This window comes from Streptomyces sp. NBRC 110028, assembly GCF_001417735.1.
In the GTDB taxonomy this organism is placed as follows: domain Bacteria; phylum Actinomycetota; class Actinomycetes; order Streptomycetales; family Streptomycetaceae; genus Streptomyces.
The window spans coordinates 1-57671 of sequence record NZ_BBUZ01000023.1; the positions used below are offsets into that span (position 1 = coordinate 1).

Genomic DNA, 57671 nt, shown 5'->3' on the forward strand with positions numbered 1-57671 from the left:
ACCCGCTCACTGATCAGGAACGGTTAGCCCATCTCCTCCAACGCCTTGCCCTTGGTCTCCGGCACCCACTTGAGGATGAACGGGATCGAGAGCGCGGCGAAGGCCGTGTATATGACGTAGGTGCCCGACAGGTTCCAGTCCGACAGGCTCGGGAAGCTGGCGGTGATGGCCCAGTTGGCGATCCACTGGGCGGAGGCGGCGACGCCGAGGGCGGCGGCGCGGAGCCTGTTGGGGAACATCTCGCCGAGCAGGACCCAGACGACCACACCCCAGGAGAGCGCGAAGAAGAGCACGAAGGCGTGGGCCGCGATCAGCGCCACGACGCCCTGGCCGTGCGGAAGCTTGCCGTCCACCAGATTCGCGGAGAACGCCCAGGCCACCAGCGCGAGCGAGATCGCCATACCGGCCGAGCCGATGAGGGCGAGCGGCTTACGGCCGATCCTGTCGACGAAGATCATCGCGATCACGGTGCCGAGGATGTTGATGATCGACGTGGTGAAGGAGTAGAAGAACGAGCCGCTCGGGTCGACGCCGACGGACTGCCACAGCGTCGAGGAGTAGTAGAAGGCCACGTTGATGCCGACGAGCTGCTGGAAGACCGAAAGACCGACGCCGATCCAGACCACCGGCAGCAGCCCGAACCGGCCGCCCATCAGGTCCTTGAAGGTCGACTTGTGCTCGCTGCGCATCGCCTGCTCGATCTCGCCGACCCGGACGTTCAGGTCGACGGCCTCGCCCTCGACCTCGGCCAGGACCTCCTTGGCCCGGTCGATCCGGCCGACCGAGATCAGGAAGCGGGGGGACTCGGGGATGGCGAAGGACAGCAGCCCGTACAGGACGGCCGGGATGACCATCACCCCGAGCATCCACTGCCAGGCCTCGATACCGCCGATCGTGCCGCGCTGGTCACCGTCGGCGGCGTTGAGGATGCCCCAGTTGACGAGCTGGGAGACGGCGATGCCGATGACGATCGCGGCCTGCTGGAAGGAGGCGAGCCGGCCACGGTACGCGGGCGGGGCGACCTCGGCGATGTAGGCCGGGCCGATCACCGACGCCATGCCGATGCCGATGCCGCCGAGCACCCGCCACACGGCCAGGTCCCACAGGGCGAAGGGCAGGGCCGAGCCGACCGCGCTGACGGTGAACAGCAGGGCGGCGATCTGCATGACGCGGATCCGGCCGATCCGGTCGGCTATCCGGCCGGCGGTGGCCGCGCCGATCGCCGAGCCGATCAGCGCGATGGCGACGACCTGGGCGAGGGCCGCGGACCCGATGTCGTACCGGTCGCGGATGGCTTCGACCGCTCCGTTGATCACCGAGCTGTCGTAGCCGAAGAGAAAGCCGCCCATCGCGGCGGCCGCGGTGATGAAGATGACATGGCCGAGATGGTCCGGCCGGGCCTTACGGCCTTCGGACCCCTGTGCCTGCGCGGTGGTGGTCAACGTGAACTCCTGTGGCCCGTCCGGCAACGCTGCCGGACGTGGGGGGCAGACCCTTGACGGTGGAGGCGGAGCCGTGGGAGGTTCGGCCACCACTTAAAGGTAAAAGCGACGTTGCAGAGACTATTCCTTCAAGTTTCGAAGTCAATAGGTGGTGACCAAGAAGTTACGCTGCACCCTTTGCGCCATTGACTTCAAGTATTGAAGCGGTCACCGCAGGCGCTGACTGATGACCTTTGACACTCCGTCGCCCTGCATCGAGACGCCGTACAGCGCGTCCGCGACCTCCATCGTCCGCTTCTGGTGAGTGATCACGATCAGCTGGGACGACTCCTGCAGCTCCTCCATGATCCGGATCAGCCGCTGCAGATTGGTGTCGTCCAGCGCCGCCTCGACCTCGTCCATCACATAGAACGGGCTCGGCCGCGCCTTGAAGATCGACACCAGCAGCGCCACGGCCGTCAGTGAGCGCTCCCCACCGGACAGCAGGGACAGCCGCTTGACCTTCTTGCCCGGCGGCCGCGCCTCCACGTCCACGCCCGTGGTCAGCATGTTGTCCGGGTCGGTGAGCACCAAGCGCCCCTCACCGCCCGGGAAGAGCCGCGAGAAGACGCCCTCGAACTCGCGCGCGGTGTCCCGGTACGCCTCCGTGAACACCTGCTCGACCCGCTCGTCGACCTCCTTGACCACCTGGAGGAGATCCGCCCGCGTCTTCTTCAGGTCCTCCAGCTGCTCGCTCAGGAACTGATGCCGCTCCTCCAGCGCCGCGAACTCCTCCAGCGCCAGCGGATTGACCTTGCCCAGCTGCTGGTACGCCCGCTCGGCGGCCTTCAGCCGCTTCTCCTGCTGCGCCCGGACGTAAGCCACCGGCCGGTTGCGCGGGTGCTCAGGATCCTCCGGAAGCTCCTCGCCCTCGGCGGGCGGGGACGGCGGTACGAGCTGGTCGGGGCCGTACTCGGCGATCAGCCCGGCGGGCTCCACGCCCAGCTCCTCCAGCGCCTTCGACTCCAGCTGCTCGATCCGCATCCGCTTCTCGGCACCCAGAACCTCGCCCCGGTGCACCGAGTCCGTCAGCTTGTCCAGCTCGCCCTTGAGGTCACGGCCCCGGCCACGGGCGGTCTCCAGCTCGCGTTCGCGCGTCGCCTTGGCGCGCTCGGCCACGTCCCGCTCCTCGGCGGCGCGTACGAGCGACACCTCCACATGCGCCAGCAACTGCCGGGTTCCGGCCGCCACCGCCGACGCCACCCGCGCCTCGTGGCGCAACCGGGCGCGCCGCTGTTCGGCGCGCGCCCGCGCTTCGCGCTCGGCGCGCGCGCCCCGGTCGAGCGCGTCGGCCCGCCCCGCGAGCCCCTTCACCCGCTCCTCATGCGTACGGGCCTGGAGCCGCGCCTCCATCTCGGTCTGCCGGGCGTTGGCGCCGTCCGCGGCGAGCCGGTCCCGTACGGAGGTGTCCGGCTCCTCCTCCCCCGGCTGCTCCTCGGCCACCGCCAGCCGCTCGGCCAGTTCCTCGGCCTCCTCGGTCGCCTTCTCCAGCGCCTCCTCGGCCCGAGCGGCGGCCGCGGCCGACCGCTCCGCCTCCCCCGCCGCGCCCCGCGCCTGCCCGGACAACCGGCCGAGGGACTGCGCGACCTGCGACTTCTCCCGGTCCGCCGCGCTGCGCCGGGCCGCCAGCTCTTCCACCAGCGCGGCGCACTCGGCACGCCGCTCCTTCGCCGCGCGCTGCGCCCCGGCCAGCTCCTCGCACCGTACGGCCAGCTCCTCCAGCTCCGTCGCCGCCTCGTCGACCGACGCCTGCACCTCCAGCAGACTGGGCGCCCCGGCGGACCCGCCCTGCGCGAAGTGCGCCCCGAGCAGATCGCCGTCGGCGGTCACCGCGGTCAACTCGGGGTGCGCCCGGACGACTTCCTCGGCCTCCTCCAGCGTGCCGACGGCGACGATCCCGTCCAGCAGCCGCCGCACGGCCCCCACCAGCCCGGCGGGCCCGTCCACCAGCCCCGCCACCCGCGGCGGCCCCCCGGTGGGCCGCGGTGCCCGCACGGACGCCTCCCCCGGACGCGCTCCCTCGGCGGCGACCACAACGGCGTGAGCGGGCTGCGCGCCTGCCGCGTCGGCGGCGGGCGCCCGCGTGGCCGGGACCACGGCCGCGCCGTCCCCCGTGGCCTGCTCGTCCCCGACGCCCGGCTCGTCCGGTGTGGCGGTGTCCGGGGTCCGCGAGCCGGGCACGGCGGCGTTCCCCGCGCGCTCACCGGAATCGGCGGGTGCCGGGCCGCCGAGGGTGCGGGTCGGGAGGAGGGTGGCGCGGCCCGCGTCTTCGGTGCGCAGGAGGCGGATCGCCTCGGCGGCGGCCGCGGGGTCGGTGACGGCGAGGGCGTCGGCGGCGGCGCCCAGGGCCGCGGCGACCGGGACCTCGAAGCCGGGGGTGACGGTGAGCAGTTCGGCGGCCGGGCCGAGGAGGCCGGTGAGGCGGTCGGCCGCGGCCATCAGGGCGCCGGTGCCGTCCTTGCGGCGCAGGCCGAGCGCCAGGGCGTCGTGGCGGGCGGCGGTCGCGGCGCGGTCGCGTTCGGCGGCGGTGGCGGCCTCGCGGGCCGCGCTCAGCGCCGTCTCCGCCTCGGCCAGCTCCCGCTTGGCGGCCTCGTGGCGTTCGGCCAATTCCGCGTCGTCCGCGTCGAGCCCGTCGACCTCGGCCTTGAGCTGTTCGTACTCCTCCTGCGCGGCGGTGGCCCGGGCCTGGGCCTCGTCGCGGGCGGCGGCCAGCCGTTCGATCTCGGCGCGGGCCGAAGCGGCCCGGCCGCGGGCGGCGTTGACCTGGCCCTGCAGCCGGGCGAGCCCTTCGCGGCGGTCGGCGATGGCGCGGGCCACGTCCTTCAGCCGGCGCTCCTCCTGCGCCAGGCTCCGTTCGAGTTCCGCGCGGTGCGCGACGGTGTCGTCCAGGGCGCGGCCGGCCGCCTCCAGGGCGGCTTCCAGCTCGGCCTCCTGCTCCCGGATACGGGCCGCCTCGCGCTCCATGTCCTCCGGGTCGCGGCCGCGCCGCTCCTCGGCTGGGGCGGTGGTCGCGCTCTTGACCCGGGCGTCGGCCAGACTGATCGTGCCGCGCACCCGCTCGGCGAGCTGGGACAGCTCGTACCAGGTCTGCTGGGCGTCGCGCAGCCGTGGTGCGAGCTGCCGCACCTGTTCCTCCAGGACGGCCTCGCGCTGCTGGGCGGTGCGCAGCTCGGCCTCCGTGGCCTCCTTGCGCTTCTTCAGCTCGGCCTCGTCGGCGACCTCGGTGCGCAGCGCCTCGCGCAGGGTGACCAGGTCGTCGGCGAGCAGCCGCAGCCGGGCGTCGCGCAGGTCGGCCTGGATGACGGCGGCGCGGCGGGCGACGGCGGCCTGGCGGCCGAGGGGCTTGAGCTGGCGCCGCAGCTCGTCGGTGAGGTCCTGGACGCGGGCGAGGTTGGCCTGCATCGCGTCCAGCTTCCGCAGTGCCTTCTCCTTGCGCCTGCGGTGCTTGAGGACGCCCGCGGCCTCCTCGATGAACGCGCGGCGGCCGGTCGGGTCGGCGTGCAGGACGCCGTCGAGCTGGCCCTGGCCGACGATGACGTGCATCTCGCGGCCGATGCCGGAGTCGGACAGCAGTTCCTGGATGTCCAGCAGCCGGCAGGTGTCGCCGTTGAGCTGGTACTCGCTGCCGCCGTTGCGGAACATGATCCGCGTGATGGTGACTTCGGCGTAGTCGATGGGCAGCGCGCCATCGGCGTTGTCGATGGTGAGGGAGACCTCGGCGCGGCCGAGCGGGGGGCGGCCGGTGGTCCCGGCGAAGATGACGTCCTCCATCTTGCCGCCGCGCAGCGACTTGGCGCCCTGTTCTCCCATGACCCAGGAGAGTGCGTCCACGACGTTGGACTTGCCCGACCCGTTGGGGCCGACGACGCAGGTGATACCCGGCTCGAAGCGGAGCGTCGTGGCGGAGGCGAAGGACTTGAAGCCTCGTAGGGTCAGGCTCTTCAGGTGCACGCCGTTGGACTCTACCGTCCGGGCCCTGTCCGGCCTCGTCCCGCGCGCGGGGCGCCGCGGGCCCGCCCCGGCTTTTTCCCGCTTTCCTCAAAGATCGGTTTCACCGGTGAGGGGGAGGGGCACATCAGTCGGTAAGGGAAAGCCGGACGAACGCGGGGGAACGACGAAGGGACGCCGAGGCGTCCCTTGAAGATTCTCAAGCGGCTGACGGTTCAGCCCGACCGGCCCGAGGGCTGGGGTCAGGCGAGCGCAGGCTCCGCCTGGGATACGTCGATGCTTTCGAGCAGCGAGTCGCCGTGACGAGCGGCGGCGGACAGCGCGTCGTTTTCGGCCTGGATCCGAACCAGCTCGGATTCAAGATCCTGAACGCGCTGCTGAAGCCGTCGCATCTCGGCGAGGACTCGGGGGTCGGAACCGCCGACGTAACCGAGAAGCGCCTTTGCCATGATGGATGGTCCTCCACACTGAGTGACCGACCGAAGCGGTGGTGGGTCGTGAGGTATTTCGCACCCGCGATGTCCGCCGATATTGCCATGCTGAGGTGGCGGACAAGTTAAGGTGCGCGGGGACTTCCAGAGTCTCACCAATTGGTTTGAGGGTCAACACGATCACATGCCGCCGGGCACCGCGAGGGCCGAGAGCACACGGGGCGGCAGCTGCGCCGCCCGCTCTCCAGAGGGCCCGTAGCGGTTGGGGATCTTCCTACGCTCCGCAGCCTTCCACGGAGCGGCGACATTCGCAACCATCAGCCGGTTTCTGCTCACGGCGCGCACGGAAGGCGTGGTCGGCGGGGCGCCGGAAGAGGGCGGAACGGGGCCCCGAGGGGGCTCGCTCAGCGGATCTCGAAGCTGTCGTAGCCGCCGCGCGGTGTGTCCCAGATCTCGGTGACACCGTCGACACGCCCGGGCGTGTCGCCCTCCCGCAACCAGTCGAGCAGCTGTTCGCACCCCGCGCGCGGACCCTCCGCGACGACCTGGACGCGGCCGTCGGAGAGGTTGGAGGCGAATCCGGCGAGGCCTCCGATGCGCAGCGCGTTGGCCCGGGTGAACCACCGGAAGCCGACGCCCTGGACACGGCCGCGGACCCACGCGGTGAGGCGCACGTTGTCGTTCATGTCTGCACGCTAACCGGCTAATTGGCGCCTCGGCACCTCCACCTCCTGCCGCATGGCGTACAGTCCCGGCTCAGCGAGACTCACTCACACGAGTGACACATGAGTTGACCACACGAGCCACACATTTGACGCTCTCGTGCACAAGGAAGGCAGGAGATGGGCCGCCATCGACGATCTGCCCCCGGAACCGCGACGCCGCCCGTGGTGGGCGCCGGCCGCCACCGGGGACCGCGCCGTAGCCCTCTCGCACCGGTGAGGACCGGGCTGTTGAGTGTGTCCGCCGCGGTCGCGGTGAGCGCCGTGGCCATGGCCTCCGGGTTGGTCCCGGGCCCCGCGGGTCTCGGCGGCAGTGAGCCCGCCGGGCAGCAGGTGCAGGCCGGCGGGTCGCCCGGCACCGGCCCGGACACCCAGGACCCGGGGACCGGCTTCCCGGCGGGCGGCGCGGGGACGTCGACGGGCCCCGGCGACGACACCCCGCAGGCGCCGTCCACGACCCCCTCCGCGACCCCCTCGAAGCCCGCCGGAACGCCGTCCACGACACCGTCGGACGAGCACCCGAGCTCCCCGTCCGGCAGCAAACCCGGCGGCTCCCCGGACGGCGGCGGCTCGGGCGGCGGGGGCTCGGACTCGACCCCTCCGCCCCGGACGCCCACGACGGATCCGGTGCCCAGCCTGCCGCCGGAGAAGCCCGACCGGGCGGCGGCGGCCGAGAAGGCGGTCATCGCCCTGGTGAACCAGGAGCGGGCCACGGCCGGCTGCCAGCCGGTGACCGAGGACCCGAAACTCGCCCAGCTGGCGCAGGACTTCGCCGACGACATGGCGATACGCGACTTCTTCGACCACCTCGACCCGGACGGCCAGGACCCCTGGGAGCGCGCCAAGCTCGCGGGCATCCTGGACCTGGGCGGGGAGAACATCGGCCGCGGCCAGACCACCGCGCAGGCCGTGATGGACTCGTGGATGGACAGCCCCGACCACCGGGCGAACATCCTCAACTGCCAGTACAAGACACTCGGCGTCGGCGCGCACTTCGGCGACGACGGCCCCTGGTGGACCCAGGACTTCGGCTACTAGAGCGACAAACGGGCGGTCCGGGTGTCACGTGTACGCACACCGGGCCGTCCCGGCATGCCCGCTTACCGGATGACAGCGCGACCCATCGGAGAGCGCTGCGCGTATGGTAGGTGCATGGAATGTGAACGCACCGCCGGGAGCCGTCCGCGGGCGGACGCCGCCGGGGACGCGGCCTTCGACGTGTTCGCGCGCGCCTGTCCGTCCCGCGCCACGCTGGAGCATGTCACCGGCAAGTGGGGCAGCCTCACCCTGACCGCGCTGCACGAGAGCGGCTGCCGCTTCAACGAGCTGCGGCGCCGGGTCGACGGCGTCAGCGAGAAGATGCTGTCCCAGACGCTGCACGCGCTGGAGCGGGACGGTCTGGTGCACCGCGAGGCCCAGCTGGTCAATCCGCCGCGCGTGGACTACCGGCTCACCCCGCTGGGGCACGCGGTCGCCGAGCGACTGCTGTCGCTGATCGGCCTGGTCGAGGAGCGGATGCCGGAGGTGCTGAGCGCCCGGGAGGCCTACGACGGGCGGCGCGCCTAGGGGGTGTCTGGTCGGGAGCCCGGCCTGATCGGCAAGACACCCCTTTGGAGGGCCGAGGCCCCGGCCGAGCGCGGCGGGCGCTGACAGCGCGGGCAGAAGTAGCTGGAGCGGTTCATCCAGGGGCGGCGGCGCATGGCGGTGCCGCAGCGGCGGCACGGCTCGTCCTCCCGGCCGTACGCGTCGAGGGAGCGCTCGAAGTACCCCGACTCGCCGTTCACATTGACGTAGAGGCTGTCGAAGCTGGTGCCGCCCACGGCCAGCGCCGCGCTCATGACATCCCGCACATGGCCGAGGAGTTCGGTGGAGCGCGGCCGGGTGAGGGTGGCGGTCGGCCGGTCGTAGTGCAGCCGGGCGCGCCACAGCGCCTCGTCGGCGTAGATGTTGCCGACGCCGCTGATCAGCGACTGGTCGAGCAGGGCGCGCTTGACGGTCGTACGGCGGCGGCGCAGCGCGAGGTGGAAGGCCGCCTCGTCGAAGGCGGGGTCCAGCGGGTCGCGGGCGATGTGGGCGATGGCGTCCGGCAGCCCCTCCAGGTCGCCGGGCACGGAGCCGTGCAGCGAGAGCCCACCGAAGGTGCGCTGGTCGACGAAGCGCAGCTCGGTGCCCAGGTCGTCGGCGAACCGGACCCGGATGCGCAGGTGCTTCTCGTCCGGGGCGTCGCCGGGCTGGACCAGCAGCTGGCCGCTCATGCCGAGGTGGGCGAGCACCGCTTCGGCGGTGTCCTCCAACGGCAGCCACAGATACTTGCCGCGGCGGCGGACCGCCCCGGTGCGGCGGCCCTTGAGGCGGGCCGCGAAGTCCTCCGCGCCGCCGAGGTGGCGGCGCACCGCGCGGGGGTGCAGCACCTGGACCTCGGCGACCGTGCGGTCGCTGATCCAGCGCTCCAGACCGCGTCGGACCACCTCGACCTCGGGCAGCTCGGGCAACGTGTCTCCTGAAGGAGGGATCACCGGCACTCCGGCCCCGGTCGGTGACCGGGGCCGGGACGGTGCCTATCGGGTGGTGGTCGCCGAGTCCGCGGCCGGGGCGCTCGTGGCCTCGGCGCCTTCGGCGACCGCCTCGGCCTCGGCCGCCGCCTCCGCCTCGACCGCTGCCTCCGCCTTGGCCTCGGCTTCCGCCGCGGCCTTCGCTTCGGACTCGGCTCTCGCTTCGGTCTCGGCCTTCGTCTGCGCCTCGTCGGCGGCCGCGCGGATCGCGCGCCAGGCGGCCTCGGCCGCCTGCTGCTCGGCTTCCTTCTTGCTGCGGCCGGTGCCGGTGCCGTACGCGACACCACCGACGCGGGCGGCAGCCGTGAAGGTCTTCTCGTGGTCGGGCCCGGTCTCGGAGACCAGGTACTCCGGAACCCCAAGACCCTCGGTGGCGGTCAGCTCCTGGAGGCTGGTCTTCCAGTCCAGGCCGGCGCCGAGGTTCGAGGACTTCTCGATCAGTGGGTCGAAGAGCCGGTGCACCAGTTCGGCGGCGGCGTCGAGTCCCCGGTCGAGATAGACCGCGCCGATCACCGCTTCCAGGGTGTCGGCGAGAATGGATGCCTTGTCCCTGCCCCCGGTGCCCTCTTCGCCCCGGCCGAGCCGGATGAAGGCGCCGAGGTCCAGCCCCCGGCCCACCTCGGCGAGCGCGCGCGAGTTCACCACCGCGGCCCGCAGCTTGGCCAGCTGGCCCTCGGGCAGGTCCGGGTGGATGCGGTACAGCGTGTCTGTGACCACCAGGCCGAGCACGGAATCCCCGAGGAATTCCAGCCGCTCGTTGGTGGGCAGCCCGCCGTTCTCGTACGCGAAGGAGCGATGGGTCAGCGCACGCACCAGAAGGGCGGACTCGAGTTGATACCCGAGCCGCCCTTCCAGGATCGTGTGGGACGAGGCCTTGTCCGCCTGGACCGTATCGCCGCCGCGCTGATGACCTCCGCGAGGTTCACCCGCGCGCTTGCGGGACGGCGTGCTGGCGTCCGACATAGAGCCTGTCACCCGCCGATCAGACCTCGAGGACCTGGCGGCGGTTGTAGGTGCCGCAGCTCGGGCACGCGATGTGCTGCTGCTTCGGCTCGTGGCAGCGCTCGCACGCCACCAGGGTGGGGACCGCAGCCTTCCACTGCGACCGGCGGTGGCGCGTGTTGCTGCGCGACATCTTCCGCTTCGGAACAGCCACGGCTACTTCTCCTGTGGGTCATCCCCGCGCTGGCGGGGGGCGTTGTCCTTCTCGCCGTCCTGAATGGACTCGGCGAGTCCCTGCAATGCCGCCCAACGGATGTCGACGGCTTCGTGGTGGTGGTCCGGGTCGTCCGCGAGCCGCGCACCGCAATCGGCACACAGCCCGGGGCAGTCCTCCCGGCACACCGGCTGCAGCGGCAGTGACAGCACCACCGCGTCGCGCAGCACGGGCTCGAGGTCGAACAGGTCGGCCTCGAGGAAGAGCGTGTCCTCCTCCTCGGCGTCGTCACCGGTGTCCGCGTCGCGGCTCCGGTCGTCGGCGTCGGGGTAGGAGTACATCTCCTGGAAGTCCGCTTCGAGCTCTCGCTCCAGCGGCTCCAGACACCTTACGCACTCCCCCGTGAGCGGTGCACGGGCGGTGCCTGTGACAAGCACCCCTTCCATGACCGACTCCAGGCGGAGATCAAGCTCCACGGTCACACCCTCCCGCACCCCGATGACCTCGATGCCGAGGTCCTTGGGGGCCGCCACGGAGCGGGAGACCCGCTTCAGCGCACCAGGACGCCGCCCCAGCTCGCGTGTGTCGAACACGAGGGGGGCACGGTGGTCGAGGCGGGCGTTCAGGGCTTCCTGCTTTCTACGCTGCGGCGGGCCGCCCGGCACGGACTTGAAGCGGGCAGCCGAGATCGCGGACGTACGCGCGACCGAAGAGCCAGGATACTGGACGGGCCGCCCCAGGCCCAATCGGGTTCCCTAGTGCCCCTGCTCGTACTGGCGCAACTGATCGAGGTCGATCATGCTCGTGTCGAACAGGCTGGTCTCGTCGAGCGCGGCGCCCGGCTGCTGCGGGGAGTACGGGGGCTGCTGCGGCTGCTGCTGGGCGTAGCCGTTCGGGTCGTAGCCCTGGGGCTGCTGCCATCCGTAGGTGTCCTGCTGCTGGTAGCCGTTCTGCTGCGGATATCCGGCCTGCTGCCCGTAGGGGTCGGGCTGTTGTCCGTAGCCCTGCTGCTGATAGCCGTACGCGTCCTGCTGCTGATAGCCCGCGGCGGCGTAGTAACCGGCGTCGGCCGCCGCCGGTTCCATCGCGGCGGGGTCCATCGCCGCCGGATCCATCGCCGCGGGCTGTACGGCGGTGGGCTGGACGACGGGCGGCTGCGCGGCGGCGGGCCGCACGAGCGCGTCCTGGGACTGGGCCAGCTCCGCGTAGTAGTCGTCGTCGCTGGTCCGCAGGGCCTGGGCGGTCGCGTCCTGGGCGGCCATGTGGGCGCCCAGCTCATCGGCCGGGCGGGAGCCGAGCAGCTTCTGCCGGCCCCGGCCGACCGCCTCCAGGGTCTTGCCGAGAACCGCGGAGACGGCCCCCAGCTTGGTGTCCACGTACTCGTCGGCGCGCTGCCGCAGCGTCTGCGGATCGGCGCTGCGCTCCGGCTCGTCGTCCATGCCGTCGCCGCCGGACGTGCGGCCGAGCAGCTTGTCGCGGCCGCGGTCGACCGAACCGATGGTCTTGGTCAGCACGACCTCGAAGTTGGCGAGCTTGCTGTCGACGTAGTCGTCGGCCTCGGCGCGGATCTCCTCGGCCTCCCGGCGGGCCTCCCCGAGGATCCGGTCGGCCTCCTCCTGGGACGTGCGGGCCACCTCGGTCTCCGAGATCAGCCGGGCGCGCTCGGCGTGCGCGGCCTCGACGATCCGCGTCGCCTCCTGGCGGGCGTCGTCCACCATCCGGTCCCGCCCGCCGATCAGCTCCTCGGCATGGGCGAGGGAGTCGGGGAGCGCGGCGCGCACCTCTTCGAGCATGGCGAGCAGCTCGGCGCGGTTGACCACGCACGAGGCCGACATGGGCATTCCCCGGGCGCTGCCGACGGCGCTCACGATCTCGTCGAGCTTCTTCTGCACGTCCACCTTGGGTGCTCGCAGTCTGAGTCGGAAGGGATGAGACGGGACCGACTGTACGGCCAGCGGGCGCCTGCCCGACACCCGCTGACGCACCGTCAGTCGTAGGGGGTGTCCTGCCGGTCATGCCGGGCTCCCGACGCCCGGCACAGCACCTCGCGGCTCGCGGTCACTTCCGCCGGAGCCGGTCGGCCAGGGCCTCCAGGACGAGCGGCGGCACCAGGTGGGAGATGTCGCCGCCCCAGGCCGCGACCTCCTTGACCAGGCTGGAGGAGAGGAAGCTGTAGGTGGGGTTGGTGGGCACGAAGAGGGTCTCCACGCCCGACAGGCCGTTGTTCATCTGGGCCATCTGCAGCTCGTAGTCGAAGTCGCTGACGGCCCGCAGCCCCTTGACGATGGCGGGGATGTCACGCTGCTTGCAGAAGTCCACGAGCAGCCCGTGGAAGGACTCCACCTCGACATTGCCGTACTCGGCGGTGGTCTGGCGGAGCAGATCCATCCGCTCCTCCACCGTGAACAGCCCCTGCTTGGACTTGTTGATCATCACGGCGACGTGGACGACGTCGTACAGCTTGGACGCTCGGGCGATGATGTCCAGGTGCCCATTGGTGACGGGGTCGAAGGACCCCGGACAGACTGCGCGGCGCAACGGAAGTTCCTCGCTCTCGGGTCCGGTCATGACGCGTTGTCGCACGTCGAGGCGGCGCGACCGTACCAAAGCGTGCCCTCGCCGTAGCGACGGGACCGCAGTCCCTCGAAACCGGCCGGCCACCCGAACTCCCCGCCTCTGGTGCTGCGCTCCACGGTGACCAGCGCGTCGGGTGCGAGCCAGCCTTTGCCACGGAGTGTGAGCAGGATCTCGCGGAGATCGTCATCGGTGACGGCGTAGGGCGGGTCCAGGAAGACGACGTCGTACGGCCCGGCGGCCGGGGGCGGGCCACCGACGGTCACCGCGGCCTTCGCGGTCCGCAGCTCCGCGCCGGGCAGCCCCAGCGCCCGGATGTTCTCCCGGATGGTGCGGGCGGCGCGCGCGTCCGACTCGACCAGCAGCACATGGGCCGCGCCCCGGGACAGCGCCTCCAGGCCGACCGCGCCGGAGCCGCCGTACAGATCGAGGACCCGGGCCCCGCTCAGCGAGCCGAGCAGCGACTCCCAGGTGGAGAACAGGCCCTCGCGTGCCCGGTCCGAGGTGGGTCGGGTGCCGTTTCCCGGCGGCACGGCCAGGCGGCGTCCGCCGGCCGCTCCGGCGATCACGCGGGTCATGGGTGTTGGCAGTCCTTCGCGGTGGTCGTCACGGTGGTGGTCGCGGTGGTCGGGGCAGCGGCCGGCGGTTACGTCGGGCCGCCGCCCCTCCACGATATGGCGTCCGGCGCCGCTCGGGACCCCCGCGTGGCGGTGCCGGCTCATCCCTTGTCGAGGAATTCCTCCCGCTCCTTGTCCAGCAGGGCGTCCAGCGCGGTGCGCAGCTCCGGGTAGCCGGCCAGCTCGGGATCGGCCGTGACGATCGCGGTGGCCTCCTCCCGGGCGGCGGCGATGACCTCCTCGTCGTCGATGACGGCGAGCACCCGCAGCGAGGAGCGGACGCCGGACTGGGCCTGGCCGAGCACATCGCCCTCGCGGCGCTGCTCCAGGTCGATCCGGGACAGCTCGAAGCCGTCGAGCGTGGCGGCGACCGCGCCGAGCCGCACCCGGGCGGGGCTCGCCTCGGGCATCTCGGTCACCAGCAGGCACAGCCCCGGGGCCGAGCCCCGCCCGACCCGGCCGCGCAACTGGTGCAGCTGGGAGACGCCGAACCGGTCGGCGTCCATGATCACCATGGCGGTGGCGTTGGGCACGTTGACGCCCACCTCGATGACGGTCGTGGCGACCAGCACGTCCACCCCGCCCGCGGCGAAGCGGCGCATCACCTCGTCCTTGGCCTCCGGCGCCATCCGGCCGTGCAGCACCTCCACCCGCAGATCGCTCAGCGGGCCCGCGGCGAGCTTGTCGGCGACGTCGAGGACGGCGAGCGGCGGGCGCTTCTCCGCTTCGTCCCCGGCGCTCTTCTCCTTGTCCTCGGACGTCTTCTGCTTCGCGGCCTTGGCCGCCTTCGCCGCGTTCGCCGCCTTCTCGTCGTCTTCCTCGTCTCCGATGCGCGGGCACACCACATACGCCTGGTGTCCGCCCGCCACCTCCTCCCGCACCCGCTCCCAGGTCCGGGCCAGGAAGTGCGGCTTGTCCTTGGCGGGCACCACATGGGAGGCGATCGGGGAACGGCCGGACGGCAGCTGGTCCAGGACGGAGGTCTCCAGGTCGCCGAAGACGGTCATGGCGACGGTCCGCGGAATGGGGGTGGCCGTCATCACCAGCAGGTGCGGGGGCTGCTTGCCCTTGGAGCGCAGGGCGTCGCGCTGCTCGACCCCGAAGCGGTGCTGCTCGTCGACCACGACCAGGCCCAGGTCGTGGAACTGGACCTTGTCCTCGATCAGGGCGTGGGTGCCGATCACGATCCCGGCCTCGCCGGTGACCAGGTCCAGCAGCGCCTGGCGGCGGGCGGCGGCCCCCATGGAGCCGGTGAGCAGCACGACCTTGGTGCCCTGCTCGGCGCCGCCGAGCATGCCCCCTTCGGCCAGCTCGCCCATCATCTCGGTGATCGACCGGTGGTGCTGCTGGGCCAGGACCTCCGTCGGCGCGAGCATCGCCGCCTGTCCCCCGGCGTCGACGACGCCGAGCATCGCGCGCAGCGCGACCATGGTGTTGTGGGTCACCGTGAAGTGGTCCGTGACGTAGGCATGGCTCGGGTGAGCGACGCTGATGCACTGGACCGGTTTGCGGCCGACGTACTCCACAGCCCTGATTCCGCGCCGGAAGGTGTTGCACTTCGGCCGCCTCCGGAGGCGTGCCGCCTTTCTGGTCAGCCTGAAGGGCACGTACGCGTCGGGCAATGCGACGGAGACGACGAAGGCCGCACTCTTTGGCAGGACCCTGGCGCGGCCGCCGAGGGAGCGCACCAGCCACGCCACATCATCGGCCAGTTGACGCGACGCGGAGCAGTACGAGACGTCCAGGCCGTCCGACTGCACGGTGCCGTCCGTGTCCATCAGACCTTGGAGCAGCGCGAGTCGATCCTTGATCGTTGCGTTCTTGTAGGCGGCCGGAACGAATTTCTCGTGCGACGTGGCACCCCAGAGCCCGAAGCCCCGCAGCGCTTGAATCACCGGGTTTCTCCGAGTGTCCCCCTTGGGCACGGACATCTGGATCGTGTAGTCGCAGCGTGAACCGGGCACCGGAACGAGCCGACAATCCGGAGCCATGGCCTCCGTTGCCGCTTGGACGATTTCGGCATCAGCGCTGGAAAGTCGCAGATTGTGACGGAACGAGCCATCCCCGAGGAGGAGGCCGAAAAAATAGGGTTCGAGCGAAAGATCCGTACTGTCCTCAAGGTCGGTCGGCTGCGCGACGGGGAGGTACCACTTGGACGACCCATTGGCCTTGAACAGGTCGCCCCTGATGTCACGGGTCGACATCACTTTGGGCTCCTGCCCACGAGCCCAAGCACAGCTCGTCCCCACGATCCACAGGTGCTCGTCGTCGCATTCGACACTGGTCCCGTCCGACAGGACCAAGCGCCATACGTCGCGCTCACCCTGGGGAAAGACCCCGTCGATGATCGCACGCTCCCCGGAGGGCACCACCACCTCGTCACCCGGGGACATGTCTCCCATCGGCCGGTAGCCCCGCGGCGTCAGCACCAGGGAGTCGAGCGGCTGCGCCTTGCCGGATCCGACCTCGCCCTGGAGCAGCCGGTGCATGGGGTGGTCGGTGGCCAGGTCGGCGAAGATCTCGGCGCTGACCTTCCGCTGGCCCTCGGTGAGGGTGAACGGCAGCCGGGCGTCGAAGGCGTCCAGCAGGCCGCCTTCCACCGGCCTGCGGGGCGCGGCGGGCGCCGTCGCGTCGGCCTGGCGGCGGCGGGCGAGGGCGACCTGCAGGACGAACGCCTCGTCCCACTTGAGCCGGTCGCGCGCCGCGGCGATGTCGGCCTTGGTGCGCGGCCGGTGGATGCTCCGCAGCGCCTCGGGCAGCGTGGCCAGCCCGCGGCCCTCGCGCAGGCTTTCGGGCAGCGGATCGACCAGCCCGTCCAGCGCGGCGTCCTCCCGGCCCGCCGGGCCCAGCACGGTGTCGACGGCCTGCTGGATCTGCCAGGACTCCATCTGCTTGCAGGCCGGATACAGCGGCAGCAGCTGGTTGGCGAACGCCTCCACGGCCTCCGAGCCGCTGTCCGGGCGCAGCAGCTTGTACTCGGGGTGCGCCAGCTGCCGCTTGTGGTTGAAGACCGAGACCTTCCCCGCGAACATGGCGCGGCTGCCGGGCAGCAGCTCCGCGCGCGGCTTGTGGACGCCCTTGCCGAAGAAGACGAGCTGGAGGCGGCCGCCGCCATCGGTGATGGTGACCTCCAGCCGCTGTCCCCGGCCGCTGTTGAACTTGTGCACGCGGGCGTCCGCGACCTGCGCGACGACGGTCACATGCTCGTCCAGGGGCAGGTCGGACAGGCGCGTCAGCTCGCCGCGCTCCGCGTACCGCCGCGGGTAGTGGTGCAGCAGGTCGCCGACCGTGTGCAGGCCGAGGTGCTCGGCCATCACCTTCGCGGTGTTGCCGCCGAGGACTTTCTTCAGGGGTTCATCCAGCACGGGCACGCAGTCCATTGCACACCACGCCACCGACAAGCGGGGGCATTCACCGGGTCATGCCCGGGATCATTCGACGCCTATGATCAGCGGCGCGGAGGGCTGGCCGCCCCGGTAGACGACGGTGTCGACGGCGAAGTGGCCCTCCCGTACGTGCCGCTCCAGCCGCTCGGCGATCTCGTCCGGGAGGTCCGCGCCGAGCACCAGCGTGACCATCTCCCCGCCCGCGGCCAGCATCCGGTCCAGGACCGTCTCGGCGGTCGGGGCCAGCTCGGCGCCGATCACCGCCACATCGCCGTCGATCAGGCCCAGGACGTCCCCGGCCTGGCAGACCCCGGCCATGGTCCAGGACCGGTGCTCGGCGACGGCCAGTTCGGCGCAGCGGGTGGCGCCCGCGGCGGAGGTCATCGCGACGACGTCCTCGTCGAAGCTGCGGGCGGGCTCGTGCACGGCGAGCGCGGCGATGCCCTGGACCGGGGAGCGGGTGGGGATGACGGCGACCCGCACGCCCTCGGCGCGGGCCTGCGCTGCGGCGGCCGCGGCCGGGTGGCGCAGCCCGGCGTCGTTGGGCAGCAGCACCACCTCGCGGGCGTGGGCCCGCCGGATCGCCTCGGCCAGTTCGCTGCCGCCGGGCGGCTTCCCGGGGTCGGTGGCGACCACGGTGGCCCCGGCCTCGGCGCACAGCGCGGCGAGGCCGTCGCCGGGGACGACGGCGACGACGGCGCGGCTCACGCGCTCGCCGGGCGGCCCGTCCGGCCGCCGCTCGGGGAGGTCCGGCTCCGGGGCGGCGGGGCGGCGCTCGGCGGGGGCGCCGAAGTGGGTGATGCGGATGCGGTACGGGCGTCCGGCCTGGATGCCCGCCTCCACCGCGGCGCCCGCGTCGTCCACATGGACGTGGACGTTCCACAGTCCGTCGCCGCCGACGATCACGAGCGAGTCACCGAGTGCGTCCAACCGCTCGCGCAGGGCCGCGACGGCGCCGTCACCGGCTTCCAGGAGGTAGATCACCTCGAACGCGGGCCCGTCGGCGGAACAGTCCACCGGCCCGGCCCCGGCGATCTCCCCGGCGGGCGCGGGGATGGCGGGAGCCGCGGGCGGCGCCGCCGGGGGCTCGCCGGACAGCGCCTCGGTGAGCCCGCCCAACACCGTGACCAGGCCGTAGCCGCCCGCGTCGACGACGCCCGCGCGGGCCAGGACGTCGAGCTGCCCCGGGGTCGCCTGGAGCGCGGCGCGCGCCTCTTCGTACGCCGCGCGCGCCACCGCGCCGACGTCCCCGGTGGCCCGCTCCGCGCCCTCCGCCGCGGCCACGGCCACGGTCAGCACGGTCCCCTCGACGGGGTGCGCGACGGCGAGGTACGCCAGGTCGACGGCGCGCCGCAGCGCCCGCCGCAGTCCGTCCGCCTCGTCGCCGCTGTCCGTACGGTCGCCCTCGGCCAGCACGTCCGCCATGCCGCGCAGCAGCTGGGCCAGGATGGTGCCGGAGTTGCCGCGCGCGCCTATCAGGGCGCCGTGGGCCATGGCGCGCACCACGTCGGCGAGGCTGGGGCGGGCGGCACCGGCCGAGGCGGGGTGGCGCTCGAAGGCGGCGTCGACGGCCTGGGCGGCGGACTCGACGGTCAGATACAGATTGGTGCCGGTGTCGCCGTCCGCGACCGGATAGACGTTGATCGCGTCGATGTCCTCGCGGGCCCGGCCCAGCGCGTCCAGCGCGAGCCCGCACCAGATCCGTACCGCATCGGCGTCGAGCGTGTGCGGCACGTACGTACTCCTCGGGACGGTGAGGGATGTCTCAGGGGACGGGGACGGGGACGGGTCGGGCATCGCGTCATCGCAGGCTAGTCGGCGCCCACCGCGGGTGCTGGGGCAGCCATGATAGTTTCGTTGTACGGGAGTGGCCGTTGTATGCTGCTCCGGTTGCCCGATGAGAGTCGGGCTATTCCCCCTGGCGCCGCCGGTCTTCCACGATCTTGGTTACGCCGGGGTTCCCGATAAGTTTCTGTCTCCTCGCGGGAAGCGAGGCTGACCCGTCTTTGGAGTAACCCGTGGCTGCCAACTGCGACGTCTGCGGCAAGGGGCCGGGCTTCGGCAACAACATCTCGCACTCGCACCGCCGCACCCGCCGTCGTTGGAACCCCAACATCCAGACGGTGCGCGCTGTGGTCGGTCGGACCCCGAAGCGGCTCAATGTCTGCACCTCGTGCATCAAGGCCGGCAAGGTCTCGCGCTAGGCGCACGCCTTCCCCCGCGCGAGCGGGATTCCGGTTGCCGAGGCCGGTCCACCATGACGTGGACCGGCCTTTACGCATGCTCCGCTACGGACCGGGCGGGGCGGTCAGCCAGCCGTGGTCGACCGGGCCGATGCCCGCGCCCAGGGGGAAGCCCGCGGCGATCGCGCCCGTGACGTACTCCTTGGCCGCCGTGACGGCCTCCGGGACCGCCATGCCGCCCGCGAGGTAGGTGGCGATCGCCGAGGCGAGGGTGCAGCCGGTGCCATGGGTGTGGCGGTTGTCATGGCGGGGCGCCCGCAGCCAGTGCTCCTCGGTGCCGTCGGTGAGCAGGTCCACCGCGTCACCCCGCAGATGGCCGCCCTTGATCAGCGCCCAGCGCGGGCCGAAGTCCAGCACCGCGCGTGCCGCCCGCCGCAGATCGCCCTCCGAACCGACCCGGATGCCGGTCAACTGGGCCACCTCGTCCAGGTTGGGGGTGGCGACGGTGGCGGTGGGCAGCAGCTTGGTGCGGACCGCGTCCAGCGCCTCGGCGACCAGCAGCGGGTCGCCGTGCTTGGAGACCCCGACCGGGTCGACGACCACGGGGGCGGGCAGCCCCGCCAGCAGCCCGGCGACGGTCTCGACCAGCTCGGTGGTGGCCAGCATGCCCGTCTTGACCGCCTGGACGCCGATGTCGTCCACGACGCTGCGGAACTGGGCGCGGACCGCCTCGGCGGGCAGTTCCCAGGCGCCCTGGACGCCCTGGGAGTTCTGTGCCGTCACCGCGGTGAGCACGCTCATCCCGTGCGCGCCCAGGGCCAGCATCGTCTTCAGGTCGGCCTGGATGCCCGCACCGCCGCCGGAATCCGACCCGGCGACGGTGAGGACGCGGACGGGCACCCGGTGGTCGCGGGGGACGCGGGGTGCGCCGGGCGCGCGGGGGTCATCGGTAGACATGGCCATATGGCCGAATCTACTCGGCGCCCTGGTCATCCCCGAAATGGTCCCAGCCCGCGTGCACCCAGGGCGCTCCGTCGACCGTCACCTGCGGCAGCGCCGACGGGTTGAGCACCTCGCCGATCACCTTCCAGCGGGCGGGCAGCTTCACGTCCGAAGGGAAGGTGGCCACGATCGCGTGGTCCTCTCCCCCGCTGAGCACCCACAGGATCGGGTCGACGCCCACCGCCTGCCCGATGTCCGACATCTGCGAGGGGATGTCGATGTCCCCCGAGCGCAGATCGATACGGACCTGGCTGGCCTCGGCGATGTGCCCGAGGTCGGCCACCAGTCCGTCGCTGACGTCGGTCATCGCGGTCGCGCCCAGTCCGGCGGCGGCCGGTCCCGCGTGGTACGGCGGCTCCGGGCGCCGGTGCGCCTCGACGAAGGCGCGCGGCGAGCGGAAGCCGCGCGAGAGCACCGCGTGCCCGGCGGCCGACCAGCCCAGCCAGCCGGTGACGGCGACAACGTCGCCCGGCCGGGCACCGGATCGGGTGACCGGCTCGTGGTTGCGCAGATCGCCCAGGGCGGTGATGGCGATGGTGATGGCGTCCCCGCGCACCACGTCGCCGCCGACCACGGCGGCGCCCGCCACCTGGCATTCGTCGCGGATCCCGTCCATCATCTCGGCCGGCCAGGTCACCGGCAGATCCGCGGGCACCACCAGGCCCAGCAGCAGCGCGGTCGGCACCGCGCCCATGGCCGCGATGTCCGCGAGGTTCTGGGCGGCGGCCTTGCGGCCGACGTCATAGGCGGTGGACCAGTCCCGGCGGAAGTGCCTGCCCTCCAGCAGGACGTCCGTACTGGCCACCACCCTGCGGTCCGGTGCGGCCACGACCGCGGCGTCGTCACCGGGCCCCAGCTTCACCGCCGAGGTGGTGGTGAGCCGGGAAGTGAGCTCTCTGATGAGCCCGAACTCCCCCAACTCGCCCACGGTGCCCTTCATCGCATTGCCCCTTCGTGCTCGTGGCCCTGTGCCCGCCGCGCCGCGCACCCCGCGCGGGTCTCCCCTCGCCGCGTGGCGACGCGGTACCGTGGCGTCCCTTCTCCCCACATGATCCTCGTAGCCGCCCTGGAGGTTCCGTGGTACAGGCGTACATCCTGATCCAGACCGAGGTCGGCAAGGCGTCGGCCGTCGCCGACGTCATCGCCAAGTTCCCGGGAGTGATACAGGCCGAGGACGTCACGGGTCCGTACGACGTGATCGTGCGCGCCCAGGCCGAGACGGTTGACGAACTCGGCCGCATGGTGGTCGCGAAAGTCCAGCAAGTGGAAGGGATCACGCGCACGCTCACCTGTCCGGTGGTGCATATCTGAATCCCGCTCCCCGCGTGCTCGGCCGGTGGGTTCCGCACACCGGCGCCGGGGACGTACGCCCGCGAGGCCGATGCTCTGATCGGCCTCGCGGGCCCCGCCGAGAAGACCGCTCCGGTGAGTGTGGTGTGACGGACGCGGGCCTGCCGGGCAGGCCTAGCGCAGCCCCGTGGAGCGGCGCAGCGCGGCCTGGATGAGCCGGTCCACCAGCTCCGGGTAGCTCACGCCGCTCTCCTGCCACATGCGCGGGTACATGGAGATCGGGGTGAAGCCGGGCATCGTGTTGATCTCGTTGATCACGAACTCGCCGCTGTCCAGCAGGAAGAAGTCCGCGCGCACCAGGCCCTCGCAGGACACCGCGTCGAACGCGCGCACCGCCAGCTCCCGGACCCGCTCGGTCTGCTCGGCGGTGAGCGGCGCGGGCACGACACCGGGGGCCGCGTCGATGTACTTGGCCTCGAAGTCGTAGAAGTCGTGGGTGGAGACCGGGGGGATCTCGGCGGGCACACTGGCCCGGGGCCCGTCCTCGAACTCCAGCACCCCGCACTCGATCTCGCGGCCGCGCAGCAGCGCCTCCACGATGACCTTCGGGTCGTGGTGCCGGGCGGTCTCGATGGCCTCGTCCAGCTGCTCGGGGCCGTCGACCTTGGTGATGCCGATGGAGGAGCCGGCCCGCGAGGGCTTCACGAAGACCGGCCAGCCGTGCTCACCGGCGAACTCGGTGATCCTGGCGCGGGCGGCGGCGGGGTCCCGCTCCCAGTCGCGGGGACGGATCACCTCGTACGGGCCGACGGGCAGCCCGAACGAGACGAATACCCGCTTCATGTACTCCTTGTCCATGCCGACGGCGGAGGCCAGCACCCCGGCGCCCACATAGGGCACGCCGGACAGCTCCAGCAGCCCCTGGAGGGTGCCGTCCTCGCCGTACGGGCCGTGGAGCATGGGGAAGACGACGTCGACGTCGCCGAGCGCCTTCGGCACCGCGCCCGGCTCGCTGTAGACGACCTCGCGGCTGCCCGGGTCGACCGGCAGCACGACCGACCCCTCCGCGGACTCGGCGAGCCGTTCGACGCTCGGGAGCTGCCGGTCCGCGATGGCCATCCGCTCAGGCGCGTCGGCGGTCAGCGCCCAACGGCCGTCCGCCGTGATGCCGATCGGCAGCACGTCGTACTTCTCGCGGTCGATGGCGCGCAGCACGGCCCCCGCGGTGACCACGGAAATGGCGTGCTCGGAGCTGCGGCCACCGAAGACGACGGCGACGCGCGGCTTCCGCGGCTCACCGGCGGAGGAAACCGGGGCAGGGGTTGAGGAAGGAGTCTGGCTGCTCATATCGCGTTGAGGTTACCTTGCGGTTCGGACGACGTCAGTGCCGCTCGGCCTTCGCGCTGCGCGACATCAGCTCTTTGAGCGCGACGAGCGGCTGTTTGCCGTCGTGGACGATGCCCACCACCGTCTCCGTGATCGGCATGTCGACGTCGTGGCGCCGGGCGAGAGCCAGTACGGACTCGCACGATTTGACGCCCTCAGCCGTCTGCCGGGTGACCGCGATGGTCTCCTCCAGGGTCATGCCGCGGCCCAGGTTGGTGCCGAAGGTGTGGTTGCGGGACAGCGGCGAGGAGCAGGTGGCGACCAGGTCGCCCATGCCCGCCAGGCCCGCGAAGGTGTGCGCGTCGGCGCCCATCGCCAGGCCCAGCCGGGTCGTTTCGGCGAGCCCGCGGGTGATGAGGGACGCCTTGGCGTTGTCGCCGAGGCCCATGCCGTCCGCGATGCCGACGGCCAGCGCGATGACGTTCTTCACCGCGCCGCCGAGTTCGCAGCCCACCACGTCGGTGTTGGTGTACGGGCGGAAGTAGGGGGTGTGGCAGGCGGTCTGGAGGCGGCGTGCCACGTCCTCGTCCCGGCAGGCCACCACGGATGCCGCGGGCTGCCGGGCGGCGATCTCCTTGGCGAGATTGGGGCCGGTGAGCACCGCGACGCGCTCCGCGGGCGCGTCGGCGACCTCCGCGATGACCTCGCTCATGCGCTTGGCGGTGCCGAGCTCGACGCCCTTCATCAGGGAGACCAGCACGGTGTCGGCGGGCAGCAGCGGGGCCCATGCGGCGAGGTTGCCGCGCAGCGTCTGGGAGGGCACGGAGAAGACGGTGAACTCCGCGTCGCGCGCGGCCTCGGCCGGGTCGGTGGTGGCCCGGACCCCGTCGGGGAGGCGGATGCCGGGGAAGTAGTCGGGATTGGTGCGGCCGGTGTTGATGGCCTCGACGACATCGGGCCGGCGGCCCCACAGCGTCACCTCGCAGCCGGCGTCGGCGAGCACCATCGCGAAGGCGGTGCCCCAGGAGCCGGTGCCGTAGACGGCGCAGCGCGTCACTTGCTCTCCTCTTCGGCCGCGGGGCTCTCGGCCACCGGGTGCGGGTGGTCGGCGATGTACGGCCGGTCGGCGGAGACCTCACGTACCCGGGCGGGCACCGGCTCGCCGCGGACCTCGGCGAGGAGTTCGGTGACCGCGGTCATGATGGTGTCGGTGGCCGCCCGCAGTACGTCGGCGGTGGGCTCCTGGCCGTAGTACTCGGACAGGTCCACCGGTGGGCCCGCGTGCACCTTGAGGGTCTTGCGCGGGAAGAGCCGGACCTTCTTCTCCCTGGCGTACGGCGGTACGGCCTCGTTGGCGCCCCACTGGGCGACCGGGATGACCGGCGCCTTGGTCAGCAGGGCGACCCGGGCGGCGCCGGTCTTGCCGCGCATCGGCCACATGTCGGGGTCGCGGGTCAGGGTGCCCTCGGGGTAGAAGGCCACGCACTCGCCCTTGTTGATGGCGTCGACGGCGGCCCGGAAGGCGTTGGCCGCGTCGGTCGACTCGCGGTAGACGGGGATCTGGCCGGTGCCGCGCAGCATGGTGCCCACGAAGCCGCCCTTGAAGAGGGCGGCCTTGGCGAGGAAGCGGGGCACGCGTCCGCTGTTGTACTGGAAGTGGGCGTAGGAGAGCGGGTCGAGATACGAGTTGTGATTGATCGCGGTGATAAAACCACCGTCGGCGGGAATGTGCTCCATTCCGTGCCAGTCCCGCTTGAACAGAACCACCAGTGGCGGTTTCACCATGACCGCCGCCATGCGGTACCAGAAGCCGATTCTGCGGCCGGACACTCGGAACATCCTCCTCTTGGACCCTGCTGACCTGCTGGCTTGCTGCCGTCCGGGCAGCCGCACAAGTGTCGCTCCAGGTACTCGGTCTGTCGAGGACACCGTAACCCCGCGACGTCCGGTGCGAGCCGGGCAGCAGGCGAGAATGGAGTCCGTGGGAAGAAACGCAAGCCCTGTGTTGTGGACGCTGGTGGTGCCGCTCAAACCCCTGTCACGGGCGAAGAGCAGGCTCTCCGACGCCGCCGGAGACACCCTCCGGCCGGGTCTCGCGCTGGCGTTCGCCAAGGACACGGTGGGCGCCGCGCTGGCCGGCCGGAGCGTCGGCGGGGTGACCGTGGTCACCGACGATCCGCTCGCCGGGCGCGAGCTGGCGGCCCTCGGCGCCCGGATCCTGCCCGATACGCCGGGGCGCGGGCTGAACGCGGCGCTCGCGCACGGCGCCCGGGCGGTCCGGGAGGACCGCCCCGGGGCCTTTGTGGCGGCGCTGAACGCCGATCTCCCGGCGCTGCGGACAGCCGACCTCGACCAGGTGCTCGAAGCCGCCGCGGGCTTCCCACGCGCCTTTCTGGCGGACGCGGCGGGCGTCGGCACGACCCTCCTCGGGGCGGCACCGGGCACCGACCTCGCCCCCGCCTTCGGGGGCGCCTCCCGGGCCCGGCACCGGGCGTCCGGGGCGTACGAGATCGAGCTGCCCGGGGTCGATTCGGTGCGCCGCGACGTGGACACCGGCGAGGATCTGCGGGCAGCGCTGGCGCTGGGCGTGGGCACCCACACGGCCCGGCTGTGCGGCGCCCCGCGGGCCGCGCCCCTGCCCGGCACGTAGGGGGTGTCTTGCGGATCAGGCCGGATCAGCGAGCGGCGTCTGGGGCAGGGGGCACCTCCCAGCGGTAGCCGGGGGAAGCGCGCAACCCGCCTGAGGAGAGCGCGGCGGCGCTGCGTGCGACGAGCGCGGGGCCGCGAGGTGCCACCCGCCGCGCGGCAGCGGCTGATGTCACAGCGGCGCCGGGAGCCCGGCATGATCCACAAGGCACCCCCAGGGGTGCCCCGGAGGGAGGCGGCGGGCGGTGCGGACTAGGCTGGCGGGTATGCAGGGAACGGCCTACACCTACGACCCCGACGCCCGCACGGGCAGTGTGCTGCTCGACGACGGCACTCCTCTGCCCTTCGACGCGGCGGCGTTCGACGCCGGGGGGCTGCGGATGCTGCGGCCCGGGCAGCGGGTGCGGATCGAGGTGGCGGGCGAGGGCGCCGAGCGGCGCGTCGTCTTCGTCACCCTGCAGACGTTCTGACCTCCCCGGCGGCGGTGCCGGGCCCGTGACGCACCGCGGGCCGGGCTCCCTCTTCGGAGCCCGGCCCGGCGCGTGAACGGTGCCGCTGCGCGGCGACGACTAGCGCTTCCTGGCGGTGGTGGACTTCTTGGCCGGGGCCTTGCGCGCGGTCGTCTTGCGCGCCGGGGCCTTCTTCGCGGTGGCCTTCTTGGCGGTGGCCTTCTTCGCCGGAGCCGCCTTCTTGGCAGTGGCCTTCGCCGCCGGGGCCTTCTTCGCGGGCGCCTTCTTGGCGGTGGCCTTCTTGGCGGTGGCCTTCTTCGCCGGAGCCGCCTTCTTGGCGGTGGCCTTCTTGGCCGCGGCCTTCTTCGCGGCGGCCTGGAGGCTGCCCTTGGGGGCCTTTTTCACGGCCACCTCGCCGCCTCGAGGCAGCTTCTTCGATCCGCTCACCAGGTCCTTGAAACCCTGGCCCGCGCGGAAACGGGGCACCGAGGTCTTCTTGACCCGCACACGCTCCCCGGTCTGCGGGTTACGGGCGTACCGGGCGGGCCGTTCCACCTTCTCGAACGAACCGAAACCGGTGACTGAAACTCGATCCCCGCCGACCACCGCGCGGACGATGGCGTCCAGTACCGCGTCGACCGCGTCGGCGGCCTGCTGTCGTCCGCCGACCTTGTCTGCAATCGCTTCTACGAGCTGCGCCTTGTTCACGTCTTCCCCTTCGGAGACATTGCCGGAACGAATGTGTTCAAGCTTTTTCGCACGTTAGGCAGATATATACCGCAAATCAAACACGAAACGGGCTAATCACCCTTGTGCCGCAACGCACTCGGTCGTCATGGACTTCGGTCGGAGTCGGGATCTTCGGGGAAACGGCCCTCGTCGAGGTCGTTCATCAACCGCTCCAGACGCCTTGCCGCGTCTGCGAGATCGTGTTTCGCCGCTGCCGTGATCACCAGCAGCTTCCGGGACAGCGCCATCCGTACGCCCTCCGGGACTTGCAGTGTGCGCACCCTTGTGTGCGCTTCCTTGAGCCGGTCGGCGACAAGACCGTAGAGCTCGAGTTGGCCGTCGCGTTCCATGCACTGATTGTGCCATCTGAGGCGAGTTGTCGCTTCACGGGGCCTCAACATGACGATGCGCCGCCAGTCCGAGGACTGGCGGCGCATCATGCCAAACCCGCTCTGTGCAGGGGAAACCGGGGGTCAGAGCACCGTCGTGCTGGGCTTGAAGGAGGGACGGCGAGCCTCGTACGCGACGATGTCGGCCTCCTCCCTGAGGGTGAGGCTGATGTCATCCAGCCCCTCCAGGAGTCGCCACCGGGCGTTCTCGTCAAGCTCAAAATCAGCCGTGATTCCCTCGGCCCGAACCTGACGGTCGACGAGGTCCACGGTGACCTCCGCGGTGGGGTCCGCCTCGACCAGCTCCCACAGCCGGTCCACGGTCTCCTGCGGCAGGAGGACGGTCAGCAGCCCGTTCTTGAGGGAGTTGCCCCGGAAGATGTCGGCGAAGCGCGAGGAGATCACGGCTTTGAAGCCGTAGTTCTGCAGCGCCCACACCGCGTGCTCGCGCGAGGAGCCGGTGCCGAAGTCGGGACCGGCCACCAGAACCGTCCCACCCTTGTGCTCGGGCCGGTTGAGGACGAACTCCGGGTCCTTGCGCCAGGCCTCGAACAGCCCGTCCTCGAAACCGTCGCGGGTGACCTTCTTGAGCCAGTGCGCGGGGATGATCTGGTCCGTGTCGACGTTGCTGCGGCGCAGCGGAACGGCCCGGCCGGTGTGCGTGGTGAATGCTTCCATGGCTGCTCAGACCCCCACGGGAACGGTGACGTCGGCGTCGGACAGGTCGGCGGGCGAGGCCAGATGGCCGAGCACCGCGGTGGCGGCGGCGACCTGCGGCGAGACCAGGTGGGTACGGCCGCCCTTGCCCTGCCTGCCCTCGAAGTTGCGGTTGGAGGTGGACGCCGAGCGCTCACCGGGGGCGAGCTGGTCGGGGTTCATGCCCAGACACATCGAGCAGCCCGCGTGCCGCCACTCGGCGCCGGCCTGGGTGAACACCTTGTCCAGCCCCTCCTCCACGGCCTGCAGCGCCACCCGCACCGAGCCCGGGACCACCAGCATCCGGACCCCGTCGGCCACCGAACGGCCCTGCAGGATCGAGGCCGCCGAGCGCAGGTCCTCGATGCGGCCGTTGGTGCAGGAGCCGACGAAGACGGTGTCCACCTTGATGTCGCGCAGCGGCTGACCCGCCGTCAGACCCATGTACTCCAGGGCCTTCTCGGCGGCGAACCGCTCGCTGGCGTCCTCGAAGCCTGCCGGGTCCGGTACCGACTCCGACAGCGGCGCGCCCTGGCCGGGGTTGGTGCCCCAGGTGACGAACGGGGCCAGCTCGGAGGCGTCGATGACCACCTCGCGGTCGAACACCGCGTCGTCGTCGGTGCGCAGCGTGCGCCAGTACGCGACGGCCGCGTCCCACTCCTCGCCCTGCGGGGCGTGCGGGCGGCCCTCCAGATAGGCGAAGGTGGTCTCGTCGGGGGCGATCATGCCCGCCCGGGCGCCCGCCTCGATGGACATGTTGCACACGGTCATCCGGGACTCCATCGAGAGCTTCTCGATGGCCGGGCCGCGGTACTCGATGACGAAGCCCTGGCCGCCGCCGGTGCCGATGCGGGCGATGATCGCCAGGATCAGGTCCTTGGCGGTGACGCTCTCGGGCAGCTCGCCCTCGACCGTTACGGCCATGGTCTTGAACGGCGCGAGCGGCAGCGTCTGGGTGGCCAGCACGTGCTCGACCTGGCTGGTGCCGATGCCGAACGCGAGCGCGCCGAAAGCGCCGTGGGTGGAGGTGTGGCTGTCACCGCAGACCACGGTGGTGCCGGGCTGGGTCAGCCCCAGCTGCGGTCCCACGACGTGGACGACGCCCTGCTCGACGTCGCCGAGCGGGTGCAGACGCACCCCGAACTCCGCGCAGTTCTTGCGCAGCGTCTCCAACTGGGTGCGGGAAACAGGGTCCGCGATCGGCTTGTCGATGTCGAGGGTCGGGGTGTTGTGATCCTCGGTCGCGAGGGTGAGATCGGTACGGCGCACCTGGCGTCCGGCCTTGCGGAGGCCGTCGAACGCCTGCGGGCTGGTCACCTCGTGCAGCAGGTGCAGATCGATGAAGAGGAGGTCCGGCTCGCCATCGGCGTGCCGGACGACGTGGTCGTCCCAGACCTTCTCCGCGAGTGTCCGTCCCATCGCTTTCCCTCCGGCCGGCCTCATCGCCGGCCCAACTCGTGTCGAGTGCGTGCCCTGGCCTGCGGGCCCGCCAGTTCCAGAGTGGCGGGTATCCCGGAAAATTGAACTTGCGTTTCACACTGTGAGACGCGAGTATCGTTTCATGGACAACTCTAGCGGCGTCGGCGTTCTCGACAAGGCGGCTCTGGTACTGAGCGCTCTGGAGTCCGGTCCGGCCACCCTCGCGGGGCTGGTCGGGGCCACCGGTCTCGCGCGCCCCACGGCGCACCGACTCGCGGTCGCACTCGAGCACCACCGGATGGTGGCGCGTGACATGCAAGGCCGCTTCATTCTGGGCCCGCGCCTGGCCGAGCTGGCCGCGGCGGCGGGCGAGGACCGGCTGCTCGCCACGGCCGGGCCGGTCCTCACCCACCTCAGGGACGTGACCGGGGAGAGCGCGCAGCTCTACCGGCGCCAGGGCGACATGCGCATCTGCGTCGCGGCGGCCGAGCGGCTGTCCGGACTGCGGGACACCGTGCCGGTCGGCTCCACCCTCCCCATGAAGGCGGGCTCGGCGGCCCAGATCCTCATGGCCTGGGAGGAGCCGGAGCGGCTGCACCGGGGCCTGCAGGGCGCCCGCTTCACCGCGACGGCGCTGTCCGGCGTACGGCGGCGGGGCTGGGCCCAGTCGATCGGCGAGCGGGAGCCGGGCGTCGCGTCCGTGTCCGCGCCGGTGCGCGGCCCGTCCAACCGCGTGGTCGCCGCCGTCTCGGTCTCCGGACCGATCGAGCGGCTGACCCGCCACCCGGGCCGCATGCACGCCCAAGCCGTCATCGACGCGGCCGCCCGCCTCTCCGACGCGCTCCGCAGGGGCAACTGATCACGGCGTCACGACGCCCACCGCACCCTCACACGTCCTACAGCGACAGCCGGTCGGCCGCGCGCTCGCCGCGGCGGCCGACCGGGACGACTCCGGTGGCCTTGGCCAGCCCGAACGCCGGCATGTCCCAGTAGATCGCCTCATGCGCACCGGCCGGCACGGCGTACGTCTCGTGCCAGATGCCAACCCTCCCCCGCCCCTCCCGCACCCGCCGGTTGAACGCGGCCCAGGCCGGGCGGTGCCCCTTGTCCTGCGCGGAGGCGTAGGCCAGCAGCTTCTCGTGCGAGTCCCAGTACTGGACGACGCACAGCACCCGGGGCGGGCCGGCCAGCAGCTGGTAGCCCAGCAACCCGCTCTCCTCGTCCCGGGACAGCTCGCGCAGCATCTTCGGCATGGCCGTGAACACCGGCCACCAGTCGCGCAGCGCGCGGAAGCGGTTGACGCGCATCCCGATGAGGAAGACGGTCACCTCCCCCTCGGCCTCGGCGGTCATACGGCCTTCGATCACATCGGCACCCATGGTGATCCCCTCGTTCCGGCGCCACGGTAGTCTTGGATAGTGAAGCTATCCAAGACTTGGATAGTGCCACTCTCCAAGAACGGGCGCAAGGGAAGGCTGTATACGGCATGCGACTGGCGGAGCTGAGCGAACGCAGCGGGGTGTCCACCGCGACGATCAAGTACTACCTGCGCGAAGGTCTGCTGCCGCCCGGCGAACGCCTCACCGCCACGAAAGCGGAGTACGGGGAGGAACATCTGCGCAGGCTGCGGCTGATCCGGGCGCTGATCCAGGTCGGCCGGATGCCGGTGGCCACCGCGCGCGAGGTACTGAAGGCCGCCGAGGACGAGTCGCTGAGCCAGCACCTGCGACTGGGGGCCGCGATCTGGGCGCTGCCGCACAGCCCGAGTCCCGAGCAGGGCGCCCCGGAGACGGCCCGCGCCCGGGAGCAGGCGGACGCACTGCTGGAGCGGCTGGGCTGGGCGGCCCACGACCGGAAGACCGAGACCCCCTCCCCCGCCTACGGGATGCTGGTGGAGGCCATCGCCTCGCTGGCCCGCCTCGGATACCCGCATGACACCGAGCACTTGCTGCCGTACGCCCGGCTGGTGTCCGAACTGGCCGTCCACGAACTGGATGTGGTGGAGACGCACGACACGCCCGGCGAGCAGATCGAAGCGTCCGTCGCCCTGACGGTGCTGTACGAACCGGTACTGCTGAGCCTGCGGCGGCTCGCCCACGCCGAGGAGTCCGGCCGCCGCTTCGACGAGGCATAAGGACCGGGGCACGACGAAAAGGCCCTCCGTGTCACCACGGAGGGCCTTCCCTATAGGTACCCCCGACCGGATTCGAACCGGCGCTACCGCCTTGAGAGGGCGGCGTGCTAGGCCGCTACACAACGGGGGCCTGAATCAGCACATCCTGCACTGCGCTGGGCTACCAGGACTCGAACCTAGACTAAATGAACCAGAATCACTCGTGCTGCCAATTACACCATAGCCCATGGTATAGACCAGTACCCCCGACCGGATTCGAACCGGCGCTACCGCCTTGAGAGGGCGGCGTGCTAGGCCGCTACACAACGGGGGCCCTAGCGATCTCCATAACCTCTGGAGATCCGTACCCCCGACCGGATTCGAACCGGCGCTACTGCCTTGAGAGGGCAGCGTGCTAGGCCGCTACACAACGGGGGCTTGATCCTGCTTGATCAAGAGATTCACGAAGAAATCGAGAAGATCTCTTGCTGGGGTACCAGGACTCGAACCTAGACTAAGTGAACCAGAATCACTCGTGCTGCCAATTACACCATACCCCACCAAAACTCCACCTCTGTCGAGGTGTTGTCCGGCTTGCGTCCCGATCCGGCCTTTCGGCCCGCCCGGGCGGCGCAGGAAGAACATTACCCGATGGTGGACGGGCCACCAAAACGGATTGCCCGGGCGGTGGCGCCGCGTGCCGGGCACGCGGCGCCCCCTGGCGGCGTCAGACCGACAGCTTGGCCAGCGCCGCGTCGATGCGGGCCAGGGTGCGCTCGCGCCCCAGCACCTCCAGGGACTCGAACAGCGGCAGACCGACCGTGCGGCCGGTGACGGCGACACGGACCGGGGCCTGCGCCTTGCCCAGCTTCAGGCCGTGCTCCTCACCGGCGGCGAGGACGGCCTCCTTGAGGGGTTCGGCCTTCCAGTCCGCCTCGGCGAGTTCGGCGATCTTCGTACGGGCGGTGGAGAGCAGGGCGTCCGCGCCGGGCTTCATGGCCTTCGTCCACGACGCCTCGTCCTCCACCGGCTCCGCCAGGAAGAGGAAGTCGACGTTGGCGGTGATGTCGGACAGCACCGTCAACCGGGTCTGGGCCAGCGGGGCCAGCGCCTCGAAGGCGGCCGCGTCGAAGCGGTCCGGGGACCAGGGCGCGTGCGGGGCCCGCAGCCAGGGGCCGCACGCCTCGATGAAGGTCTTGACGTCCAGCTGCCGGATGTGGTCCGCGTTGATCGCCTCGGCCTTCTTGAGATCGAAGCGCGCCGGGTTGGCGTTGACACCGGAGATGTCGAACGCGGCGACCATCTCCTCCAGGGAGAAGACGTCCCGGTCGGCCGAGAGCGACCAGCCCAGCAGGGACAGGTAGTTGAGCAGCCCCTCGGGGAGGAAGCCGCGCTCCCGGTAGAGGTTGAGCGACGACTGGGGGTCGCGCTTGGACAGCTTCTTGTTGCCCTCGCCCATGACGTACGGCAGATGCCCGAAGGCGGGCACCTGGCCACCCCCCACGCCGATCTCGGCGAGCGCCCGGTAGAGCGCGATCTGGCGCGGGGTGGAGGACAGCAGGTCCTCGCCGCGCAGCACATGGGTGATCTCCATCAGCGCGTCGTCGACGGGGTTGACGAGCGTGTAGAGGGGGGCCCCGTTGGCGCGCACGATGCCGTAGTCCGGAACGTTGTCCGGGGTGAAGGTCAGCTCGCCGCGCACCAGGTCGGTGAAGGTGATCGGCTCATCCGGCATCCGGAAGCGGACGATCGAGGCACGGCCCTCGGCCTCGTGCGCCGCGATCTGCTCGGGGCTGAGCGTGCGGCAGGTGCCGTCGTAGCCGGAGGGACGGCCGGCCTTGCGGGCGGCCTCGCGGCGCTCCTCCAGCTCCTCGGCCGTGCAGTAGCAGCGGTAGGCGTGGCCGGCGTCCAGCAGCTTGGCCGCGACGTCGGCGTAGGTCTCCATGCGCTGCGACTGGCGGTAGGGCGCGTACGGGCCGCCGATCTCGGGGCCCTCGTCCCAGTCGAAGCCCAGCCAGCGCATGGCGTCCAGCAGCTGCGCGTACGACTCCTCGGAGTCGCGCGCGGCATCGGTGTCCTCGATGCGGAAGACCAGGGTGCCGCCGTGGTGGCGGGCGAACGCCCAGTTGAAGAGGGCGGTGCGGACCAGGCCCACATGGGGGTTGCCGGTGGGCGAGGGACAGAAACGAACCCGCACGGGGGCGGGGGAGCTTGCGCTAGCCACGCTTGATCACCTTGTTGGTGAGAGTGCCGATGCCTTCGATGGTGACGGCGACCTCGTCGCCGACGGTGAGCGGGCCGACGCCCGCCGGGGTGCCCGTGAGCACGACGTCGCCGGGGAGCAGCGTCATCGCCTCGGTGATGTGCACGATCAGGTCCTCGATGGAGCGGACCATCTCGCTGGTACGGCCCAGCTGCCGCTGCTCGCCGTTGACGGTGCACATGATCCCGAGGTCACCGGCCCGCTCCAGGTCGATGCCGGTCTCCACCCAGGGGCCCAGCGGACAGGAGGCGTCGAAGCCCTTCGCCCGGCCCCACTGCTTCTCGCGCCGCTGCGCGTCGCGCGCGGTGATGTCGTTGCCGCAGGTGTAGCCGAGGATGACATCGGCCACCCGCTCGCGCGGGACCTCGCGGCACATGCGTCCGATGACCACGGCCAGCTCGGCCTCGTGGTGCACCTCGGAGGAGAAGGAGGGGTAGGCGACGGGGTCGCCGGGGCCGATCACCGAGGTGGACGGCTTGAAGAAGACGACCGGGACGTCGGGGACCTCGTTGTTGAGTTCGGCGGCGTGCTCGGCGTAGTTGCGGCCGATCCCGATGACCTTGTTGGGCAGGACGGGCGGCAGCAGCCGGACCTTGCTGAGGGGGATCTTCTGCCCCGAGCGCTCGAATTCGGCGAAGGGGTGTCCCTTGATGATGTCGACGACGGGGCCGCCCTGGTCGGACGGCTCGCCCTCGACCACTCCGAAGGCGACGTTGCCATCGATGGAGAATCTGGCGATGCGCACGGGAAGCTGGTGCCTCTTATCTGAACTCGCTGGAGACTGACGCTCCAGGCTATCGCCCCGCCTCCCGCGCGCCGCCGGGTCGGCTCGCCGTCCCCCGTGCGGGGTCGTCGGAACCGAGCCGAAACAAGCGGCTCAGTGGCCGGGGGCCTCTACGGGGGCCTCCATCAGCACGGTGCGCCGGGGGTTGGCGGTCCGGGTGGGCAGTTCGACGGGGTGCTCCGGCTGTTCGCCGGTCTCGGTCCGCAGGTCCTCGGCGTCAGCGAGATGGGCCAGGGTGGTGCGCCGGGGGTTGGCTATCGTGCGGAACATCATCGTCGTCTTCACTGGGTTTACGCCTCGCGTTGTTGTCGTATCCACTGGTGGGGTAAAGCGTCAGGCTAGGTCCGGCCTTGCCCATGCAATCGCGGAAAAAGTCTTGACCAGCATGTGATTTTGCTCACGAATGATCGGGCAAATGCCATATTCGCGGCACGTGATCCGCGCCCCGAAACGGACATTGCATCCCCGAAGCAGACGTTCCGCTCTTGATCATCGCTAGCCGGACACGCCTTATGCGCGATCAACTCGTTCACAAAAGTCCGTTATCGCGGACATGACTTTCTACGTCCGGTAATAAGGCCCGTACTGAGCGTCACGCGCGTCACAGCCTCACCCCTTGCCCTTGTTGCAGCATCCGGCACTGTGCTGGAATTCCCGGGACCGCCGCGGGATCAGCCGGCGCGCATGGGGGCGCAGGACAGAGAGGCGCCGAGCGGCGGGGGCTCCTCCTGTCGGTATACGAAAGGAAGCGCGCCGGTCACTCACGACCGAAATGGGGGGCCGCGGTCCCCTCGACTCGACACCGCTCCACCGCTGACCCGGTGGGGCGCCTGGTCCAGAGGTTGCGACGCTAGTGCAGGGACGTTTCAAGAGGGATGGTATGGAGTCTCCCCAGGCCCGCCAGGGCCGCGGGGAAGCTTCGGTGGACCCGGAGCCGCGCGGTGGGACCGACCGCGGCTCCTCCCCCCAGCGCGCCCAGGGCGGCGGGCGGCCCCCGGCCGACCAGGGCCCCGAGGGCGGCGCCCAGAGCGCTACGAAGACCAGCGCGCCCGGCGGTGGCGGTGGCGCCGCCGAGTCCACCGCGCCGGTGACGTCCAGCGGGCCCGGTGCCCGGATGGCCCTCAAGAACTGGCGCATCAGTACCCGGCTGGTCTCCCTGCTGGCGCTCCCCGTGGTCGCCGCGACCACGCTGGGAGCGCTCCGTATCGACACCTCGCTGGACAACATCCAGCAGCTCGACCAGATGAAGCTGCTCACCGACATGACGCAGCAGGCCACTCAGCTGTCGAACGCGCTCCAGGCGGAGCGGGACAAGTCGGCGGGGCCGCTGGCCAGCAAGGGCAACGAGAAGGACGACGGTGTCGTCTCCACGCGCGAGGACACCAACCGCGCGATCGCGGCCTTCCGCAAGGCGACCGACAACGTCGAGCCGGGCGATCAGTCGATGGCCGGTGTGCAGTCGACGCTCGTCAACATCGACCGCCAGCTCGGCAAGATCAACGATATCCGCGACACGGCGTACGACAACAGCCAGTACTACTCGCTGACGGTCCAGGACTACAACGAGCTGATCAACTCGCTGCTGTCGCTGTCGCAGGACATGGCGCAGGCGACCAGCAACCGCGCGATGATCAACAACACCCGCGCGCTCGCCACCTTCTCCTCCGCCAAGGAGTACGCCTCCATCCAGCGCGCGCTCATCAGCGCCGCCCTCGCCGACCCCAAGGGCGCCCAGTTCTCCGCCAACGACAGCCGGTTCGCCAGGACCGCGGTCGACAAGGAGAACGAGGCGCTGGGCAGCTTCAAGCAGATCCGCCAGGGCAACTCCGAGGACCTGCTGGAGCCGCTGGACAACCGCCCGGACATCAAGGCGGCGACCATGTACGCCGACCGGGCGGTGCGCGACCCGGACGGTCTCAAGGCCGAGAAGCGCACCTATCTGGACTGGTACGACCAGGACAGTATCAAGATCGACGAGATGGGCAAGATCGAGCAGACGCTGCTCAGCGAGATGACGCAGAAGTCTCGTGAGCTGCGCGACTCCGCCCAGCAGGACGCGATCCTCAACGGTGCGCTGATCCTGCTCGTCCTCGGTGTCTCGCTGGTCGGCGCGTTCGTGGTGGCCCGGTCCATGGTCCGCTCGCTGCGGCGGCTGCAGGACACCGCGCAGGACGTCGCCGAGAAGCGGCTGCCCGAGCTGGTCAAGCAGCTGTCCGAGTCCGACCCGCAGGACGTGGACACCTCCGTCGAGTCCGTCGGCGTGCACAGCCGGGACGAGATCGGCAGGGTGGCCGCGGCCTTCGACGACGTGCACCGCGAGGCGGTCCGGCTGGCCGCCGAGCAGGCGCTGCTGCGGGGCAACGTCAACGCGATGTTCACCAACCTCTCGCGCCGCAGCCAGGGCCTCATCCAGCGCCAGCTCTCGCTCATCTCCGAGCTGGAGAGCCGCGAGGCCGACCCGGACCAGCTGTCCTCGCTGTTCAAGCTGGACCACCTCGCGACCCGCATGCGCCGTAACGGCGAGAACCTGCTGGTCCTCGCGGGCGAGGAGCCCGGCCGCCGCTGGACCCGGCCGGTCCCGCTGGTGGACGTGCTCCGCGCGGCCGCCTCCGAAGTGGAGCAGTACGAGCGCATCGAACTCAGCTCGGTCCCTGCGACCGAGGTCGCCGGCCGGGTCGTCAACGACCTCGTGCACCTGCTCGCCGAGCTGCTGGAGAACGCGACCTCCTTCTCCTCCCCGCAGACCAAGGTCAAGGTCACCGGTCACGCGCTGCCCGACGGGCGGGTGCTGGTCGAGATCCACGACACCGGCATCGGTCTGTCGCCCGAGGACCTGGCCGCGATCAACGAGCGGCTGGCCTCCCCGCCCACGGTCGACGTGTCGGTGTCCCGGCGCATGGGCCTGTTCGTGGTCGGCCGGCTGTCGCTGCGTCACGGCATCCGCATCCAGCTCCGGCCGTCCGACTCGGGCGGTACGACGGCGCTGGTCATGCTGCCGGTGGACGTCGCCCAGGGCGGCCGCAAGCCCGTGCCGCAGGGCGCCGGCGGCAAGGGTGGCGCACCTGGCGTCCAGGGCGGCCCGGGTGCCGGCGGGCAGGGCAACGGCTCGGCGGGACTGCTCGGTTCGACGCCCTCGCGGCGGCAGGTCCCCGGCGCGGGTTCGCGCACCGCGCTGCCCGGCAACGGCGGCCTGCCGACCCGGTCGGCCGGTGCGGGCGCGGGTGCCGGCCCGGCAGGAGGCACCCCCTCCGGCCCGAACCTCTTCGAGGCGCCCGGACGGTCGGCCACCCCGCAGCGGAACGAACCCCCGGCCGGTCCCCCGGCCGGACCCGGCAGCGGTGCCGGTGACCCCTCCGGCCGTCCCCCGCTGCCCGCGCGCGGCGACCAGGGTCCGACGGTCGCCCCGCCGACCGGTGCGCCCGGCCGCGCCGACGCGGGCGACCAGGGCAACCGGCTGCAGCTGCCGTCGCGCGACCCGGCACGTGAGCTTCCCGGTCCGCAGCAGCCCGGCACCAGCTGGGGCGCGCGGCGTTCCGAGGACGACTGGCCGACGGGCCGGCGGGACGCGGGCGACCAGCCGCGCGGGCACGAGGAGCCCGAGACCACGGGCCAGTTCGCCCGCCCGGACCTCGGTCCCGGCTCGGGCGAGCGGCGCGATCCGTTCGGCAACCGCGGTCCCGGCGACACCGGTGAGCTGCCTCAGCTGAGCGACGGCCCCAACCTGTTCGAGCCACGCCGCGGACCGGGCGACACGGGCGAGTTCCCGCGCCCGGACTTCGGCCGCGGGCCCGGCGACACCAGCGAATTCCAGCGCCCCGACTTCAGCCGCGGCCCCGGCGACACCAGCGAATTCCAGCGCCCCGACTTCAGCCGCGGCCCCGGCGACACCAGCGAATTCCAGCGCCCCGACTTCAGCCGCGGCCCCGGCGACACCAGCGAATTCCAGCGCCCCGACTTCAGCCGCGGCCCCGGCGACACCAGCGAATTCCAGCGCCCCGACTTCGGCCGCGGCCCCGGCGACACCAGCGAGTTCGCCCGGCCGGAGCTGGGCCAGGGGCCCGGCGACACCGGCCAGTTCCCGCAGGTGCGGGACGACCGGAACCAGCGCGGCGGCCGCCCGGACGACGCTCTGCCGCCCGCCGCCGGTCCCGGCGACGGCCGGACGCCGATATTCGACACCATCGAATCCACCTGGCTCCACGACCAGCCCGAGACCCCGGGCAGCCGGGGCGACGGCGGCCGCTACCCCGCGGAGCCGCCCGCCCAGGCTCCCGAGCGGCCCGCACAGCCTCAGCAGCCGTCGTCCTGGAACACCGACGAGTTGGGCGGTGCCGGGGCAGGCGGTGCCGGGGCAGGCGGTGCCGGGGCGGCCGGGAGCGGCGGCCCGGGCGAGACCAACGGTGCCCAGCGCACCGGCGGCACCAACGGCTCCGGTTTCCAGGGGCTGGGCGGTGCGGGATCCGCGTGGCAGTCGTCGGCCAACGACGAGCGCTGGCGCCGCGCCGGGCAGATCCGCGAGCCCGCCGCCGGCGGTATCACGTCGTCCGGCTTGCCACGGCGGGTGCCCCGCGCGAATCTCGTGGAGGGCGCCGCACAGCCGTCGCAGCAGCCCGAGCAGGTGGGGCCCCAGGTGTCTCGCGCGCCCGATGACGTACGCGGGAGGCTGACCAACCTCCGCCGGGGTATTCAGCAGGGCCGTCGGGCCGGAACCGGTCTGGACGGCAATCATGATCGCGGCGTAGGCCCGACTTACCAGCAGGAGCGTTAGTTGAGCCCGATGAGCCAGGCGGCGCAGAATCTGAACTGGTTGATCACCAATTTCGTGGACAACACCCCCGGGGTGTCCCACACCGTGGTGGTCTCCGCCGACGGACTCCTTCTGGCGATGTCCGAAGGCTTCCCCCGTGACCGAGCCGATCAACTGGCGGCGGTCGCCTCCGGCCTGACCTCGCTCACCACCGGGGCCTCGCGCATCTTCGAGGGTGGCACGGTCAACCAGACCGTGGTGGAGATGGAACGGGGCTTCCTTTTCATCATGTCCATCTCCGACGGCTCCTCCCTCGCCGTACTCGCCCACCCGGAGTGCGACATCGGCCTCGTCGGCTACGAGATGGCCCTGCTCGTCGATCGCGCGGGCACCGTCCTCACCCCCGACCTGCGCGCCGAACTGCAAGGCAGCCTGTTGAACTGACCACCCACCGACCGCTCCGGCCGTACGGCCGGAGCGCCCCCCACCGGCCCCGACCGACGGCACACGTCGTCACCTTGTTGTCCGACCGGAGGACTCATGACCCCGCCCCCTGCCTCGACCGGCCCGTACGGCGGCCATCACCACACGCCGTACGGGGGTGAAGGCGACCAGCCATTGGTGCGTCCCTACGCCATGACCGGAGGCCGGACCCGGCCGCGCTACCAGCTCGCCATCGAGGCACTGGTCAGCACCACGGCCGACCCCGCGCATCTGGCGGGGCTGCTCCCCGAGCACCAGCGCATCTGCCATCTCTGCGGGGAGGTCAAGTCCGTCGCGGAGGTCTCGGCCCTGCTGAACATACCCCTCGGCGTGGCGCGGATTCTGGTGGCCGACCTGGCGGAGGCCGGCATGGTGGCCATTCACCAGCCGGGGGGCAGCTCGGAGACGGGCGGTACGCCGGATGTGACATTGCTCGAAAGGGTGCTCAGTGGACTTCGCAAGCTCTAGCGGCGGCGCCCCGCCCGCCCGCGCGACCACCTCGGCGAAGATCGTGGTGGCGGGCGGCTTCGGCGTGGGCAAGACCACGTTCGTCGGCGCGGTCTCGGAGATCGACCCGCTGCGTACCGAAGCCGTGATGACCTCCGCCTCGGCGGGGATCGACGACCTGAGCCATGTGCAGGACAAGACCACGACGACCGTGGCGATGGACTTCGGCCGCATCACGCTGGACGACGATCTGATCCTGTATCTGTTCGGCACCCCGGGCCAGGACCGGTTCTGGTTCATGTGGGACGACCTGGTCCGCGGCGCCATCGGCGCCGTCGTCCTCGTCGACACCCGCCGCCTCGCCGACTGCTTCCCCGCCGTCGACTACTTCGAGAACTCCGGACTGCCCTTCGTCATCGCCCTCAACGGGTTCGACGGACACCAGCCCTACACCCCGGAGGAAGTCCGCGAGGCCCTGCAGATCGGCCCGGACACCCCGATCATCACCACCGACGCGCGCCACCGCGGCGAAACCAAGAGCGCCCTCATCACCTTGGTCGAGCACGCGCTGATGGCCCGGCTCAAGTAGGAGCCGAGCGCCGGAGGTTGTGCGGCAGCAAAGGTACGAGCGGGCTGTGTCCGACGACATGGCCCGCGCGTGCCTTCATAACGTTTCGACAGAGAAAAACCCGGCTCGTCGACACGGACCGCATGCGATCGACTCCGTTGCGCGTTCAATTAGTTCGGCATTTGACGTGGCTCATCCTTAACGCCCGTTTTATCTCTGGTCTAGACAACAGACTGAGCGGTTTGCACAGTGTTTGGAAAGCACCTGCGGGGCGTGCTGGAATTCGCTGAACTGGGCAGTAGAGGGCTCAACTGGGAACGGCACGAGATCGGTGCCGACGCCGAGAGGTTTTGGTCGAGTGAGGCGAAGCACGCCGGACCCCGCGCAAGAAGCGCGAGGGAACTTCACCCCGCCGCCGCGTACACGCACAGCGGCTCCGCCCGCAGATGCGTCGGATCCACCCGCCCCCGCCGGTGGCCGGATCACCCCGCGGAACTGGGGGGTGCGCACGCGGCTGTACGCCATTTTGCTCATCCCCGTGCTGGTGGCCCTGGTCTTCGGTGGCTTCCAGGTGTCGGCGTCGGTCGCCACCTGGAACGAGGCGCAGGACGCGGAGCGCACCGCCAAGGTGGTCCGGGCCGCCGAGACCTACGCCCACGCCCTGGTCGACGAGCGCGACCGCACCGCCGGCCCTCTGCTGACCGGCACGAATGAGGACTTGGTGCGCAAGGTGCGCGCGACGACCGACGCGGCGGCGAAGAAGTTCGACCGGGCCGTGGCCGGCATGCCGCAGACGGCGCCCCTCAAGCGGCGCCTCAGGGCGTTCAAATCGCTCGAACCCCAGCTGGCGGCGGTGCGGCGGAACGCCTACACCGACCGGCTGGGCGCGGTGAAGACCGAAGAGGGATACGTCGCCGTCGAGCACGGGCTGACCGAGTTCGCCAACGAACTGGGCCTGGGCACCGGCAACATCACCTCCTACGGCCGCACGGTCTACGCGGTCTCGCTGGCCAAGGGCGCCGAGTCGCTGCAGCGCTCCATCGGCACCCATCTGCTGGTCAAGCCGGGTCCGTCGGCGGCCGACCGCAAGACCCAGCTGACCGCTTTCGGCAGCTATGTCTACCTGGAGGGCATCGCCCTCGCGGAGTTCAACGCCGCCGGCACCCCGGAGGACGTGACCCGGCTCGAGGACACCTTCACCGCGGCCAAGAAGCGGGCGCGGGCGCAGAGCGCCGAGGCCAAGCGGAAGGCCGAGGCGGCGGGGAAGACGTACACCGAACCGCCCTCCATGGACCGGATGATCCAGGCCATCGCCGGTGGGTCGGACCCCAAGGATCTGGCGGACCAGGGCATCACGCCGGACACCTGGTTCGCCGCGTCCACCATCAAGTTCGACGCCTACCGCGAAGCCGAGCAGAACCTCGTCGACAAGGCTGTGAACGAGGCATCGCAAATATCCGCGAACGCAAAGCAGGACACGATCGTGAACGCCGCGATCGTGCTCGTCGCGCTGCTCGTGGCGTTCATCGTGGCCGGCCGGATGGCCCGCTCGATGAGCCACAGCATGCTCCAGCTGCGCAACGCCGCCTTCGACGTCGCCGAGCAGCGGCTGCCCATGGTGGTCGACCAGCTCTCCCGTACCGACCCGGGCCGGGTGAACACCCGGGTCACCCCGATCCCGATCAACACCCGGGACGAACTGGGCGAGGTCGCCCGCGCCTTCGACCAGGTGCACCGCGAGGCGATCCGTCTCGCGGCCGAGCAGGCGATGCTGCGGGGCAACGTCAACGCGATCTTCACGAACCTTTCCAGTCGCAATCAGGGCCTGATCGAGCGGCAGCTCACCCTGATCTCCGAACTGGAGGCCCGGGAGGCCGATCCGGACCAGCTGGAGCACCTCTTCCGGCTGGACCACCTGGCCACCCGCATGCGGCGCAACGGCGAGAACCTGCTGATCCTCGCGGGCGAGGAGCCGGGCCGCCGCTGGAACCAGCCGGTGCCCCTGATCGACGTGCTGCGCGCCGCCTCGTCCGAGGTGGAGTCGTACGAGCGGATCGAGCTGGCCGGAATCTCGGAGAGCGAGATCCACGGCACGGCGGTGACCGACCTCGTCCACCTGCTCGCCGAGCTGCTGGAGAACGCCACCACCTTCTCCTCGCCGCACACCAAGGTGCGGGTCACCGCGACCCGGCTGCCGGACGGCCGGGTGGTGGTCGAGATCCACGACAAGGGCATCGGCCTGACCGCCGAGGACTTCGCCGACATCAACCACAAGCTGGCCAAGCCGCCGACCGTGGACGCCGCGGTCTCGCAGCGCATGGGCCTGTTCGTGGTCGGCCGCCTCGCCGACCGGCACGGCATCCGGGTGCAACTGCGCCCGGCCGGTGAGCAGGCGGGCACCACCTCGCTGGTGATGCTGCCCGAGGCGATCACCCACGGCGGTGGCGGCGAGGAGCTGACCCAGGAGGACTTCACGGTCTCCCGGATCGCCCCGGAGCCCGGGCCGCGGCCCGCCTACAGCCCCGAGGACGCCGCGCTGTCCTCCCGTACGGCCGCCGAGCTGGGCTTCGACGACTCCTCGTACGCCCAGGAGCAGTTCCAGCGGCAGTACGGCGGGCTGCAGGCCATGCAGCACGGGCAGGAGCCGCGACACGACCCGGCCGGGCCGGATTTGCTGGCCCAACCCGGCCCCGGGCCGGCCGGTCCGGGGTACCAGGATTCCGCCTTCTCTGAACCGGAAGCGGACTTCAGCGTCCAGACGGAGCCGGAACAACAGCCGTACGTGGGCTACAACTCACCTCCCCAGCAGGGAGAGTGGGGCGATTCCGGATCTTTTGAAATGCCCTTCGCGTCGCAGTTCGGGACGCAAACGGAATCGGGACCCGGCGGTCCCGAAGTTTCCCGGGACCGCGTAGAGTTCCACCGTCCGGGCCCCTCTCCGAGCGGCGTCCACTCGGTGACCGACGCAGGGCTTCCGCGTCGCGACAAGCAGTGGCAGCCGACCGAGGAGACAGGGGCACAGGCGGCAGTCGGGGAACCGGCGGCGGCCGCGGTGCCGGAACGGCCGCGGCAGGCCCCGCAGGAGGACGGTAACCGGTGGCAGTCGGAGAACGACCAGCGCTGGCACCGCGCCGAACAGCTCCGCGAGCCGAAGGCCGGCGGGGTCACCTCCTCCGGTCTGCCCCGGAGGGTGCCCAAGGCCAACCTGGTCGAGGGCGCCGCGGAGCCCACCGGACAGGGTGGCCCTCAGGTCTCCCGGGCCCCGGAGGACATCCGCGGCAGGCTCAGCAACCTGCGCCGCGGCATCCAGCGGGGACGCGACGCGGGAGCCGGGATCACCCCGCGTGACCAGCATGACCAACAGGGCTTCGGCCCCGGCAGCACCTACGATCAGGAGCGTTAGTGTGAGCCCGATGAGCCAGGCGGCGCAGAACCTGAACTGGTTGATCACCAACTTCGTGGACAACACCCCCGGGGTGTCCCACACCGTGGTGGTCTCCGCCGACGGACTCCTTCTGGCGATGTCCGAAGGCTTCCCCCGTGACCGAGCCGATCAACTGGCGGCGGTCGCCTCCGGCCTGACCTCGCTCACCGCCGGAGCCTCCCGCATCTTCGAAGGCGGCGCGGTCAACCAGACCGTCGTCGAAATGGAACGAGGCTTCCTCTTCATCATGTCCATCTCCGACGGCTCCTCCCTCGCCGTACTCGCCCACCCGGAGTGCGACATCGGCCTCGTCGGCTACGAGATGGCCCTGCTCGTCGATCGCGCGGGCAACGTCCTCACCCCCGACCTGCGCGCGGAATTGCAAGGCAGTCTTCTCAACTAGCAAACATGGAGTGCGTTTCGCGCCACCGCGCCATAGGGTGCGGTGGCGCGACCGGCCGACAGGCACGTTGGAGTTGGAGGAGGAAACGTGGCAACGCCCCCTAGCGGATATCCGTACGGCCATGGGCAGCCGTCCGAACCGCGCGGAGAAGCCCCGATGAAGCGCTTCAACTTCCCCTCCGCACCGAGCCGCCAGGCCCGCTCCCCGTACCCGGGCGAACCGTCCCCGGAGTACCCCGGCGAGCAGCCCCAGGAGCCGATGCCCCCGCAGCCCTGGGCCCCACAGGGCCAGCAGGACCTCTACGCGCCTTCCTACGCGCCTCCCGAGAGTCCTATGTACGAACCACCGCAGCCACCCCGCATCCAGCCCGTACAGCCACCTCAGCGCCTCGCTCCGGAACCTTCCCCGACGGGAGGCGCGCATAACCCCCTGGTGCGCCCGTACGCCATGACCGGGGGCCGGACCCGGCCCCGGTACCAGCTCGCCATCGAGGCACTGGTACACACCACGGCCGATCCCACCCAGCTCCAGGGCCAATTGCCCGAGCACCAGCGGATCTGCCACCTGTGCCGCGAGATCAAGTCGGTCGCCGAGATCTCCGCACTGCTCACCATCCCCCTCGGCGTCGCCCGAATCCTCGTAGCCGACCTGGCTGAGGCCGGGCTCGTCGCCATTCACCAGCCCGGCGGCGACGAGTCCGCCGGCGGCCAGCCTGACGTGACACTGCTCGAAAGGGTGCTCAGTGGACTTCGCAAGCTCTAGCGGTGCAGCCCGCTCCACCACCTCCGCGAAGATCGTGGTGGCGGGCGGCTTCGGCGTGGGCAAGACCACGTTCGTCGGCGCGGTCTCGGAGATCAACCCGCTGCGTACCGAAGCCGTGATGACCTCCGCCTCCGCGGGGATCGACGATCTCACCCACGCGCCGGACAAGACCACCACCACGGTGGCCATGGACTTCGGCCGCATCACGCTCGACCAGGACCTGATCCTGTACCTGTTCGGCACCCCCGGACAGGACCGGTTCTGGTTCATGTGGGACGACCTGGTCCGCGGCGCCATCGGCGCCGTCGTCCTCGTCGACACCCGCCGCCTCGCCGACTGCTTCCCCGCCGTCGACTACTTCGAGAACTCCGGACTGCCCTTCGTCATCGCCCTCAACGGCTTCGACGGACACCAGCCCTACAGTCCCGAAGAGGTCCGCGAGGCCCTGCAGATCGGCCCCGACGCGCCGATCATCATCACCGACGCTCGCCACCGCAGCGAGGCCAAGAGCGCGCTGATCACGCTGGTCGAGCACGCGCTGATGGCCCGGCTGCGTTAGGGTGTCCGGTTCGGTTCCCGCGGGCCCCGGCCCGCGGGAACCGAACCGGACCGCCGGTGCCGGATACGCGAAATCCCCCGCCCTCCATCGGAGGGCGGGGGATTTCGCGTGCGTCGGGCGGGGCGCGTCAGCCCTGCCAGCTGTGCGGCGCGCTGAACGCCGGGCGGCGCTCCAGACGGCGCCAGCGCGCGGCGCTGCGGCGCGGGCGGGCCTCGGCGCCGTCACGGGAGTGACCGGCGGTGGCGGCGGCGCGGGCGAGCAGCACCGCGGTGACGGCGGCCAGCTCCTCGGCGTCGGCGTGGCCCTTCTCGACCCGGACCAGGGTGGCGGCCGCCGAGGCGGGGCCGGCGATGTCGGTGGGCGTGCTCACGGTGTGTTCGTCTCCCTCGTGGCGTTACTGCGGCGGGTTGCCGTGCTTGCGGGACGGCAGGTCGGCGTGCTTGTCGCGCAGCATCGCCAGGGACCGGATGAGGACCTCACGGGTTTCGGACGGGTCGATGACGTCGTCCACCAGGCCCCGCTCGGCCGCGTAATAGGGGTGCATCAGCTCGGACTTGTACTCCTTGACCATGCGCGCGCGCATGGCCTCGGGGTCGTCCGCGTCGGCGATCTGACGGCGGAAGATCACGTTGGCGGCGCCCTCGGCGCCCATCACCGCGATCTCGTTGGTCGGCCAGGCGTAGGTCAGGTCGGCGCCGATGGACTGGGAGTCCATGACGATGTACGCGCCGCCGTACGCCTTGCGCAGGATGACCGAGATCCGCGGCACGGTCGCGTTGCAGTACGCGTACAGCATCTTGGCGCCGTGCCGGATGATCCCGCCGTGCTCCTGGTCGACGCCGGGCAGGAAGCCGGGCACGTCCAGGAAGGTGATCAGCGGGATGTTGAACGCGTCGCACATCTGGATGAAGCGCGCGGACTTCTCCGACGCCTCGATGTCCAGCACCCCGGCCAGCGACTGCGGCTGGTTGGCGATGATGCCCACCACCTGGCCGTCGAGCCGGGTCAGCGCGCAGATGATGTTGGTCGCCCAGCGCTCGTGGACCTCCAGGTACTCGCCGTCGTCGACGATCTCCTCGATGACCTTGCGCATGTCGTACGGGCGGTTGCCGTCGGCCGGGACGAGGTCGAGCAGCGCCTCGCCGCGCCGGGCGGCCGGGTCGTCGGACTCGACGGTCGGCGGGTTCTCCCGGTTGTTCTGCGGCAGCAGCGAGAGGAGGTAGCGCACCTCCTCCAGGCAGGTCTCCTCGTCGTCGTACGCGAAGTGGCACACGCCCGAGGTCTCGGCGTGCACGTCCGCGCCGCCCAGACCGTTCTGGCTGACCTTCTCCCCGGTCACCGCCTGGACCACATCGGGTCCGGTGATGAACATCTGGGACGTCTCGCGGACCATGAACACGAAGTCCGTGAGCGCCGGGGAGTAGGCGGCGCCACCGGCGCACGGGCCGAGCATCACGCTGATCTGCGGGATGACGCCGGACGCCTTGGTGTTGCGCTGGAAGATGCCGCCGTAGCCCGCGAGCGCCGAGACGCCCTCCTGGATACGGGCCCCCGCGCCGTCGTTGAGGGACACCAGCGGCGCCCCGGCCGAGATGGCCATGTCCATGATCTTGTGGATCTTGGTGGCGTGGGCCTCGCCCAGCGCCCCGCCGAAGATCCGGAAGTCGTGTGCGTAAACGAACACCGTCCGCCCGTGGACGGTCCCCCAGCCGGTGACGACCCCGTCGGTGTAGGGCTTCTTGGCCTCGAGCCCGAATCCGGTCGCGCGGTGCCGCCGCAGCGGCTCCACCTCGTTGAAGGACCCCTCGTCCAGCAGGAGATCGATCCGCTCGCGAGCCGTCAGCTTGCCCTTGGCCTTCTGGGCCTCGGTCGCCCGCTCGCTCGGGCCGCGCCGAGCCTGCTCGCGGATCGCGTGCAGCTCGGCGACGCGCCCGCGGACGTCACTCGCCTCTTCGGGCGCACCTTCGAGATTGGTCATGGAACGACGGTACGTTCCCGGGCCCCCGGAAACGCATGTCAATTCCATACAACGTCGGGCCCGTTTTCGTGGGCAGGCGGAACAGAACTGGACAGCGGATTTCCCCTTACCCGTGACCCCCAAGGGTGAGGAGCGCTGTCGGCACCCCACAATCCTATGGGCGACGCACCGTGACCAGTGGGGCCCGATCACCCGGATGGTCGGCACCCGCCGGGCCCATCGGGTCTAGAGCGCGATCTCGCAGCGGTGGGTGGCGCAGGCCGTGCCGGGGGTGACGCGCAGCCGCAGCGCGCCGCCGGTGGCCAGCACCTCGACCGTGGCGTCATGGGCCCGCACGTCGCGCACCGGGTGCGCCCACAGGACGTCGAACGGTTCACCGGTCCGGGGCGGCTCGGCGACGGCGAGGTGCGCGGTGTGCCGGCCGGTACGGCGCAGCAGCACGCTCGCGGGGGCGCTCGCGGTGAGCGGACCGGCCGTACCCGGGGTCCAGAAGTTCGCGGCCGTGACGCCGAGCGACGGGATGGTGATGGCCTGCCGGGCGCCCGAGTTGGCGAGCACGGTCAGCCAGCGGCGGTCGGCGGCGCGGGCGGCAGTTACGGCCGGGCCCGCGCCCGGCATCAGGAGGTAGGCGTAGTCCGCGCCGTCGGGGTCGGTGCCGTGGTCGTACCAGAGGGTGAGGTAGCGGCGGGTGATCGGTTCCGGGGAGCCGCCGGTGTTGATGTCCCGCCAGGAGCCGGTGCGGGCCTCGCGGCGCGTGCGGAGGGTGGCGCCACCGGGGAAGACATAGCCGCCGTGCCCGGCCAGATGCGCCCAGCGCGCCCGGGTATGGGTGCGGGTCCGCTCCGGTGCGGCGGGCCGGGGGAGCCCGTCGACGGTGAGGGTGGGGGTGCCGTCGGCGCCGAGGGCGCGGTTGTCGACGACGGTGACGACGGGGGCGCCGTCGCGGGCGGTGATGTCCGCGCCGAGGCAGACGATCGCGTCGGCCACGCAGAACCAGGACTTCTTGGCGCGCAGGGTGGAGCCGAGGCCGCGCAGGTCCTGGCCGATGGCGGCGAACTCGCCGTCGGTGGTGCCGCCGACCCAGCGCGCGGCGGGTTTGGGCTCGCCCCAGCCGCCGCCCTCGTTGTCGGCCAGCGGCCGGGCGGAGGCGGTGGTTCCGGGCAGCCGGTAGGGGTCGACGGTGGGCCAGAAGCCGTCCGTGTACTGGGTCGCGGTGTCGCCCCCGGCCCACCAGGACAGCATTCCGGCGCCGGTGTGCCAGCCGCGCGGGTGCTCGCCGTTGCCGTTCTCGTAGTACGCGATCCGGTCCGAGGCCATGGCCAGGGCGGCGGTCCAGCCGGGGCGCCGGTGGACGGCCCGGTCCATGGCGGGGAACAGCCGGTGGCCCACGGGTTCGGGCAGCGCCGGTCCTGGCTCCTTCGCCACGGCCTCCAGCCGGGCCAGGTCGGCGACGCCGAACTGCGGGTCGGTCAGCACGGGGTTGCTGGTGTCGCGTTCGATCCAGCCCCTGACCATGCCGTTCCAGCGCTTCCGCGCGGCGTCGTCCGCGCCCGCGCCGAGCAGGGCGATGGCGGCGAGGAGCAGATGGCCTCGCTGGTGGTCGCTCTGGGTGATGCCGCGTGGATCGTCTCTCTGGACGCCGCGGCTGACGGCCCGGCCGGAGACGCCGTCCATCATCAGCCCGTCGTGCAGCAGGGGTGCGTACGCGTGCTCGACGCTGTCCAGGACGATCCGCCGGTTCGGGTCGGTGACCTCCCACTCCGACCCGGCCAGCAGGGCGAAGAGCCGGCCGAGGCCGTCGAGCAGGACATAGCCGTAGGTGCCGGAGTAGGCGACCCAGGTGTGCTGGATGAACGATCCGTCGGCGTAGAGCCCGTCGCCCTTCGTCACGTACGGGAAGACGGGCGAGAGCGCGTCCCGGGCGAGCGCGACCTTGGCGGGCGCCGCGCCGAGGATGCCGCGCAGGGCCACGACGCGGCACAGGTCGACGCGGTTGGCGCCGGTGCTGGTGCCGGTGTAGTCGCCGAGCATGGTGTCGGGGACGAAGTGGTCGACGGCGGCCAGAGCGCGCTCCCGCCGCTCGTCGCCGAGCCGGTCGTACAGGATCGCGAGGGTGTCCAGGAGCAGCCGGGGGCTGCCGATCTGCCACTCCCACCAGTTGCCGTAGCGGGTGGTGGCGGGGTGGTAGACGGTGGCGTCGAGGTGGTCGATGCCGCGGGCGATGTCGTCGGCGAGACCGGGGTCGCCGGTGAGGCCGGTGCCGGGCTGGGCGTACGCCTGGGCCATGGTGTTCAGCCGGGCGTAGCTCTGGGTGATCCCGGCGGGCGGGTCGAAGGGCTGGTCGGGCCAGAGCGAGGCGGCGGCGGGCGCCATGGCGGCGCGGAACCGGGTGGCCAGGCGGCCGGTCTCGGCCAGGCGGGAGGCGTACGGCTCGGCGGCGGGATCGTAGCCGGTGCCGAGCGTGAGGTCGGTCCAGCGGCGGCGCAGGGCGGCGAAGTCCGGCCCGGCGGCACCGGCCGCGTGGGCGGGCGGGGCGAGGGCGGGGCATAACGCCCCGGTGGCGGCCACGGCCAGGAAGCCCCGCCGGGACCAGGGGCCGATCGGACGCGCCGGCATGGGACCTCCTGCGGTGGGCGGACCTGCTGCGGGAACCCGGGCAGCTTCGATGATGCCCGGGTTCACCACCTTCCATACGGCCCGCGCCGCCGAAGCCCGCTATTCCTGCGGCTCCACCCCGGCCCGCAGCAGCCCGTACGCGTAGGCGTCGTCCAGCGCCTGCCAGGAGGCGTCGATCACGTTCTCGGCGACGCCGACCGTGGACCACTCCCCCTGTCCGTCCGTGGTCGAGACGAGCACCCGGGTCGTGGACTCGGTGCCGTGCTTGCCCTCCAGGATGCGGACCTTGTAGTCCACCAGCTCCATCTTGGCCAGCTGCGGATAGATCCGCTCCAGGCCCACGCGCAGCGCCTTGTCCAGCGCGTTGACCGGGCCGTTGCCCTCCGCCGTGGCGACGATGCGCTCGCCCTTGGCCCACAGCTTCACGGTCGCCTCGTTGGCGTGGGTGCCGTCCGGGCGGGTCTCGACGATCGCGCGCCAGGACTCGACCCGGAAGTAGCGGCGGGTCCGGCCCTCGGCCTCCGCGCGCAGCAGCAGCTCGAACGAGGCGTCGGCGGCCTCGTACGTGTACCCCGCCAGCTCGCGCTCCTTGACCCGCTCGACCACCCGCCCCACCAGCGCCCGGTCACCGCCGAGGTCGACGCCCAGCTCCTTGCCCTTCAGCTCGATCGAGGCGCGGCCCGCCATGTCGGAGACCAGCATGCGCATCGTGTTGCCGACCCGCTCGGGGTCGATGTGCTGGTACAGATCCGGGTCGACCTTGATCGCGGAGGCGTGCAGTCCGGCCTTGTGGGCGAAGGCGGAAACACCCACATAGGGCTGGTGCGTGGACGGCGTCAGATTGACGACCTCGGCGATCGCGTGCGAGATCCGGGTCATCTCCTGCATCGCACCGGGCGGCAGCACCCGGCGGCCGTACTTCAGCTCCAGGGCGGCGACGACGGGGAACAGGTTGGCGTTGCCGACCCGCTCGCCGTAGCCGTTGGCGGTGCACTGCACGTGGGTGGCGCCCGCGTCGACCGCGGCCAGGGTGTTGGCGACGGCGCAGCCGGTGTCGTCCTGGGCGTGGATGCCCAGGCGCGCGCCGGTGTCGGCCAGGACGGTGCGGACCACGGCGTCGATCTGGCCGGGCAGCATGCCGCCGTTGGTGTCGCAGAGGATCACCACGTCGGCGCCCGCCTCGTGGGCGGCGGAGACGACCCGCTTGGCGTAGTCGGCGTTGGCGCGGTAGCCGTCGAAGAAGTGCTCGCAGTCGAGAAACACCCGGCGGCCCTGGGACCGCAGGTAGGCGACGGTGTCGCGGACCATCGCCAGGTTCTCCTCCAGCGTGGTGCGCAGGGCCAGCTCCACATGGCGGTCGTGGGACTTGGCCACCAGGGTGATCACCGGGGCACCCGAGTCCAGCAGCGCCTTGACCTGCGCGTCATCCTCGGCGCGGACGCCCGCCTTGCGGGTCGCGCCGAACGCGACGAGCTGGGCGTGCTTGAAGTCGATCTCCGCTTGGGCGCGGGCGAAGAACTCCGTGTCCCGCGGGTTCGCGCCGGGCCAGCCGCCCTCGATGAAGCCCACGCCGAAGTCGTCCAGGTGACGGGCGATGGTGAGCTTGTCGGCGACCGTCAGGTTGATGCCCTCGCGCTGCGCGCCGTCGCGCAGCGTGGTGTCGAAGACGTGGAAGCTGTCGTCGGGCCGATCCTTCATGGTGGTCTGGCTCCTGTCGGGGTGGATCTCGGGCTACCGGAATAACCGGTTCCGCGCCCTCCTATGATCCCGCACACTCCGCCTCCGGTGGGATGGTCCGGAAAACGAAAAGACCCCTCGCGGGTGCGAGAGGTCTGCGCGCGGGTCTGGGGCACGGTGGCCGCGCCGTACCGGGTCGTACGGGGCGATCACTGCGGACCGGCGCGCCTGCTGCCAATAATCATGGCGAACGAGAGCACGGGGGCAGTCAAGCACATTCCGCCCCCGCGCTCCCGTCCGTCTCAGAATGCGAGCTATGAGCCCCCGAGAAGGCCCCGTCAACCGCCTCAGCCGATGCGGTGGAGCCAGCCGTGGGGGTCGGGGGCGGCGCCGGTCTGGATGTCCAGCAGCGCCTTGCGCAGCTTCATCGTGACCTCGCCGGGCTGCCCGTCGGCCACCGTCCAGCTCGCGCGGGCGGACTTGACCGAGCCGACCGGGGTGATCACGGCCGCGGTGCCGCAGGCGAAGACCTCGGTGAGGCTGCCGTCCGCGGTCGCCTCGCGCCAGTCGTCGACCGAGATCCGGCCCTCGGCGACCTCGTAGCCGAGGTCGGCGGCGATCCGCAGCAGCGAGGCGCGGGTGATCCCGGGCAGCAGCGCCCCGGACAGCTCCGGGGTGACGATGCGGTTCCCGTACACGAAGTACAGGTTCATGCCGCCCATCTCCTCGATCCAGCGGCGCTCGATGGCGTCCAGCCAGACCACCTGGTCGCAGCCCTGCTCGGCGGCCTGCGCCTGGGCCACCAGCGAGGCGGCGTAGTTGCCGCCCGCCTTGGCGGTGCCGGTGCCGCCGGGCGCCGCGCGCACGTACTCCTCGGACAGCCAGACGGAGACCGGCTGGACGCCACGGGAGAAGTAGGCGCCGGCCGGGGAGGCGATCAGGACGAACATGTATTCGTTGGCGGGACGGACCCCCAGGCCCACCTCGGTCGCGAACATGAACGGCCGCAGGTACAGGGACTCCTCACCACTGCCCGGCACCCACGCCCGGTCCTGGGTGACCAGGGCGTCGCAGGCCGCGAGGAACAGGTCGACCGGCAGCTCGGGCATCGCCATGCGGCGGGCGGAGGCCTGGAAGCGCTCGGCGTTCTGGTCGGGGCGGAAGGTGGCCACGGTCCCGTCGGGCTGGCGGTACGCCTTGAGCCCTTCGAAGATCGTCTGTGCGTAGTGCAGCGTCATGTTCGCCGGGTCGAGCGAGAGCGGGGCGTAGGGCACGAGCTGGGCCTCGTGCCAACCGCGGCCCTCCGTCCACTTGATGGTCACCATGTGGTCGGTGAAGTGGCGGCCGAATCCGGGATTGGCCAGGATCTCCTCCCGCTCCGCGTCGGAGAGCGGGTGCGAGGAGGGCTTGAGCTCGATCGAGGGCGTCGTCATGAGTGGTAGTCCTTCACTTCCGTTGTGGCGGACCGCGCTCACACCATCCTGCCCGTGATCGGTACTAGGACGTCCAAGCTTCCCTGAACACGGCGGCCCCACGAGCGATTATCGCTGACGTGGGGCCGAAGACGTGAAGGATGCGTGCGAAGTGCGCGGCCCGAGGTCGATGGTCGCACCCAGCCGCGCACGGACGCAGGCTGGGGTCAGCCGGATACTCGCGCGGCGAGCGCGTCGCCGATCTCGTCGGTGGTGCGCGCCGCGTCCCGCTCGGCGAGGTCCTCGGCGACGGCGGCCTCGATACGGGCCGCCTCGTCCGCGTAGCCGAGGTGCTGGAGGAGCAGGGCCACCGACAGGATGGTCGCGGTCGGGTCGGCCTTGCCGGTGCCCGCGATGTCCGGCGCGGAGCCGTGGACCGGCTCGAACATCGACGGGAAGGCGCCGGAGGGGTTGATGTTGCCGCTCGCGGCGAGCCCGATGCCGCCGGTGACGGCGGCGGCGAGGTCGGTGAGGATGTCACCGAAGAGGTTGTCCGTCACGATCACGTCGAACCGCTCGGGCTGGGTGACGAAGAAGATCGTCGCGGCGTCGACGTGCAGGTAGTCCGTGGTGACGTCGGGGTATTCGGCGCCGACCTCGTCGAAGATGTTCTTCCACAGGTGGCCGGCGTGCACCAGGACGTTGTTCTTGTGCACGAGGGTCAGCTTCTTGCGCGGGCGGCTGTTGGCGCGCTCGTACGCGTCCCGGACGACGCGCTCGACGCCGTACGCGGTGTTCAGGCTGACCTCGGTGGCGACCTCGGCCGGGGTACCGGTCCGCAGCGAGCCGCCGTTGCCCACGTACGGGCCCTCGGTGCCCTCCCGGACGACGACGAAGTCGATGTCCGGGCGCCCGGCCAGCGGGGTGGCCGTGTTCGGGAAGAGCTTCGACGGACGCAGGTTGACGTAGTGGTCGAAGGCGAAGCGCAGCTTGAGCAGCAGCCCGCGCTCCAGCACCCCGGACGGGACCGACGGGTCGCCGATCGCGCCGAGGAGGATCGCGTCGTGCTCCTTCAGCGACTCCAGCTCGGCCTCGGTCAGGGTCTCGCCGGTGGCGTGCCAGCGCTTGGCGCCGAGGTCGTAACTCTTGGTCTCCAGCTTCACGTCCTGAGGAAGGACGGACCTCAGCACCTTGAGGCCCTGGGCCACGACTTCCTGGCCGATACCGTCACCGGGGATCACTGCGAGGCGAATGCTGCGAGACATACCCGGACCCTACCCCTCGTCCCATCCCATGACATCGCTCGTCCGCCATACGGACAGATCGCCCACCGGACAGGCCGCGTTCACCCGGAGTACGGCGTGGTGTCGCCCGCGCGGGGGAGATTCCGGATCATGCATACACCACGGTTCGGCATTCCGGAGCCGCTAGCGAGCCGGATGACCATGGCGGAGCAGCACGAGTACCTGCGCGACGCCTTCCCCCGCCGACGGGTGCTGCGCGGGGGCGCCGCGACGGCCGGGGCGGCCGCGGTGGCGCTGGGCGGCGCGGGCTGCGCCGGGGCCACCGGGTCCAAGCAGTCGCCGGCGGGGGACGCCCGGCCCGCGGCGGCGAAGGTGGACGGCGCGCTGGTGGCGCCCTTCGGCCGCCATCTGGCCCTCGGTGCCGACCCGACGACGCAGATGCGGGTCTCCTGGCAGGTGCCGTTCGCGGTGAAGCGGCCGTATCTGCGGATCGGACTCCGTCCGACGGAGCTGACCCGGAAGGTCGAGGCCGAGGTCCGCCATCTGCACACCCCGTCGCTCGGCGACCAGCTGCCCGCGGTCGACCAGTACTACCTGCACGCCGCGGTGGACGGGCTGAGCCCCGACGTCACCTACTACTACGGCGTCGGCCACGAGGGCTACGACCCCGCCGACCCGCGCCACTTCACCTCGCTGGGCACCTTCCGCACCGCCCCCGACCGGCGGGAGAAGTTCGTCTTCACCGCCTTCGGCGACCAGGGGGTGAGCTACGACGCGCTCGCCAACGACCGGTTGATCCTGGGCCAGAACCCGTCGTTCCATCTGCACGCCGGGGACATCTGCTACGCGGACACCACCGGCCACGGCAAGAAGTCCGACCTGTACGACGCCCGGGTCTGGGACACCTTCCTCGCCCAGACCGACCCGGTCGCGGCGAGCGTGCCGTGGATGGTGACGACCGGGAACCACGACATGGAGGCCTGGTACTCCCCCGACGGCTACGGCGGACAGCTGGCCCGCTGGTCGCTCCCGGACAACGGGCCCGACCCCCGCAAGGCGCCCGGCGTCTACTCGTTCACCTACGCGGGCGTGGGCGTCGTCGCGCTGGACGCCAACGACGTGAGCTACGAGATCCCCGCCAACAAGGGCTACACGGGCGGCGAGCAGACCCGCTGGCTGGACCGGCGGCTCGGGCGGCTGCGCGCGCGGGACGACATCGACTTCCTGGTGGTCTTCTTCCACCACTGCGCGTACTCCACGACCAGCTCACACGCCTCGGACGGCGGGGTGCGCGACGCGTGGGTGCCGCTGTTCGAGAAGCACCAGGTGGATCTGGTCATCAACGGCCACAACCACGTCTACGAGCGCACCGACGCCATCCGCGGCGGCAAGGTGGCCCGCACGGTGCCGGTCGGCGGGAGCGCGGACGCCGTGCGCGACGGGATCGTGTACGTCACGGCGGGCGGCGCCGGAGCGGACCTGTACGAGTTCCCGGTGCCCGACAGCTACGAGGGGCACGTCAAGGACCTCGACGAGGTGAAGAGCTACCACTGGACGAAGGACGGGGAGAAGGACAAGGACACCGTGGAGTGGTCACGGGTCCGCTACACCGGCTTCTCGTTCCTCGCGGTGGAGGTGGAGCCGGGCACGGACCCGCGCCTGAAGGTCTCGGCACTGGCGGAGTCCGGGGAGCGGGTGGACCACTTCGAGGTCACCCGCCCCGCTTCTCGGTGACCGCGTCTCAGTGACCGGTGGAGCCGCCGTTGTCGCGGCGGTCGAGCGCGCGCTGGAGCGCGGCGGCGGCGTTCCGCCGGTCGGTGTCGTCGTTCTTGCGGCGGACCCTGCGGACAGTCTGCTCGGCCATGGTTCACGTCTCCTCTGCTGAACCCCGGCACGCGGCCGGGAGGAATCCCCGAGAAGGTGGCTGCCGTAAAGGGGCGGGGGCCTGGGTGCGGCAGGGATCACCTGCGCGGATGCACCGGGCCACGTCCGCCGTCGCTCGATGGAGCGGGACGTTCGGCTTCCACAAAAGTAAGGCAGCGGAGCGTCAGTGTCTGCACAATTAGTCGGACGTCCTACTATCTGAGACGAGTCATGGCCGAGGCCGACCCCCGTCCGACCTCGACCATGGCTGGTTATCGACGTAAACTACGGTAAATAACGCTGACTTGAATGCAAGACGCTAGCATTCGCGCCCCTCGGGCGTCCACAGGTTTATGCCGTTTCACCCCCTCTCGACGCACGCCGCCCCCGACCGGCTCGCAGCCGGGTCGAGGGCGGGGCTCAAGGGCGGCGCGGGGCGCCGGGCGGATCAGCCCATGTGCGGGTAGCGGTAGTCCGTCGGCGGGACCATCGTCTCCTTGATGGAGCGGGTGGAGGTCCAGCGCATCAGGTTCTGCTTCGCGCCCGCCTTGTCGTTGGTGCCGGACGCGCGGCCGCCGCCGAAGGGCTGCTGGCCGACCACGGCACCGGTGGGCTTGTCGTTGATGTAGAAGTTGCCCGCCGCGAAGCGCAGCGCCTCGCAGGTGGCGGCGGCCGCGGCGCGGTCCCGGGCGATGACGCAGCCGGTCAGGCCGTACGCCGACGCCGACTCCATCTGCTCCAGCATCGCGTCGTACTCGGCGTCCTCGTACACGAACACACCGAGGATCGGGCCGAAGTACTCGTCCTTGAAGATCTCGTTCTCCGGGTCGGTGGAGACGAGCACGGTCGGGCGGACGAAGTAGCCCTCGCTGTCGTCGTACGTGCCGCCCGCGACGACCTCGATCGTCGGGTCGGACTTCGCCCGGTCGATCGCCGCCTTGTTCTTGGCGAACGAGCGCTCGTCGATGACCGCGCCCATGAAGTTGCCGAGGTCGGTGACGGGCCCCATGGCCAGACCGTCGACCTCGGCGGCCAGCTCCTCCTTGAAGCCGTTCTCCCAGATGGAGCGCGGGACGTAGGCGCGCGAGGCGGCGGAACACTTCTGGCCCTGGAACTCGAAGGCGCCGCGGGTCACCGCCGTCTTCAGCACCGCCGGGTCGGCGGAGGGGTGGGCGACGATGAAGTCCTTGCCGCCGGTCTCGCCGACCAGCCGCGGGTAGGTCTTGAAGTTCTCGATGTTGTTGCCGACCGTCTTCCACAGGTACTGGAAGGTGCGGGTGGAACCGGTGAAGTGGATGCCCGCGAGGTCCGGGTGGTTCAGCGCCACCTCGG

Annotated in this window: 51 protein-coding genes and 5 tRNA genes (1 of these 56 running past the window's edge); 17 read left to right on the top strand and 39 right to left on the bottom strand. The window is 71.3% G+C overall.

Translation table 11 applies throughout. From position 1 onward, the window contains the following. Positions 1-23: 23 nt before the first annotated feature. The 4 genes from ASC60_RS05185 to ASC60_RS05200 all read right to left on the bottom strand — a co-directional run bounded on the left by ASC60_RS05185 (position 24) and on the right by ASC60_RS05200 (position 6546). Positions 24-1442, bottom strand: coding sequence for a sugar porter family MFS transporter (locus tag ASC60_RS05185; RefSeq protein ID WP_055547291.1), 1419 nt, complete (start codon positions 1440-1442; stop codon positions 24-26). 207 nt (positions 1443-1649) lie between these two features. Continuing rightward, the gene (locus ASC60_RS05190) at positions 1650-5432 is read right to left on the bottom strand and encodes an AAA family ATPase (protein WP_055547293.1); all 3783 of its coding nucleotides are present in this window, start codon (positions 5430-5432) and stop codon (positions 1650-1652) included. Between the two features lie 239 nt (positions 5433-5671). Then, positions 5672-5878 (bottom strand): hypothetical protein, encoded by a 207-nt coding sequence (locus tag ASC60_RS05195; protein WP_055547295.1) that lies wholly within the window; start codon positions 5876-5878, stop codon positions 5672-5674. A 386-nt stretch (positions 5879-6264) separates the two neighbouring features. After that, complete coding sequence (locus ASC60_RS05200) at positions 6265-6546, bottom strand: acylphosphatase (protein WP_055547297.1); 282 nt, start codon at positions 6544-6546, stop codon at positions 6265-6267. A gap of 273 nt (positions 6547-6819) precedes the next feature. On the opposite strand from ASC60_RS05200, the gene ASC60_RS05205 reads away from it, so the two are divergent. Together ASC60_RS05205 and ASC60_RS05210 are read left to right on the top strand one after the other, a co-directional pair. After that, complete coding sequence (locus ASC60_RS05205; protein ID WP_370592897.1) at positions 6820-7620, top strand: CAP domain-containing protein; 801 nt, start codon at positions 6820-6822, stop codon at positions 7618-7620. 114 nt (positions 7621-7734) lie between these two features. Then, entirely contained in the window at positions 7735-8148 is a 414-nt protein-coding gene (locus tag ASC60_RS05210) for a helix-turn-helix domain-containing protein (protein WP_055547301.1), read from the top strand. On the opposite strand, the gene mutM is transcribed toward ASC60_RS05210, so the two are convergent. The 9 genes from mutM to ASC60_RS05255 form a co-directional block, all read right to left on the bottom strand. After that, complete coding sequence (mutM, locus tag ASC60_RS05215) at positions 8145-9074, bottom strand: bifunctional DNA-formamidopyrimidine glycosylase/DNA-(apurinic or apyrimidinic site) lyase (protein ID WP_055547303.1); 930 nt, start codon at positions 9072-9074, stop codon at positions 8145-8147. The genes ASC60_RS05210 and mutM overlap by 4 nt on opposite strands. Before the next feature lie 66 nt (positions 9075-9140). Beyond that, on the bottom strand, positions 9141-10097 hold the full coding sequence (gene rnc / locus ASC60_RS05220) for a ribonuclease III (protein ID WP_055547305.1): 957 nt from the start codon (positions 10095-10097) through the stop codon (positions 9141-9143). A gap of 19 nt (positions 10098-10116) precedes the next feature. After that, a complete protein-coding gene (rpmF, locus tag ASC60_RS05225) occupies positions 10117-10290 on the bottom strand; it encodes a 50S ribosomal protein L32 (protein WP_009714764.1) in 174 nt (57 codons plus the stop codon). Positions 10291-10292: 2 nt separating this feature from the next. Continuing rightward, the gene (locus tag ASC60_RS05230) at positions 10293-10883 is read right to left on the bottom strand and encodes a DUF177 domain-containing protein (protein ID WP_199830876.1); all 591 of its coding nucleotides are present in this window, start codon (positions 10881-10883) and stop codon (positions 10293-10295) included. 162 nt (positions 10884-11045) lie between these two features. After that, positions 11046-12188 (bottom strand): hypothetical protein, encoded by a 1143-nt coding sequence (locus ASC60_RS05235; protein WP_055547307.1) that lies wholly within the window; start codon positions 12186-12188, stop codon positions 11046-11048. Positions 12189-12348: 160 nt separating this feature from the next. Next, positions 12349-12858: a pantetheine-phosphate adenylyltransferase gene (gene coaD / locus ASC60_RS05240; RefSeq protein ID WP_079038193.1), complete on the bottom strand. Its 510-nt coding sequence runs from the start codon at positions 12856-12858 to the stop codon at positions 12349-12351. Next, positions 12855-13442: a 16S rRNA (guanine(966)-N(2))-methyltransferase RsmD gene (rsmD, locus tag ASC60_RS05245; RefSeq protein WP_055547311.1), complete on the bottom strand. Its 588-nt coding sequence runs from the start codon at positions 13440-13442 to the stop codon at positions 12855-12857. Before rsmD ends, coaD begins: the two co-directional genes overlap by 4 nt. A gap of 140 nt (positions 13443-13582) precedes the next feature. Further along, positions 13583-16861, bottom strand: a complete 3279-nt coding sequence (locus tag ASC60_RS05250; RefSeq protein ID WP_055547313.1) for a helicase-related protein — start codon at positions 16859-16861, stop codon at positions 13583-13585. A 51-nt stretch (positions 16862-16912) separates the two neighbouring features. Further along, positions 16913-18664: a DAK2 domain-containing protein gene (locus ASC60_RS05255; RefSeq protein WP_079038194.1), complete on the bottom strand. Its 1752-nt coding sequence runs from the start codon at positions 18662-18664 to the stop codon at positions 16913-16915. Between the two features lie 221 nt (positions 18665-18885). On the opposite strand from ASC60_RS05255, the gene rpmB reads away from it, so the two are divergent. Continuing rightward, positions 18886-19071, top strand: coding sequence for a 50S ribosomal protein L28 (rpmB, locus tag ASC60_RS05260; protein WP_009714771.1), 186 nt, complete (start codon positions 18886-18888; stop codon positions 19069-19071). Positions 19072-19155: 84 nt separating this feature from the next. Here rpmB and thiD read toward each other — a convergent pair whose 3' ends face one another. Beyond that, on the bottom strand, positions 19156-20007 hold the full coding sequence (gene thiD, locus ASC60_RS05265; protein WP_055548666.1) for a bifunctional hydroxymethylpyrimidine kinase/phosphomethylpyrimidine kinase: 852 nt from the start codon (positions 20005-20007) through the stop codon (positions 19156-19158). Between the two features lie 16 nt (positions 20008-20023). Further along, positions 20024-20992 carry a thiamine-phosphate kinase gene (locus tag ASC60_RS05270; protein WP_055547317.1) on the bottom strand — a complete coding sequence of 323 codons (969 nt, stop codon included), beginning with the start codon at positions 20990-20992 and terminating at the stop codon, positions 20024-20026. 137 nt (positions 20993-21129) lie between these two features. Between ASC60_RS05270 and ASC60_RS05275 the strand changes: the two genes are divergently transcribed. Next, positions 21130-21363, top strand: a complete 234-nt coding sequence (locus tag ASC60_RS05275) for an Lrp/AsnC family transcriptional regulator (protein ID WP_055547319.1) — start codon at positions 21130-21132, stop codon at positions 21361-21363. Between the two features lie 153 nt (positions 21364-21516). Here ASC60_RS05275 and ASC60_RS05280 read toward each other — a convergent pair whose 3' ends face one another. From ASC60_RS05280 to ASC60_RS05290, 3 genes are read right to left on the bottom strand one after another with little or no spacing between them, the layout of a single operon-like run. Further along, on the bottom strand, positions 21517-22689 hold the full coding sequence (locus tag ASC60_RS05280; RefSeq protein WP_055547321.1) for a D-alanine--D-alanine ligase family protein: 1173 nt from the start codon (positions 22687-22689) through the stop codon (positions 21517-21519). A 34-nt stretch (positions 22690-22723) separates the two neighbouring features. After that, on the bottom strand, positions 22724-23725 hold the full coding sequence (locus ASC60_RS05285; RefSeq protein WP_055547323.1) for an NAD(P)H-dependent glycerol-3-phosphate dehydrogenase: 1002 nt from the start codon (positions 23723-23725) through the stop codon (positions 22724-22726). Further along, positions 23722-24498 carry a 1-acyl-sn-glycerol-3-phosphate acyltransferase gene (locus ASC60_RS05290; protein WP_055547325.1) on the bottom strand — a complete coding sequence of 259 codons (777 nt, stop codon included), beginning with the start codon at positions 24496-24498 and terminating at the stop codon, positions 23722-23724. The genes ASC60_RS05285 and ASC60_RS05290 overlap by 4 nt, the downstream gene beginning before the upstream one ends. A 142-nt stretch (positions 24499-24640) precedes the next feature. Between ASC60_RS05290 and cofC the strand changes: the two genes are divergently transcribed. Next, complete coding sequence (cofC, locus tag ASC60_RS05295) at positions 24641-25318, top strand: 2-phospho-L-lactate guanylyltransferase (protein WP_079038195.1); 678 nt, start codon at positions 24641-24643, stop codon at positions 25316-25318. A gap of 262 nt (positions 25319-25580) precedes the next feature. Next, positions 25581-25784, top strand: a complete 204-nt coding sequence (locus tag ASC60_RS05300) for a hypothetical protein (RefSeq protein WP_055547329.1) — start codon at positions 25581-25583, stop codon at positions 25782-25784. A gap of 99 nt (positions 25785-25883) precedes the next feature. Here the strand turns inward: ASC60_RS05300 and ASC60_RS05305 are convergent, their stop codons facing one another. The 4 genes from ASC60_RS05305 to leuC form a co-directional block, all read right to left on the bottom strand. Further along, positions 25884-26471, bottom strand: a complete 588-nt coding sequence (locus tag ASC60_RS05305) for an HU family DNA-binding protein (protein ID WP_055547331.1) — start codon at positions 26469-26471, stop codon at positions 25884-25886. Between the two features lie 125 nt (positions 26472-26596). Further along, on the bottom strand, positions 26597-26842 hold the full coding sequence (locus ASC60_RS05310) for a hypothetical protein (RefSeq protein ID WP_055547333.1): 246 nt from the start codon (positions 26840-26842) through the stop codon (positions 26597-26599). 123 nt (positions 26843-26965) lie between these two features. After that, positions 26966-27559, bottom strand: coding sequence for a 3-isopropylmalate dehydratase small subunit (gene leuD / locus ASC60_RS05315; protein WP_055547335.1), 594 nt, complete (start codon positions 27557-27559; stop codon positions 26966-26968). Positions 27560-27565: 6 nt separating this feature from the next. Beyond that, positions 27566-28996 (bottom strand): 3-isopropylmalate dehydratase large subunit, encoded by a 1431-nt coding sequence (gene leuC / locus ASC60_RS05320; RefSeq protein ID WP_055547337.1) that lies wholly within the window; start codon positions 28994-28996, stop codon positions 27566-27568. A gap of 142 nt (positions 28997-29138) precedes the next feature. Here leuC and ndgR point away from each other — a divergent pair, with 142 nt between their 5' ends. Next, on the top strand, positions 29139-29855 hold the full coding sequence (gene ndgR, locus ASC60_RS05325; protein WP_055547339.1) for an IclR family transcriptional regulator NdgR: 717 nt from the start codon (positions 29139-29141) through the stop codon (positions 29853-29855). 37 nt (positions 29856-29892) lie between these two features. Here ndgR and ASC60_RS05330 read toward each other — a convergent pair whose 3' ends face one another. Beyond that, the gene (locus ASC60_RS05330; RefSeq protein WP_199830877.1) at positions 29893-30375 is read right to left on the bottom strand and encodes a DUF4188 domain-containing protein; all 483 of its coding nucleotides are present in this window, start codon (positions 30373-30375) and stop codon (positions 29893-29895) included. A 107-nt stretch (positions 30376-30482) separates the two neighbouring features. Here ASC60_RS05330 and ASC60_RS05335 point away from each other — a divergent pair, with 107 nt between their 5' ends. Then, complete coding sequence (locus tag ASC60_RS05335; protein WP_055547341.1) at positions 30483-31130, top strand: MerR family transcriptional regulator; 648 nt, start codon at positions 30483-30485, stop codon at positions 31128-31130. A gap of 57 nt (positions 31131-31187) precedes the next feature. Here ASC60_RS05335 and ASC60_RS05340 read toward each other — a convergent pair. From ASC60_RS05340 to ASC60_RS05375, 8 genes are all read right to left on the bottom strand, one after another. Next, positions 31188-31260 (bottom strand) — tRNA-Glu (locus ASC60_RS05340). Between the two features lie 25 nt (positions 31261-31285). Further along, a tRNA-Gln gene (locus ASC60_RS05345) sits at positions 31286-31357 on the bottom strand. Positions 31358-31370: 13 nt separating this feature from the next. After that, a tRNA-Glu gene (locus ASC60_RS05350) sits at positions 31371-31443 on the bottom strand. A 31-nt stretch (positions 31444-31474) separates the two neighbouring features. Beyond that, positions 31475-31547: transfer RNA gene (locus ASC60_RS05355), tRNA-Glu, on the bottom strand. Positions 31548-31597: 50 nt separating this feature from the next. Beyond that, positions 31598-31669: transfer RNA gene (locus ASC60_RS05360), tRNA-Gln, on the bottom strand. A 167-nt stretch (positions 31670-31836) separates the two neighbouring features. After that, complete coding sequence (gene gltX, locus ASC60_RS05365; RefSeq protein WP_079038196.1) at positions 31837-33333, bottom strand: glutamate--tRNA ligase; 1497 nt, start codon at positions 33331-33333, stop codon at positions 31837-31839. Beyond that, the gene (locus tag ASC60_RS05370; protein ID WP_055547345.1) at positions 33326-34117 is read right to left on the bottom strand and encodes a fumarylacetoacetate hydrolase family protein; all 792 of its coding nucleotides are present in this window, start codon (positions 34115-34117) and stop codon (positions 33326-33328) included. The genes gltX and ASC60_RS05370 overlap by 8 nt, the downstream gene beginning before the upstream one ends. 132 nt (positions 34118-34249) lie before the next feature. Continuing rightward, positions 34250-34441, bottom strand: a complete 192-nt coding sequence (locus ASC60_RS05375; RefSeq protein WP_079038197.1) for a hypothetical protein — start codon at positions 34439-34441, stop codon at positions 34250-34252. 595 nt (positions 34442-35036) lie between these two features. On the opposite strand from ASC60_RS05375, the gene ASC60_RS05380 reads away from it, so the two are divergent. The 8 genes from ASC60_RS05380 (at position 35037) to ASC60_RS05415 (ending at position 45549) form a co-directional block, all read left to right on the top strand. Next, entirely contained in the window at positions 35037-38924 is a 3888-nt protein-coding gene (locus ASC60_RS05380) for a nitrate- and nitrite sensing domain-containing protein (protein WP_079038198.1), read from the top strand. Between the two features lie 9 nt (positions 38925-38933). Continuing rightward, entirely contained in the window at positions 38934-39347 is a 414-nt protein-coding gene (locus ASC60_RS05385) for a roadblock/LC7 domain-containing protein (RefSeq protein ID WP_055547351.1), read from the top strand. A gap of 96 nt (positions 39348-39443) precedes the next feature. Then, positions 39444-39854, top strand: coding sequence for a DUF742 domain-containing protein (locus ASC60_RS05390; protein ID WP_055547352.1), 411 nt, complete (start codon positions 39444-39446; stop codon positions 39852-39854). Beyond that, positions 39835-40422 (top strand): ATP/GTP-binding protein, encoded by a 588-nt coding sequence (locus ASC60_RS05395; RefSeq protein ID WP_079038199.1) that lies wholly within the window; start codon positions 39835-39837, stop codon positions 40420-40422. Before ASC60_RS05390 ends, ASC60_RS05395 begins: the two co-directional genes overlap by 20 nt. Positions 40423-40759: 337 nt before the next feature. Continuing rightward, complete coding sequence (locus tag ASC60_RS05400; RefSeq protein ID WP_079038200.1) at positions 40760-43804, top strand: nitrate- and nitrite sensing domain-containing protein; 3045 nt, start codon at positions 40760-40762, stop codon at positions 43802-43804. A gap of 10 nt (positions 43805-43814) precedes the next feature. Then, positions 43815-44228, top strand: coding sequence for a roadblock/LC7 domain-containing protein (locus ASC60_RS05405; RefSeq protein ID WP_009714795.1), 414 nt, complete (start codon positions 43815-43817; stop codon positions 44226-44228). An 87-nt stretch (positions 44229-44315) separates the two neighbouring features. Further along, positions 44316-44990 (top strand): DUF742 domain-containing protein, encoded by a 675-nt coding sequence (locus tag ASC60_RS38815; RefSeq protein WP_079038201.1) that lies wholly within the window; start codon positions 44316-44318, stop codon positions 44988-44990. Then, positions 44971-45549, top strand: a complete 579-nt coding sequence (locus ASC60_RS05415) for an ATP/GTP-binding protein (protein WP_078510301.1) — start codon at positions 44971-44973, stop codon at positions 45547-45549. Before ASC60_RS38815 ends, ASC60_RS05415 begins: the two co-directional genes overlap by 20 nt. 127 nt (positions 45550-45676) lie before the next feature. On the opposite strand, the gene ASC60_RS05420 is transcribed toward ASC60_RS05415, so the two are convergent. From ASC60_RS05420 to ASC60_RS05445, 6 genes are all read right to left on the bottom strand, one after another. Then, the gene (locus tag ASC60_RS05420) at positions 45677-45919 is read right to left on the bottom strand and encodes an acyl-CoA carboxylase subunit epsilon (protein ID WP_055547361.1); all 243 of its coding nucleotides are present in this window, start codon (positions 45917-45919) and stop codon (positions 45677-45679) included. Positions 45920-45943: 24 nt separating this feature from the next. Further along, on the bottom strand, positions 45944-47527 hold the full coding sequence (locus ASC60_RS05425) for an acyl-CoA carboxylase subunit beta (protein ID WP_055547363.1): 1584 nt from the start codon (positions 47525-47527) through the stop codon (positions 45944-45946). A 225-nt stretch (positions 47528-47752) separates the two neighbouring features. Beyond that, positions 47753-50143, bottom strand: coding sequence for a polysaccharide lyase 8 family protein (locus ASC60_RS05430; RefSeq protein WP_055547365.1), 2391 nt, complete (start codon positions 50141-50143; stop codon positions 47753-47755). 99 nt (positions 50144-50242) lie between these two features. Next, positions 50243-51841, bottom strand: a complete 1599-nt coding sequence (cimA, locus tag ASC60_RS05435) for a citramalate synthase (protein WP_055547368.1) — start codon at positions 51839-51841, stop codon at positions 50243-50245. A gap of 326 nt (positions 51842-52167) precedes the next feature. Further along, positions 52168-53253 carry a branched-chain amino acid aminotransferase gene (locus tag ASC60_RS05440; RefSeq protein WP_055547370.1) on the bottom strand — a complete coding sequence of 362 codons (1086 nt, stop codon included), beginning with the start codon at positions 53251-53253 and terminating at the stop codon, positions 52168-52170. 206 nt (positions 53254-53459) lie between these two features. After that, positions 53460-54497, bottom strand: a complete 1038-nt coding sequence (locus ASC60_RS05445) for a 3-isopropylmalate dehydrogenase (protein ID WP_055547371.1) — start codon at positions 54495-54497, stop codon at positions 53460-53462. A 129-nt stretch (positions 54498-54626) separates the two neighbouring features. On the opposite strand from ASC60_RS05445, the gene ASC60_RS05450 reads away from it, so the two are divergent. Next, positions 54627-56210, top strand: coding sequence for a metallophosphoesterase family protein (locus ASC60_RS05450; RefSeq protein WP_055547373.1), 1584 nt, complete (start codon positions 54627-54629; stop codon positions 56208-56210). A gap of 7 nt (positions 56211-56217) precedes the next feature. Here the strand turns inward: ASC60_RS05450 and ASC60_RS43670 are convergent, their stop codons facing one another. Both ASC60_RS43670 and pruA read right to left on the bottom strand, forming a co-directional pair. Beyond that, positions 56218-56340 carry a hypothetical protein gene (locus ASC60_RS43670; RefSeq protein WP_267892778.1) on the bottom strand — a complete coding sequence of 41 codons (123 nt, stop codon included), beginning with the start codon at positions 56338-56340 and terminating at the stop codon, positions 56218-56220. Between the two features lie 447 nt (positions 56341-56787). Next, positions 56788-57671, bottom strand: the 3' portion of a protein-coding gene (gene pruA / locus ASC60_RS05455; RefSeq protein ID WP_055547375.1) for an L-glutamate gamma-semialdehyde dehydrogenase. 748 nt of this gene lie beyond the right edge of the window; only the last 884 of its 1632 coding nucleotides appear in the window; the start codon falls outside the window, past its right edge — the gene reads right to left on this strand; it ends in the stop codon at positions 56788-56790.

Bases quoted from the DNA above. Each gene is read 5' to 3' on its own strand.
- cofC (WP_079038195.1), top strand. From the start codon at position 24,641: ATGGAGTCCGTGGGAAGAAACGCAAGCCCTGTGTTGTGGACGCTGGTG.
- ASC60_RS05210 (WP_055547301.1), top strand. From the start codon at position 7,735: ATGGAATGTGAACGCACCGCCGGGAGCCGTCCGCGGGCGGACGCCGCC.
- cimA (WP_055547368.1), bottom strand. From the start codon at position 51,841: ATGAAGGATCGGCCCGACGACAGCTTCCACGTCTTCGACACCACGCTG.
- ASC60_RS05280 (WP_055547321.1), bottom strand. From the start codon at position 22,689: ATGAGCAGCCAGACTCCTTCCTCAACCCCTGCCCCGGTTTCCTCCGCC.
- leuD (WP_055547335.1), bottom strand. From the start codon at position 27,559: ATGGAAGCATTCACCACGCACACCGGCCGGGCCGTTCCGCTGCGCCGC.
- thiD (WP_055548666.1), bottom strand. From the start codon at position 20,007: ATGTCTACCGATGACCCCCGCGCGCCCGGCGCACCCCGCGTCCCCCGC.
- ASC60_RS05440 (WP_055547370.1), bottom strand. From the start codon at position 53,253: ATGACGACGCCCTCGATCGAGCTCAAGCCCTCCTCGCACCCGCTCTCC.
- ASC60_RS05330 (WP_199830877.1), bottom strand. From the start codon at position 30,375: ATGGGTGCCGATGTGATCGAAGGCCGTATGACCGCCGAGGCCGAGGGG.
- coaD (WP_079038193.1), bottom strand. From the start codon at position 12,858: ATGACCGGACCCGAGAGCGAGGAACTTCCGTTGCGCCGCGCAGTCTGT.
- ASC60_RS05450 (WP_055547373.1), top strand. From the start codon at position 54,627: ATGCATACACCACGGTTCGGCATTCCGGAGCCGCTAGCGAGCCGGATG.
- ASC60_RS05425 (WP_055547363.1), bottom strand. From the start codon at position 47,527: ATGACCAATCTCGAAGGTGCGCCCGAAGAGGCGAGTGACGTCCGCGGG.
- ASC60_RS05430 (WP_055547365.1), bottom strand. From the start codon at position 50,143: ATGCCGGCGCGTCCGATCGGCCCCTGGTCCCGGCGGGGCTTCCTGGCC.
- leuC (WP_055547337.1), bottom strand. From the start codon at position 28,996: ATGGGACGGACACTCGCGGAGAAGGTCTGGGACGACCACGTCGTCCGG.
- rnc (WP_055547305.1), bottom strand. From the start codon at position 10,097: ATGTCGGACGCCAGCACGCCGTCCCGCAAGCGCGCGGGTGAACCTCGC.
- ASC60_RS05195 (WP_055547295.1), bottom strand. From the start codon at position 5,878: ATGGCAAAGGCGCTTCTCGGTTACGTCGGCGGTTCCGACCCCCGAGTC.
- ASC60_RS05335 (WP_055547341.1), top strand. From the start codon at position 30,483: ATGCGACTGGCGGAGCTGAGCGAACGCAGCGGGGTGTCCACCGCGACG.
- ASC60_RS05255 (WP_079038194.1), bottom strand. From the start codon at position 18,664: ATGCCCGACCCGTCCCCGTCCCCGTCCCCTGAGACATCCCTCACCGTC.
- ASC60_RS05390 (WP_055547352.1), top strand. From the start codon at position 39,444: ATGACCCCGCCCCCTGCCTCGACCGGCCCGTACGGCGGCCATCACCAC.
- ASC60_RS05250 (WP_055547313.1), bottom strand. From the start codon at position 16,861: ATGGACTGCGTGCCCGTGCTGGATGAACCCCTGAAGAAAGTCCTCGGC.
- ASC60_RS05200 (WP_055547297.1), bottom strand. From the start codon at position 6,546: ATGAACGACAACGTGCGCCTCACCGCGTGGGTCCGCGGCCGTGTCCAG.
- ndgR (WP_055547339.1), top strand. From the start codon at position 29,139: ATGGACAACTCTAGCGGCGTCGGCGTTCTCGACAAGGCGGCTCTGGTA.
- ASC60_RS05270 (WP_055547317.1), bottom strand. From the start codon at position 20,992: ATGAAGGGCACCGTGGGCGAGTTGGGGGAGTTCGGGCTCATCAGAGAG.
- rsmD (WP_055547311.1), bottom strand. From the start codon at position 13,442: ATGACCCGCGTGATCGCCGGAGCGGCCGGCGGACGCCGCCTGGCCGTG.
- ASC60_RS43670 (WP_267892778.1), bottom strand. From the start codon at position 56,340: ATGGCCGAGCAGACTGTCCGCAGGGTCCGCCGCAAGAACGACGACACC.
- ASC60_RS05380 (WP_079038198.1), top strand. From the start codon at position 35,037: ATGGAGTCTCCCCAGGCCCGCCAGGGCCGCGGGGAAGCTTCGGTGGAC.
- ASC60_RS05310 (WP_055547333.1), bottom strand. From the start codon at position 26,842: ATGGAACGCGACGGCCAACTCGAGCTCTACGGTCTTGTCGCCGACCGG.
- ASC60_RS05405 (WP_009714795.1), top strand. From the start codon at position 43,815: ATGAGCCAGGCGGCGCAGAACCTGAACTGGTTGATCACCAACTTCGTG.
- ASC60_RS05445 (WP_055547371.1), bottom strand. From the start codon at position 54,497: ATGTCTCGCAGCATTCGCCTCGCAGTGATCCCCGGTGACGGTATCGGC.
- ASC60_RS05300 (WP_055547329.1), top strand. From the start codon at position 25,581: ATGCAGGGAACGGCCTACACCTACGACCCCGACGCCCGCACGGGCAGT.
- ASC60_RS05385 (WP_055547351.1), top strand. From the start codon at position 38,934: ATGAGCCAGGCGGCGCAGAATCTGAACTGGTTGATCACCAATTTCGTG.